Annotated in this window: 55 protein-coding genes and 4 pseudogenes; 21 read left to right on the top strand and 38 right to left on the bottom strand. The window is 65.4% G+C overall.

The window, feature by feature from the left end:
- The 3 genes and pseudogenes from BLS42_RS04475 to BLS42_RS04485 form a co-directional block, all read left to right on the top strand.
- Positions 1-290 (top strand): annotated as a pseudogene (locus BLS42_RS04475) (NDP-hexose 4-ketoreductase); the annotation flags it as partial.
- Positions 291-316: 26 nt separating this feature from the next.
- Positions 317-514: pseudogene (locus BLS42_RS20485) on the top strand (hypothetical protein); the annotation flags it as partial.
- A 212-nt stretch (positions 515-726) separates the two neighbouring features.
- Complete coding sequence (locus BLS42_RS04485) at positions 727-1,080, top strand: hypothetical protein (protein ID WP_090577150.1); 354 nt, start codon at positions 727-729, stop codon at positions 1,078-1,080.
- A gap of 228 nt (positions 1,081-1,308) precedes the next feature.
- Here BLS42_RS04485 and BLS42_RS04490 read toward each other — a convergent pair whose 3' ends face one another.
- Positions 1,309-1,698 carry a MerR family transcriptional regulator gene (locus BLS42_RS04490; protein WP_090577153.1) on the bottom strand — a complete coding sequence of 130 codons (390 nt, stop codon included), beginning with the start codon at positions 1,696-1,698 and terminating at the stop codon, positions 1,309-1,311.
- A 24-nt stretch (positions 1,699-1,722) separates the two neighbouring features.
- Between BLS42_RS04490 and BLS42_RS04495 the strand changes: the two genes are divergently transcribed.
- A complete protein-coding gene (locus BLS42_RS04495; RefSeq protein ID WP_090577156.1) occupies positions 1,723-2,532 on the top strand; it encodes an NADPH-dependent F420 reductase in 810 nt (269 codons plus the stop codon).
- A gap of 109 nt (positions 2,533-2,641) precedes the next feature.
- Here BLS42_RS04495 and BLS42_RS04500 read toward each other — a convergent pair whose 3' ends face one another.
- Entirely contained in the window at positions 2,642-3,703 is a 1,062-nt protein-coding gene (locus BLS42_RS04500; protein WP_090577915.1) for an SLAC1 family transporter, read from the bottom strand.
- A 168-nt stretch (positions 3,704-3,871) separates the two neighbouring features.
- On the opposite strand from BLS42_RS04500, the gene BLS42_RS04505 reads away from it, so the two are divergent.
- Positions 3,872-4,378, top strand: coding sequence for a winged helix-turn-helix transcriptional regulator (locus BLS42_RS04505; RefSeq protein WP_090577918.1), 507 nt, complete (start codon positions 3,872-3,874; stop codon positions 4,376-4,378).
- Between the two features lie 641 nt (positions 4,379-5,019).
- Here the strand turns inward: BLS42_RS04505 and BLS42_RS04515 are convergent.
- From BLS42_RS04515 to BLS42_RS04525, 3 genes are all read right to left on the bottom strand, one after another.
- The gene (locus BLS42_RS04515; protein ID WP_090577159.1) at positions 5,020-5,352 is read right to left on the bottom strand and encodes a carboxymuconolactone decarboxylase family protein; all 333 of its coding nucleotides are present in this window, start codon (positions 5,350-5,352) and stop codon (positions 5,020-5,022) included.
- 58 nt (positions 5,353-5,410) lie between these two features.
- Positions 5,411-6,610, bottom strand: a complete 1,200-nt coding sequence (locus BLS42_RS04520) for an MFS transporter (protein ID WP_090577162.1) — start codon at positions 6,608-6,610, stop codon at positions 5,411-5,413.
- Positions 6,611-6,787: 177 nt separating this feature from the next.
- Entirely contained in the window at positions 6,788-7,804 is a 1,017-nt protein-coding gene (locus tag BLS42_RS04525) for a zinc-dependent alcohol dehydrogenase family protein (RefSeq protein WP_090577165.1), read from the bottom strand.
- A 124-nt stretch (positions 7,805-7,928) separates the two neighbouring features.
- Here BLS42_RS04525 and BLS42_RS04530 point away from each other — a divergent pair, with 124 nt between their 5' ends.
- Positions 7,929-8,816, top strand: a complete 888-nt coding sequence (locus BLS42_RS04530) for a helix-turn-helix transcriptional regulator (RefSeq protein ID WP_090577169.1) — start codon at positions 7,929-7,931, stop codon at positions 8,814-8,816.
- Between the two features lie 308 nt (positions 8,817-9,124).
- On the opposite strand, the gene BLS42_RS04535 is transcribed toward BLS42_RS04530, so the two are convergent.
- Complete coding sequence (locus tag BLS42_RS04535; protein ID WP_090577921.1) at positions 9,125-9,502, bottom strand: hypothetical protein; 378 nt, start codon at positions 9,500-9,502, stop codon at positions 9,125-9,127.
- Positions 9,503-9,574: 72 nt separating this feature from the next.
- Positions 9,575-10,000 carry an Hsp20/alpha crystallin family protein gene (locus BLS42_RS04540; RefSeq protein ID WP_090577172.1) on the bottom strand — a complete coding sequence of 142 codons (426 nt, stop codon included), beginning with the start codon at positions 9,998-10,000 and terminating at the stop codon, positions 9,575-9,577.
- Between the two features lie 134 nt (positions 10,001-10,134).
- Between BLS42_RS04540 and BLS42_RS04545 the strand changes: the two genes are divergently transcribed.
- Positions 10,135-10,428 (top strand): MerR family transcriptional regulator, encoded by a 294-nt coding sequence (locus BLS42_RS04545; protein WP_090577175.1) that lies wholly within the window; start codon positions 10,135-10,137, stop codon positions 10,426-10,428.
- A 151-nt stretch (positions 10,429-10,579) separates the two neighbouring features.
- Here BLS42_RS04545 and BLS42_RS04550 read toward each other — a convergent pair whose 3' ends face one another.
- Positions 10,580-10,954 carry a hypothetical protein gene (locus BLS42_RS04550; RefSeq protein ID WP_143019138.1) on the bottom strand — a complete coding sequence of 125 codons (375 nt, stop codon included), beginning with the start codon at positions 10,952-10,954 and terminating at the stop codon, positions 10,580-10,582.
- 225 nt (positions 10,955-11,179) lie between these two features.
- Positions 11,180-11,782 carry a TetR/AcrR family transcriptional regulator gene (locus BLS42_RS04555; protein WP_090577181.1) on the bottom strand — a complete coding sequence of 201 codons (603 nt, stop codon included), beginning with the start codon at positions 11,780-11,782 and terminating at the stop codon, positions 11,180-11,182.
- A gap of 165 nt (positions 11,783-11,947) precedes the next feature.
- Here BLS42_RS04555 and BLS42_RS04560 point away from each other — a divergent pair, with 165 nt between their 5' ends.
- Together BLS42_RS04560 and BLS42_RS04565 are read left to right on the top strand one after the other, a co-directional pair.
- On the top strand, positions 11,948-13,021 hold the full coding sequence (locus tag BLS42_RS04560) for an alkene reductase (protein WP_090577184.1): 1,074 nt from the start codon (positions 11,948-11,950) through the stop codon (positions 13,019-13,021).
- A 76-nt stretch (positions 13,022-13,097) separates the two neighbouring features.
- Positions 13,098-13,811, top strand: a complete 714-nt coding sequence (locus BLS42_RS04565) for an SDR family oxidoreductase (RefSeq protein ID WP_090577187.1) — start codon at positions 13,098-13,100, stop codon at positions 13,809-13,811.
- 205 nt (positions 13,812-14,016) lie between these two features.
- Here BLS42_RS04565 and BLS42_RS04570 read toward each other — a convergent pair whose 3' ends face one another.
- The 4 genes from BLS42_RS04570 to BLS42_RS04585 all read right to left on the bottom strand — a co-directional run bounded on the left by BLS42_RS04570 (position 14,017) and on the right by BLS42_RS04585 (position 19,234).
- Entirely contained in the window at positions 14,017-14,883 is an 867-nt protein-coding gene (locus BLS42_RS04570; protein ID WP_090577190.1) for an alpha/beta fold hydrolase, read from the bottom strand.
- 48 nt (positions 14,884-14,931) lie between these two features.
- Positions 14,932-15,930 (bottom strand): NADP-dependent oxidoreductase, encoded by a 999-nt coding sequence (locus BLS42_RS04575; RefSeq protein ID WP_090577193.1) that lies wholly within the window; start codon positions 15,928-15,930, stop codon positions 14,932-14,934.
- A gap of 389 nt (positions 15,931-16,319) precedes the next feature.
- Positions 16,320-17,339 (bottom strand): CHAD domain-containing protein, encoded by a 1,020-nt coding sequence (locus BLS42_RS04580; protein WP_090577196.1) that lies wholly within the window; start codon positions 17,337-17,339, stop codon positions 16,320-16,322.
- Positions 17,339-19,234 carry an ABC transporter ATP-binding protein gene (locus BLS42_RS04585; protein ID WP_090577199.1) on the bottom strand — a complete coding sequence of 632 codons (1,896 nt, stop codon included), beginning with the start codon at positions 19,232-19,234 and terminating at the stop codon, positions 17,339-17,341. Before BLS42_RS04585 ends, BLS42_RS04580 begins: the two co-directional genes overlap by 1 nt.
- A gap of 205 nt (positions 19,235-19,439) precedes the next feature.
- On the opposite strand from BLS42_RS04585, the gene BLS42_RS04590 reads away from it, so the two are divergent.
- Positions 19,440-19,751, top strand: a complete 312-nt coding sequence (locus tag BLS42_RS04590) for an MmcQ/YjbR family DNA-binding protein (RefSeq protein ID WP_090577202.1) — start codon at positions 19,440-19,442, stop codon at positions 19,749-19,751.
- 134 nt (positions 19,752-19,885) lie between these two features.
- Here the strand turns inward: BLS42_RS04590 and BLS42_RS04595 are convergent, their stop codons facing one another.
- From BLS42_RS04595 to BLS42_RS04615, 5 genes are read right to left on the bottom strand one after another with little or no spacing between them, the layout of a single operon-like run.
- Positions 19,886-20,512, bottom strand: a complete 627-nt coding sequence (locus BLS42_RS04595; RefSeq protein WP_090577205.1) for a malonic semialdehyde reductase — start codon at positions 20,510-20,512, stop codon at positions 19,886-19,888.
- A 9-nt stretch (positions 20,513-20,521) separates the two neighbouring features.
- Positions 20,522-22,054 (bottom strand): bifunctional 3-(3-hydroxy-phenyl)propionate/3-hydroxycinnamic acid hydroxylase MhpA, encoded by a 1,533-nt coding sequence (locus tag BLS42_RS04600; protein WP_090577925.1) that lies wholly within the window; start codon positions 22,052-22,054, stop codon positions 20,522-20,524.
- A 49-nt stretch (positions 22,055-22,103) separates the two neighbouring features.
- A complete protein-coding gene (locus BLS42_RS04605) occupies positions 22,104-23,993 on the bottom strand; it encodes an acyl-CoA synthetase (RefSeq protein WP_090577928.1) in 1,890 nt (629 codons plus the stop codon).
- A gap of 5 nt (positions 23,994-23,998) precedes the next feature.
- Positions 23,999-24,937: a fumarylacetoacetate hydrolase family protein gene (locus BLS42_RS04610; protein ID WP_090577208.1), complete on the bottom strand. Its 939-nt coding sequence runs from the start codon at positions 24,935-24,937 to the stop codon at positions 23,999-24,001.
- Entirely contained in the window at positions 24,934-26,100 is a 1,167-nt protein-coding gene (locus tag BLS42_RS04615) for a VOC family protein (RefSeq protein WP_256336245.1), read from the bottom strand. The genes BLS42_RS04610 and BLS42_RS04615 overlap by 4 nt, the downstream gene beginning before the upstream one ends.
- 118 nt (positions 26,101-26,218) lie before the next feature.
- On the opposite strand from BLS42_RS04615, the gene BLS42_RS04620 reads away from it, so the two are divergent.
- Positions 26,219-26,917 (top strand): TetR/AcrR family transcriptional regulator, encoded by a 699-nt coding sequence (locus BLS42_RS04620; RefSeq protein WP_090577214.1) that lies wholly within the window; start codon positions 26,219-26,221, stop codon positions 26,915-26,917.
- Positions 26,918-26,961: 44 nt separating this feature from the next.
- Here BLS42_RS04620 and BLS42_RS04625 read toward each other — a convergent pair whose 3' ends face one another.
- The 4 genes from BLS42_RS04625 to BLS42_RS04635 all read right to left on the bottom strand — a co-directional run bounded on the left by BLS42_RS04625 (position 26,962) and on the right by BLS42_RS04635 (position 32,937).
- Positions 26,962-28,152, bottom strand: coding sequence for a right-handed parallel beta-helix repeat-containing protein (locus tag BLS42_RS04625; protein WP_143019139.1), 1,191 nt, complete (start codon positions 28,150-28,152; stop codon positions 26,962-26,964).
- 60 nt (positions 28,153-28,212) lie between these two features.
- Positions 28,213-29,259, bottom strand: coding sequence for a zinc-binding dehydrogenase (locus BLS42_RS04630; protein WP_090577220.1), 1,047 nt, complete (start codon positions 29,257-29,259; stop codon positions 28,213-28,215).
- 169 nt (positions 29,260-29,428) lie between these two features.
- The gene (locus tag BLS42_RS19895; RefSeq protein ID WP_143019140.1) at positions 29,429-29,611 is read right to left on the bottom strand and encodes a hypothetical protein; all 183 of its coding nucleotides are present in this window, start codon (positions 29,609-29,611) and stop codon (positions 29,429-29,431) included.
- Positions 29,612-29,715: 104 nt separating this feature from the next.
- Positions 29,716-32,937 carry a bifunctional cytochrome P450/NADPH--P450 reductase gene (locus BLS42_RS04635; protein ID WP_090577223.1) on the bottom strand — a complete coding sequence of 1,074 codons (3,222 nt, stop codon included), beginning with the start codon at positions 32,935-32,937 and terminating at the stop codon, positions 29,716-29,718.
- Between the two features lie 198 nt (positions 32,938-33,135).
- On the opposite strand from BLS42_RS04635, the gene BLS42_RS04640 reads away from it, so the two are divergent.
- Positions 33,136-33,798 carry a TetR/AcrR family transcriptional regulator gene (locus BLS42_RS04640; protein WP_176803182.1) on the top strand — a complete coding sequence of 221 codons (663 nt, stop codon included), beginning with the start codon at positions 33,136-33,138 and terminating at the stop codon, positions 33,796-33,798.
- A 38-nt stretch (positions 33,799-33,836) separates the two neighbouring features.
- Here the strand turns inward: BLS42_RS04640 and BLS42_RS19900 are convergent, their stop codons facing one another.
- Positions 33,837-34,127 carry a hypothetical protein gene (locus tag BLS42_RS19900; RefSeq protein ID WP_143019141.1) on the bottom strand — a complete coding sequence of 97 codons (291 nt, stop codon included), beginning with the start codon at positions 34,125-34,127 and terminating at the stop codon, positions 33,837-33,839.
- 53 nt (positions 34,128-34,180) lie between these two features.
- A complete protein-coding gene (locus BLS42_RS04645; RefSeq protein WP_090577931.1) occupies positions 34,181-34,936 on the bottom strand; it encodes a putative antibiotic biosynthesis monooxygenase in 756 nt (251 codons plus the stop codon).
- Between the two features lie 366 nt (positions 34,937-35,302).
- Between BLS42_RS04645 and BLS42_RS04650 the strand changes: the two genes are divergently transcribed.
- Positions 35,303-35,953: a TetR/AcrR family transcriptional regulator gene (locus BLS42_RS04650; protein ID WP_090577229.1), complete on the top strand. Its 651-nt coding sequence runs from the start codon at positions 35,303-35,305 to the stop codon at positions 35,951-35,953.
- Positions 35,954-36,113: 160 nt separating this feature from the next.
- Here BLS42_RS04650 and BLS42_RS04655 read toward each other — a convergent pair whose 3' ends face one another.
- From BLS42_RS04655 to BLS42_RS04670, 4 genes are all read right to left on the bottom strand, one after another.
- On the bottom strand, positions 36,114-36,671 hold the full coding sequence (locus BLS42_RS04655; RefSeq protein WP_090577232.1) for a putative immunity protein: 558 nt from the start codon (positions 36,669-36,671) through the stop codon (positions 36,114-36,116).
- Positions 36,672-36,797: 126 nt separating this feature from the next.
- Positions 36,798-37,235 carry a VOC family protein gene (locus BLS42_RS04660; RefSeq protein WP_090577235.1) on the bottom strand — a complete coding sequence of 146 codons (438 nt, stop codon included), beginning with the start codon at positions 37,233-37,235 and terminating at the stop codon, positions 36,798-36,800.
- A gap of 194 nt (positions 37,236-37,429) precedes the next feature.
- On the bottom strand, positions 37,430-37,840 hold the full coding sequence (gene arr, locus BLS42_RS04665) for an NAD(+)--rifampin ADP-ribosyltransferase (protein ID WP_090577238.1): 411 nt from the start codon (positions 37,838-37,840) through the stop codon (positions 37,430-37,432).
- A 154-nt stretch (positions 37,841-37,994) separates the two neighbouring features.
- Positions 37,995-38,381: a VOC family protein gene (locus BLS42_RS04670; RefSeq protein WP_090577242.1), complete on the bottom strand. Its 387-nt coding sequence runs from the start codon at positions 38,379-38,381 to the stop codon at positions 37,995-37,997.
- Between the two features lie 239 nt (positions 38,382-38,620).
- Between BLS42_RS04670 and BLS42_RS20125 the strand changes: the two genes are divergently transcribed.
- Both BLS42_RS20125 and BLS42_RS04675 read left to right on the top strand, forming a co-directional pair.
- Positions 38,621-38,767 (top strand): hypothetical protein, encoded by a 147-nt coding sequence (locus tag BLS42_RS20125; protein ID WP_176803184.1) that lies wholly within the window; start codon positions 38,621-38,623, stop codon positions 38,765-38,767.
- A gap of 117 nt (positions 38,768-38,884) precedes the next feature.
- The gene (locus BLS42_RS04675) at positions 38,885-40,813 is read left to right on the top strand and encodes a glycoside hydrolase family 15 protein (protein WP_256336246.1); all 1,929 of its coding nucleotides are present in this window, start codon (positions 38,885-38,887) and stop codon (positions 40,811-40,813) included.
- Between the two features lie 242 nt (positions 40,814-41,055).
- On the opposite strand, the pseudogene BLS42_RS20380 reads toward BLS42_RS04675, so the two are convergent.
- The 3 genes and pseudogenes from BLS42_RS20380 to BLS42_RS04685 form a co-directional block, all read right to left on the bottom strand.
- Positions 41,056-41,133: pseudogene (locus BLS42_RS20380) on the bottom strand (recombinase family protein); the annotation flags it as partial.
- A gap of 110 nt (positions 41,134-41,243) precedes the next feature.
- On the bottom strand, positions 41,244-41,894 hold the full coding sequence (locus tag BLS42_RS04680) for a hypothetical protein (RefSeq protein ID WP_090577249.1): 651 nt from the start codon (positions 41,892-41,894) through the stop codon (positions 41,244-41,246).
- 271 nt (positions 41,895-42,165) lie between these two features.
- A complete protein-coding gene (locus tag BLS42_RS04685) occupies positions 42,166-42,549 on the bottom strand; it encodes a hypothetical protein (protein WP_143019142.1) in 384 nt (127 codons plus the stop codon).
- A 740-nt stretch (positions 42,550-43,289) separates the two neighbouring features.
- On the opposite strand from BLS42_RS04685, the gene BLS42_RS04695 reads away from it, so the two are divergent.
- Both BLS42_RS04695 and BLS42_RS04700 read left to right on the top strand, forming a co-directional pair.
- Positions 43,290-44,321 carry an NADPH:quinone reductase gene (locus BLS42_RS04695; RefSeq protein WP_090577258.1) on the top strand — a complete coding sequence of 344 codons (1,032 nt, stop codon included), beginning with the start codon at positions 43,290-43,292 and terminating at the stop codon, positions 44,319-44,321.
- Positions 44,322-44,389: 68 nt separating this feature from the next.
- The gene (locus BLS42_RS04700) at positions 44,390-45,166 is read left to right on the top strand and encodes a type 1 glutamine amidotransferase domain-containing protein (RefSeq protein ID WP_090577262.1); all 777 of its coding nucleotides are present in this window, start codon (positions 44,390-44,392) and stop codon (positions 45,164-45,166) included.
- A gap of 76 nt (positions 45,167-45,242) precedes the next feature.
- Here BLS42_RS04700 and BLS42_RS04705 read toward each other — a convergent pair whose 3' ends face one another.
- From BLS42_RS04705 to BLS42_RS04720, 4 genes are all read right to left on the bottom strand, one after another.
- Positions 45,243-45,791 (bottom strand): TOPRIM nucleotidyl transferase/hydrolase domain-containing protein, encoded by a 549-nt coding sequence (locus tag BLS42_RS04705; RefSeq protein WP_090577265.1) that lies wholly within the window; start codon positions 45,789-45,791, stop codon positions 45,243-45,245.
- Positions 45,792-45,908: 117 nt separating this feature from the next.
- The gene (locus BLS42_RS04710) at positions 45,909-46,592 is read right to left on the bottom strand and encodes a DedA family protein (protein ID WP_090577268.1); all 684 of its coding nucleotides are present in this window, start codon (positions 46,590-46,592) and stop codon (positions 45,909-45,911) included.
- A 198-nt stretch (positions 46,593-46,790) separates the two neighbouring features.
- Positions 46,791-47,603 (bottom strand): MBL fold metallo-hydrolase, encoded by an 813-nt coding sequence (locus tag BLS42_RS04715; RefSeq protein ID WP_090577272.1) that lies wholly within the window; start codon positions 47,601-47,603, stop codon positions 46,791-46,793.
- 16 nt (positions 47,604-47,619) lie between these two features.
- Complete coding sequence (locus tag BLS42_RS04720; protein WP_090577275.1) at positions 47,620-48,204, bottom strand: HhH-GPD-type base excision DNA repair protein; 585 nt, start codon at positions 48,202-48,204, stop codon at positions 47,620-47,622.
- Positions 48,205-48,521: 317 nt separating this feature from the next.
- On the opposite strand from BLS42_RS04720, the pseudogene BLS42_RS20495 reads away from it, so the two are divergent.
- Positions 48,522-48,794, top strand: a pseudogene (locus BLS42_RS20495) (low temperature requirement protein A); the annotation flags it as partial.
- A 29-nt stretch (positions 48,795-48,823) separates the two neighbouring features.
- On the top strand, positions 48,824-49,006 hold the full coding sequence (locus tag BLS42_RS20500; RefSeq protein ID WP_256336283.1) for a hypothetical protein: 183 nt from the start codon (positions 48,824-48,826) through the stop codon (positions 49,004-49,006).
- Positions 49,007-49,107: 101 nt separating this feature from the next.
- Here the strand turns inward: BLS42_RS20500 and BLS42_RS04730 are convergent, their stop codons facing one another.
- On the bottom strand, positions 49,108-49,611 hold the full coding sequence (locus BLS42_RS04730; protein ID WP_090577934.1) for a MarR family winged helix-turn-helix transcriptional regulator: 504 nt from the start codon (positions 49,609-49,611) through the stop codon (positions 49,108-49,110).
- A 67-nt stretch (positions 49,612-49,678) separates the two neighbouring features.
- On the opposite strand from BLS42_RS04730, the gene BLS42_RS04735 reads away from it, so the two are divergent.
- The gene (locus BLS42_RS04735) at positions 49,679-50,320 is read left to right on the top strand and encodes a lactate utilization protein (RefSeq protein ID WP_090577281.1); all 642 of its coding nucleotides are present in this window, start codon (positions 49,679-49,681) and stop codon (positions 50,318-50,320) included.
- Between the two features lie 75 nt (positions 50,321-50,395).
- Here BLS42_RS04735 and BLS42_RS04740 read toward each other — a convergent pair whose 3' ends face one another.
- Entirely contained in the window at positions 50,396-51,097 is a 702-nt protein-coding gene (locus BLS42_RS04740) for an alpha/beta fold hydrolase (RefSeq protein ID WP_143019143.1), read from the bottom strand.
- A 285-nt stretch (positions 51,098-51,382) separates the two neighbouring features.
- Here BLS42_RS04740 and BLS42_RS04745 point away from each other — a divergent pair, with 285 nt between their 5' ends.
- Positions 51,383-52,006 (top strand): dihydrofolate reductase family protein, encoded by a 624-nt coding sequence (locus BLS42_RS04745; protein WP_090577287.1) that lies wholly within the window; start codon positions 51,383-51,385, stop codon positions 52,004-52,006.
- Between the two features lie 121 nt (positions 52,007-52,127).
- On the opposite strand, the gene BLS42_RS04750 is transcribed toward BLS42_RS04745, so the two are convergent.
- Positions 52,128-53,825 (bottom strand): phospholipase C, encoded by a 1,698-nt coding sequence (locus BLS42_RS04750; protein ID WP_090577290.1) that lies wholly within the window; start codon positions 53,823-53,825, stop codon positions 52,128-52,130.
- Between the last annotated feature and the right edge of the window lie 64 nt (positions 53,826-53,889).

Genomic DNA, 53,889 nt, shown 5'->3' on the forward strand with positions numbered 1-53,889 from the left:
GCCGCCTCGAGAAGCGCCTCAAGGACAAGGACATGGGCATCGAGCTCACGTCCGCGGCCAAGGTGCTCCTGGCGACCCGCGGCTACGACCCCGCCATGGGTGCCCGGCCGCTGCGCCGCACCATCCAGCGCGAGATCGAGGACCAGCTCTCCGAGAAGATCCTCTTCGGCGAACTGCACGCCGGCGACATCGTGGTGGTGGATGTGGAAGGCGAAGGCGACGACGCGAAGTTCACCTTCGCCGGCAACGCCAAGCCGCGCATCCCGGACGCACTGCCCGCCGCAGGCTGACCGGATACCGCCGCTGGCCACCGCCGGGCCGCAAGGACCATTTCATCCGGATCGTTCCTACGTCCATCAGCCGCCGCCGCTTCACCGTCACACCACCGCCAACCTGGTGGAGCTCCCTGGATGACGCCACCCGCCGGGTTGGAATGACATCCCGGTCACCTTCACAAGGGCTGAAGCCCGGGGGTCGTCGGTCCTCAGTCGGACTTTCCACGATCGGCTGCTGAGGTAACTGCGCCGGAGAGCGAGGCATCTTCCGGATTCACTGAGGTAGTAGGGGAAATGAATCAACTAGGTCAGAGACAGCGGCAACTCTCGAGAATCCCGGCCGGGAACAGGCCGACGAATTGAAGCAGCGCGATCGGCCGGCTGCTGCGGCGTAGTCGCTTAGGTCAAATGGGAGTAGATTTGCAGATGCCCACAGAACAAGGGAGTTTCCATGGGTGACGTGTGGATTCGTACCGCCGACCAGGGCCTGATTCGGGCCGCCAAAGTCACTGAAATTAGAACTTCTCGTGGATCGGTCCACGAGGAGACGGGATATGCGGTAACGGTGGTCGCGGGAGGTAAGGCTTTCCATGTTATCGACAACAGCGAGCTCGTCGGAGCGCAGGCTGAAAGGCTTGACTATGCACGGCGGCTGCAGGATGCGTTGTTGCTGGCGATGGATACGGCCCAAGGCGCCGAGGCGCCGATGGTGATTAGCTACGAGAAGGACAGGGAAGGCTGGATGCTTACACCGGCGTCTGATTTGGCCCGCGATTTCCCGCCCCTGAGTTACGCGAAGGACTAGCCATCCGAGGGCCAGTGCGAATTCTCCGGCCGCCGGCTGTGATCCCGACTAGAGAGGAAGCGCCAGTCCAACCGTGGTCGCAACGCCGCAACGCCGCAACGCCGCAACGGCGAGCCTGGCCACTGTGGCCACGGCCCGAGCCGTCGCCGCCGGGCAGCTCCGCTTGAGCCTGTTGACGGGCGGAAACTTGAAGCGAAGGTCAAGTCCAGCCGCGTAGGTGCGGCGAGGTTAACTTGCGGTCTTCTCCGCGACAACACCCAAGGCTGAGTCCGTGGCCTTGATGTACCGGGTGATGGAGTCACGGTTGTGGACGAGTATGTCGATCTTCTGGGTCATCCGGTCACGCTCCTGGAGAAGTATCCCCCGCAGTTCTGGGTGCGGGTCGGTGACCACGATAGTCTGCCGTCGATCCAGGCAGGGCAGGATGTCCCCTATGATCCGGGTCGGTATGCCTGCGTCGATCAGGCCACGGATCTTGCCGACGCGGTCAACGAGATGTTCGTCATATGACCGGTAGCCGTTATCGAGGCGGCGAGGGGTCACCAGGCCCTGTTCCTCGTAATACCGCAGCATCCGGGCCGGAACACCTGACCGTTTGGATAGCTCACCAATGCGCATAGGGGCCCTCCTTCGTGAACGCGAATTGACCTTCACACTAATGGAAGGGTTCAGAATGGAGCTAATTACAAGCTCAATGAAGGGATTCACATGAAGATCGGCATCCTCGGAGCAGGATCCATTGGCGCGACACTGGCCCGCAAGCTTAGTGGAGCCGGACACGAGGTCAAGGTCGCCAACTCCCGTGGTCCGGAGACCATCAACCCCGAGATCGTGGCAGCAGGAGCCCGGGCAGTAGAGGCCACCGATGTTGTCACCGACGTCGACGCCCTCATTATCTCCATACCACTGAGTCGTATCCCCGCGATCAAACCCCTTATCGCCAACCTTCCAGCCGATGCAGTCATCGTCGATACCTCGAACTACTACCCCACGCGTGATGGACAGGTGCAGGCACTCGATGACGGGCAAGTCGAGAGCGTATGGATCACCGAGCAGCTCGGACGTCCCGTGGCCAAGGCCTGGAACGCCATCGTGGCTGGGTCGTTCGAAGCCAAGGGCAAAGCAGCAGGCGACCCCGATCGCATCGCAATCCCCATTGCCGCGGACCGCGAGGCGGACAAGGCAGTAGCAGTGAGCCTGGTGGAGGACACCGGGTTCGACGCTTTCGACGCGGGGTCCCTTGCCGATTCCTGGCGCCAGCAGCCGGGAGCTCCCGCTTACTGCACCGATCTCACGCGCCAGGAAATCCCTGAAGCTCTTGCAGCCGCCAAGAAGGATCGGATCTCGCAGCGGAGGGACCTGGCGATGGCCGCAATCTCGGAAAAGCTCGAGACCGGTGCGACCCTCACCTCCGACGACGTCGTCGAAGTCAACCGAGCCATCTACATCTAACCACTGGTTCGGGCCACCGACCAAGGAACCGAGACCGGCGGTCCGATGGCGGACCCTGCGCGGAGCCAAGCGCTTCCGAAGCCCGTGCCGCTGGCGGTGGCTCGTCGGTCTAGACGAGGCCTGGTGTGTTGTTCCGGCGTTTTTCGGCGATACCGGCAATGGCCGCCACCCCGCTGCGGAGGGCGATGGCCATGATGAATGCCGTTGCCAGGGCGAGGGCGATCCAGGCATAGGTTTCGCGGCCCGGGAGGTTCGCTGCGGCGAACCAGCGGACGGCGTAGTTTGCGGTGGTGGCGACGGGGAAGGTGAAGACCCAGAAGAGGGGGCTAAAGGGGAGCTTGCGGTACTCGCCGATAAGGAACAGTTGCATGAGCAGCATGATGATCAGCACTCCGGTGAGGCCGAGCTGCAGCGCTCCCATGGGTCCCGGGTGTGAAACCATCCAGGCGACGCTTGCGGTTGCTGGCGCGGCCAGGTAGGCCGACAGGCCGGTCTTGGCCGCCGGGGGGAGAGCGCCTGCGGTCATCAGCCGGACTGTGACGACGGTTCCGACGACGAGCCAGAAGAAGGCGCCGATGCCGAAGGCGGCCAGCGCCGCGTCGTGGGCGTGGATGCTGGAGAATCCGATGCTGGCGACGAAGGATCCGGCCACGACGGGCAGGAAGTAGCCGGGGTGAATGGCTTGCATTGAAACTCCGCCGGTAATCCAGTGGGCGAAGAGCTGGGTGGCCACGACAGTAAGGGCGGCGATGAACGCAACGCACACCCACATGCCTAATGCGGGAAGGTATTCGCTGTAGTGGGCTGAGAGCAGGATCCCCACCAGAGGGATGAAGGATGCAAACGGGCCGGCTATCTGGTGCCGGCGATCGGCGCGGAAGGCTCCTTTGCGGCGCAGGCCGCGCAGCAGATAGATCGTGGTCAGGATGAGCCAGGTGGCACTGGCGGCTCCGTAGAGGACTTCCTCCGGCCAGGCCGGCGCCCCGAGGGTGGCCCGGGCCGCGGACCATCCGGCGCCCAATCCGGCGAGGCCCAGCGGAACACCGAAGAGGCTCAACGGCAGCATGCCCGACGGGGCGGCGGGCGAAGGGTCGGCGGGTGATGGTGGGCCCGGTGAGGGGGCGCCCGGGCCGGCCGTTGCCGGCCCGGTCCTGATTTCGGTAACAGTCATTCCGTACTCCTCGGAGCTGGGGTCGTCAGTGGGGCGTGAGATCGTGGTGCGGTGATCGGCAAGGATTGCTTCATCCTGTTGGTGGCGTAGAGTCACGGTACAAGCTTTCTTTAAGAAAGTAAATAAACTTGCTTCAAGAAAGTAAGCACCTCTTTGGAAGGGATCCTGATGCCGCTTCGCACTAGCTGGTCGGAAGACAAGTGCCCCATCGCCCGGGCCGCCGACGTCCTGGGGGATCCGTGGTCCCTGCTGGTGCTGCGGGAGGTGTTCCTGGGCAACAACCGGTTCGACGGTATGAAGAAGGAACTGCGGGTCGCCGACAATGTCCTCAGTGAACGCCTCCGGCGCCTGGTCGGGGCGGGTGTTCTGACCGCCGAGCCTTACAGCGCGGGAACCCGCCCCCGGAATGAGTACCGCCTCACGGCAGCCGGGACCGACGCGCTGCCCGTCCTGCATGCGCTCACAGTGTGGGCGCAGAGGCACACGCAGTCGCCGGGCGGAAAATCAATGCGCATTATTTGCACGACCTGTGGAACCGAGTCCGCCTCCGGTGCCTGGTGCCAAACATGTGGGGCGGAACTCACGGTCGCAACCACCGCCTGGGCTCATCCGAAGTCCAGTGAAAACCTCATCGAGTTGGCCCGTGCAGGCACACCACAAAAGACCAGCGACTAAAGTCGGGGCGGCCCGGCCAGTGGGCCGCTCGGTTAATGCGCCTCAGGCACATCACCCCGTCGATGTAGATTTTCCCGACACTAATGTCGACAGAGCCGTCCGGGCAGCGGTGGATAATCCGTCGCTGTGTGCCACTAAGGAGCGGATGTCGGTCGAGGCCGGGACTCCGCAAGTATGTCCAATGCGGCGCGGCCGCTGTGACAAATGGTGCTGCGAAGATCCGGCCGGTCATGTGCGTCTGCACACCCGGGGTTGAGTGCCCAGGTGTCGCCTTCAAGGCGATAAATGCTCGTTACCCGCAGATCAAATGGCGATATTTTGTCGCCTCCTCCGACCTTGGCCTGCCAGTGTTCTATGTCCAGGAAGCAGGCGAGATGGGTAGTGACGTGCTTGGTGAGGGCATCAAAAGCCGTGACGCGTCCATCTTTGAACCGTGCCGCCGCTGAATCGAGGGCCTCTGATACTCGAAGGGAGGGGGGAGGAGGCGGTGCGGGCGCCGGGAGAGAACCGGACGGTAGCGACGACCATGGTCTGGGTGGACTCGTGGGGCAGTGCGATCGGGTCGAGCCACACGTCGCCGGCGAACTGGGCCGCCGGGTTTTTCGAGGTGGGCGCGGAGGGTTCGATGTTGATGATGTTCCTTACTTCTTGTCTGTGAAGAGCTGTTTGGCTACGCCCATCGCAGCCATGCCGTTGGGCCAGCCGGAGTAGAGCGTGACGTGGGTGATGGCTTCGATGAGCTCTTCCTGCGTCACGCCGTTCTCCAGGGCGCGGCCGAGGTGGAAGCCCAACTGGTCGGTGTTCCCGCCGGCGGTGAGTACGGCCACGGTGATGAGGCTGCGGTCCCGTGCCGAGAGTTCGGGACGGTTCCAGACGTCCTCGAAGAGCACGTCGTCGGTGAGCTCGGCAAGCTTCGGGGCAAAGTCGCCGAACATCTTGCGGCCGCCTCCGAGCTGCTTGGGCTGGTCAGTCATGATGATCCTTCTTTCGATGTGTGCAGCGCGGCAGCTGCAGGCTGTTACCTGGATTTGCTCAGAGGCGGCGTGGGAACGCCGACCGTCGGCCATACAGGGTGAGCAGGAGAGCCGCGATGCCGAGGGCGATCATGACGACCGGTAGCGCCAGTCCGTCGAATGGCGTCAGGAGGAGTGCGCCGAGGATGCCGGCGCCGAAGATTGCCAGGTTGAAGGCGACCGGGAGGAACGCGTTGGCGACGTCGGCGTTTTCGCCTCCTGCGGTGGTCAGCGGGCCCTGCAGCTGGGCTGACGCGCCGCCGAAGGCGACGCCCCAGAGGGTGGCCGCGATCACGATGGCCGGGGAAGATGTGTGTCCGATGAGCAGGATGACTCCGGATGCGACGAACGCGGTGACGCTCAGGTGCAGGAGGGGCCGGGGGTGGCGGTCCAGCAGCGCTCCGGTGATGGCCACACCGATGACCGATGCGATGCCGTAGATCAGCAGGATGAAGTCGGTGGAGAGGTCGGTTTCTGTGGCGCGGAGATAGGGGGCAATGTAGGTGTAGATGGTGCTGTGTGCGAGCATCCAGGCGACGATGACGGCGAGGATGAGGGCGACTCCGGGGATCCGGAACACGCGCCCCAAAGGAAGCCGCGACGTGGCCGGCTGCCCGGGGGCATCAGGGACGAACGCGATGATCAGTGCAACGACGACGAGTGCGAGGACGGAGAGCGCGCCGAAGGACCATCGCCAGTCGAAGGTCGTTCCGATCCAGGAGCCGAGGGGGGTGCCGAAAGCGAAGCCGAGCGGCGCGCCCGTGGAAACGATGGCCAGGGACAGCCCGGCGTTCTGGGGCGGGCTGATGCGGCGGCCGTAGGCAGCGAGCATCCCCCAGATGATTCCCGAGAACGCGCCGGCGAAGAATCGTGAGACGAGAGACAGTGCAACCTCAGGGGAGAACGTGGTGAGTGTGTTTGCGAGCACGAGTCCGGTGATACTCGCGAGCAGCAGCGGCTTTCGTCGCATACCGCGGGTGAAGGTGATCGCGGGAATGGTGGCGAGGACCGTGCCGAGGGCGTAGGCGCTGACGAGCAGACCGACAGTTCCTTCGCTGGTGTGGAGGCCTGCCGCGATGACGGGTAGCAGGCCGGCCGGCATAGTTTCGGTCGCGACGAGGATGAATCCCATTGCGGCCAGGACGACAAGCGCGACCAAAGGCAGTCTTTGCTGTGCCCTGGCTTCCGGTGCTGGTGTTCGTGTGGGGGCGGTTGTCATGTGGCTCCTTTCGTGCGGGTCGGAGACGCCGGGATCGGGCTTGGAGATCGGACGCGGCGGGAGGTCTATCCCACGGGCCGTGGGGTAGACCTCCCGGGTTTTGGCCTTTGCCGTGTTACCCGTTATCGGGCGGCAGCCTCTGCGGCGTGCCTGGACGGTTCGGCGAGGTGAATTGGATCAGATTGTGAGCAGCACCTTGGTGGCTCTGCGCTCGTCCATGGCTTTGTAGCCTTCGGCGGCCTGTTCCAGGGGCAGGGTGAGGTCGAACACCTTGCCGGGGTTGATCTTGCGGTCCCAGATCAGCCGGATCAGCTCGGGCAGGAAGCGGCGCACGGGGGCGGGGCCGCCCTCGAGCTGCACGCCGGTGAAGAACAGGTCCAGGCCGTTGAGCTCGACGTCGTGGCCGACTCCGACGTAGCCGATGCGGCCGCCACCGCGGGCGGCGTGGATGGCCTGCCACATGGATTCCTGGGTTCCCACGGCCTCGACGACGCCGTGGGCGCCGTATCCGCCGGTCATCTCCTTGATCTTCGCGGCTCCCTCGTCGCCGCGTTCTTCGACGATGTCGGTGGCGCCGAACTCACGGGCCAGCGCCTGCCGCTCCGGGTGCCGGCTGAAGGCGATGATGCGCTCGGCGCCGAGCTGCTTGGCGGCGAGGACTGCCGAGAGTCCGACGGCACCGTCTCCGACCACGGCGATCGTCTTGCCAGGCCCTGCCTCGGCAGCGACTGCGGCATACCAGCCGGTGCCGAGCACGTCAGACGCTGCCAGCAGGGACGGCAGCAGATCTGCCTCAGGTACTCCGGGAGTGGGGACCAGCGTGCCGTCCGCGTGGGGGATGCGGGCGAGTTCGGACTGGGTGCCCGTCATGAACACCCGGTGGATGCAGCCGGACTGGTAGCCGGCCTGGCAGACCTCACACGTGTTATCTGAGGCGACGAAGGAGCCGACAACGAAGTCGCCGACCTTGACGTTCTTCACGTCGTGACCGATCTGCTCGACCACGCCCGCATACTCGTGGCCCATATGGACCGGTCCATTCAGCTTCTCGATTCCGCGATACGGCCAAAGGTCAGAACCACAGATACACGTTGCAGCGAGCCGGATCACCGCATCGGTGGGCTCGGCGATCTTCGCATCCTCAAGTTCTTCGACGCGCACGTCACCGGGGGCGTACATGACAACACCACGCATAATTTGCTCTCCTGTTGGTTGGGTACAACCAGTCAAGCTCTACTTCCGTGCGCGGGGGAGTCTCTGTTGAGGGGTGTACCGAGAGGGAACCCCTCGTTCCTGCGCGCCGATTTACCCTTGAAGCATGGATAACCGGACTGAAGTGCGTGAGTTCCTGATGTCGCGGCGCGCACGACTCACACCAGAAGACGCCGGCATTGCCGCAGGGTCGAATCGTCGAGTGGCCGGGCTGCGGCGCAGCGAGGTGGCGCTACTTGCCGACGTCAGCGTGGAGTACTATGCCAAGCTCGAGCGCGGTTCCATCGCGGGCGCGTCCTCGTCCGTGCTCGAATCCGTCGCCCGCGCCCTCCGGCTCGATGACACCGAGCGCGCGCACTTGTTCGACCTGGCCCGGGCGGCAGATGGCATCCCCACCTCCGGCAGGCCCCGCAAACGCGCCACCACCCAAGCCGGGGCCCGCTTGAGCCTGCAGTGGGCGCTCGAAGCGATTACCGAGGGCGTCGCATTCGTCCGGGACCCTTACCAGAACCTGCTCGCGACCAACGCCTTGGGGCGCGCCTTCTACTCGCCGGTGATCGGAGACGGCGGCCGCACCCCGAACCTCGCGCGGTTCCAATTTCTCGACCCGGCCTCGCGGGACTTCTACCCCGACTGGGAGCTGTTCAGCGAGATGTGCGTCGGCATCATGCGTGCCGAAGCAGGCCGGGACCCCCACGACCGCACAATGCAGGACCTCGTCGGAGAGCTCTCGACGCGAAGCGAGACCTTCCGCGCACTATGGGGCGCGCACAACGTACGCACCCATGGCTCCGGAACAAAACGCTTCCATCATCCCGTGGCCGGGGAACTTACCCTGGCGTACGAAGAACTCGCGATCACCGCAGAGCCAGGTCTCGTGCTTATGGTCTACACCGCAGAGCCAGGTTCCCCCTCAGCGGAACGGCTCCGCCTCCTCGCAAGCTGGGGAGCGAGCGAGCACACGCCCACCGAAAAGCACCGAACCACGAGCTGACAAAAGTTTCACTCGCTCTGGCCCCTGAAAGCATGGGGATTTTCTCTTCTCGAGCTATTTATGAGCAATACCCCTGGGGCAGACGTATGCCCGGCCGGCGCCGTTTAGCATTGCGAAGATACCGCCTTGGTCCGCGGGTGTAGCGGCGCTCACGTCACCTGCCGTTCCGGAGCCCAAGGACACCACGCAGTTCCTTTCATACCTTTGTTCTCGGCTGGCACGTCTGCTTCGGCCGCCGTTGATATCGCGTTCCCTGCCGCGTCCGGACGTGGTGTGCAGGGGTCGTTCTGCCCGATGCACAACGCGGCCTAGGGCTGGGTGCCGTAGATGAATTCCTTCGCGTGACTGACGGCTTTTCTGAAGGCGTCGTTCCGGAGGGAGAGCTGTTCCTGGGTACTTTCCTTGCCACCCTCTGTGTAGGCGGTGATTCCGGGCCGCAGCACCCAGATGTCGCCGGCCGGAGGGAGATAAAAAACTCCGAAGGAGCGGTGCCGCGGGTCTTCGGTCCAGATGGGTACCACCGCGAGGGCAGCACCGGTGTCCGGGTTGATCCACTGGGCCCGCGGCAGGGGGTGCTCATGCACCTCGGGATCCAGAAACGGTGCCGTTCCCTTTCCCCAGCGTTGTTCGAACCGCTCGTAGAATGCCGGCAACAGCTGGCTGTCGTACGGGCGCCAAGCGCTCACATCGGACTCCTTCCCGGGCTGAGTGGCGGGATGGTCCCCGGTCCACGAGGAGCCGGGGACCATCAGTGGGGGTTAGGCGTTGATTTCCTGGCGCTGGTTTCTGTCGGTCTCGATCTCGATGCGCCGTGGCTTTGCCCTTTCGGCCATCGGGATCCGCAGCGTCAGTACCCCGGCGTCGTAGCTGGCCTTCACGGCCTCGGTATCGAGCGCGTCGCCGAGGATGAGCTGGCGGCTGAAGACACCCCGGGGACGCTCGGCGGCGATCAGCTCCGTATTTTCACCCGTCGGGTCCTTGCGCTCTGCCCTGACCGTGAGGACGTTGCGTTCGACGTCGATGTCCACCGAATCCACGGAGATTCCGGGCAGGTCTAACGCGACGACGAATTCTTCCCCCTCTTGCCACGCATCCATGGGCATGGCCGCGGGGCGGGCCGTGGTGCCAAGGACCTGCTGGGCGAGCCGGTCGAGCTCGCGGAACGGGTCGGTACGCATCAGCATGGTCTATTCACTCCTTGCAGTCGATCCTGTCATTCCATCCCAACCGATTATCTATGGTGGCTGGCATAGATTTTTTATAACACTGGTGTGAAACTGGAGCAAGGGGTTTTTGGGGAATTTTTGAGGAGGACCTGATGGAGCGGAAAATCGGAAGAAACGTGGCGGTGTATGCCATTTCCGTGGCAGCGGAGCTTGTGGGGACCGGGCAGCAGAACCTCCGGCTATACGAGCGAAAGGGCCTGCTGGAACCGGGCCGGACGGTCGGCGGAACACGCCGGTACAGCGAACAGGATCTGGAGACCCTGCGCAGGATCAGCGCCCTACTCGAGGACGGACTGAATCTGGCCGGCATCCGCCTCGTCCTTGAACTAGAAGCGACCATCAGGCGCCTCGAACGGGAACTGGCGGCGGCCCGGACCAGGCCCTGAGTGGGCTTCGTCCCGGGTCACCCCAAGCGGGTGCTGAGGTAAGGCGCGGCGCTTGAGGCCGTCACGGACGGTGCGGGCTCCGGGGGCTAGGTTCGGACCGTGGGGGCCTGCCCGTGCCCCCGGTGATCCCCGGTCGGGTACCGGACGGGCCCTAGGCGGCCGGGGCTGACGCCGGGCCGTTTCCTTCCGTGGGCTCCTGGCCGATCGGGGCGGATCGGATGTCGTCGGCGGCATTCCTTTGAATCTCCTGGGGGAGCGATGCGAGCGGGAGTTCCCGGTGGAGGATGTAATCGCAGGCAGCGGGGCCGGTCATCGCCAGCCCTGTGCACAGGCCGCCGCGCTGGTTGGGCCGGATGTTCACCGCGCGCAGCCCCGCTCTGAAAGTTCTGGCTGGGGCGGGCGCGAATCCCCGGAGGGAGCACCAGCTGAGGTATAGACCGTACAGCTCTTCCTGGGTGAGCCCGTCAGCGTCCTGATTCCGGGCGATGCAGTCATTGACGAATTCGTGTAGCGGTGACTTCAACATCTTGGCCTCCTGCGTCCGGCGGCGTAGCCGCTCAACTGGCACAGCTATCAAGGGGTGAAGCAAAACCATCCCGGGCTTCGCCGGGCACATAGAAAACTTAAAATGTCGGGCCGTGCTTGTCAACGGGGACATGCGCAGGCTCGGAAACATGGACGGCAAACGTCGGGACGCCGCTCCGCCGAGGGTACGCGTAAGCCAGCAAGCGCCCGGTTCTTGCCGATTGCGTCAGCGAGAGAGCAGTACGCCGACCTGGGTCCGGATGTCCCGAACAATCTCGTCGATGCTCAATGCGGCGTTCACGGTCGCCGCCATGCTGAGGAACATGATGGCGGTGACGATGCGGGCCGTCGTTGCGGCATCACCTGCACCGGCCAGCTCGTGCCTGCCCAGGACGGCAGCGATGGCCTCCTCGGTCTGCGCGACGATGGACAGAGCTTCGCTGTGTCGTGGCTCCTCGGGATCACCGAAGACCATTTCCCGCAGGTAGGTGCGCCCGTTGTCGACCTGGACGCGGTTGCATTCCACAATCGGCCGCACGATTGCCAGCACCGCATCGAGGACTCCAGGAATCGTTGCAGCATCAGCCCGACCTTGCTGAAGTGCTTCGGCGTAGTGGGCGTTCTGCACGAGCAGGAGCAGCTCGCCTTTGGTCTTGGCGTAAAGGAACAGGGTCCCGGTGCCGATGTCCGCCTTGTCTGCGATCTGCTGGGTCGTGACGTCCTCGATGCCGTGTTCGGCCAACAGCTCGCTGGCCGCTGCCACGATGCGGTCCAGCTTCTGCTGCTTGTTCCGCTCGCGCCGTCCGACCGGCTGGGAGGCGAGAGACATGGTGATGGATCCTCCGGAATAGATTCTGACTGCACTCAGTTATGAGTGTAGTCACTACTGTGTGGGTTCGAATGTTCCTTCGTTCATTCTCCCACGCAAGGGTCGAACCCAGTGTTCCGCCCGGCACAGTGGCGCCGAAACCCAACGACGCAAAGGATCGCACGCATGACTTCCTCCCTCTGGCAACCATTCACTCTCGGCAGTGTGGAGCTGCCGCACCGGCTCGCGCTGGCCCCGCTGACCCGGAGCCGCGCGAACCCTGACGGCACCCCTGGCGAGCTGGCCGCGGAGTACTACGGCCAGCGCGCCTCACTCGGGCTGATCATCACCGAGGGCACACAGCCGTCCGAGGACGGCCAGGGCTATCTGAACACTCCCGGCATCCATACTCCCGAACACATCGAGGGATGGCGAAAGATCGCCGACACGGTGCACGCAGGCGGCGGAGCACTGTTCATCCAACTGATGCACGTCGGCCGGATGGCGCACCCGGATAACACCCCGCACCACCGTCAGCCCGTGGGCCCGTCGGCGATCTCGGCCGAGCAGGACATGTTCACTCCAACCGGCCCGCACAAGACCCCGGTGCCGCGTGAGCTGAGCGCCCACGACATCCAGGCAACCATCGCCGGGTTCCGCCACGCCGCAGCCTCCGCTATCGCAGCGGGAGCGGACGGCGTGGAGATCCACAGCGCGAACGGGTACCTGCTCCACCAGTTCCTCTCGCCGAACTCGAACCACCGCACGGACGAATACGGCGGATCCGTGGAGAACCGGTCCCGGTTCGTCGTCGCGGTCGCCCGCGCGGTAGCAGACGAGATCGGAGCAGACCGGACCGGCATCCGCATCTCACCGGCGTTCCCGCTGGGCGGAATCAACGAAGGGGACCCCGCCGACGTCCGGACACAATATCGCCACCTGGTCGGCGAACTCGCCACCCTGAAACTTGCGTACCTGCACGTACACCACCTCGGTGACGACGAACTGCTGCGGTCCTTCCGCGACACGTGGCCTGCTGCCATCCTCGTCGTCCGGTACGGGCGCGACCGCGAGCAGATCGCCGACGACATCGACGCCGGGCTCGCGGACATCGCGCCGCTGGGCCGATTCGCCCTGGCGAACCCCGACATTGTCGAGCGCCTGCGCACCGGCGCGCCGCTAAACGAGCTGGACCCGGCAACCCTGTACGGCGGCGGCGCGGCCGGGTACACCGACTACCCCACTCTGGCACACGCCTAGTCGTCGGTCGCGGGCCGCACGCCACCGACATCACACACCCCCTAGCCATCAGAACCATCAGAAAGAAGAAACACGCATGCCCTCACTCAACGGAGCTGTCGTCCTCATCACCGGAGCCAACGGCGGAATCGGCACGCAGTTCGTGCACGAAGCCCTCGCCAGGGGAGCTGCAAAGGTTTATGCCTCCGCCCGCACACCCCGCATTTGGAACGACGAACGCATCGTTCCGCTCGCCTTGGACATCACCGACTCGGCCTCCATCCAGGCAGCGGTCGAGGCGGCACCGGATGTGACCGTACTGATCAACAACGCCGGCGCGTCGGTCTCCAGCCCCGGGATCCTCACCCACACGGACGAGGAAATCCGCAGCAACGTCGAGACGAACTTCCTCGGTCCGCTCTTCGTAGCCCGCGCATTCGCCCCGGTCCTGTCAGCAAAGGACGAAGCGACGCTCATCGACATCCACTCGGCCCTGAGCTGGTACGCCGTCGCCGGCATCTACAGCGCCACCAAAGCCGCCCTCTGGTCCGCGACTAACTCCCTCCGCCTCGAACTCGCTCCCGCCGGCGTGCATGTCGTCGGCGTCCACGTCGCATACGTCGACACCGCGATGGCCGCGCACGCGACCGACCCGAAGCTCGACCCGGCCGTGCTCGTGCGCACCGTATTCGAGGCCATGGAGGCGGGGGAGTACGAGGTCCTCGCCGACGACACGTCTGTCCAGCTCAAGGCCGGACTCAGCGCACCCCTCGAAGCGGTCTACCCGCAGCTGGTGGACACGAACGCATAAGCGAACAACGGGCGCCACCGCGTTCACCAAAAGTGAGCGCGGTGGCGCCGCCCATCTCACCCGAATCGATCGCCTGGTGCCTTGGCCTTCACGCCACATGCCGGGATAGTCACGCCAATGGCTCTGCCCGCCCGTATTCACGGGCGGGCAGAGCCACAACGCCTTTCTGCTCTGTTGGGGCCGAGTTGTATCGCGCACGTCCTGGTCAGTGGGCGAGGAATTCGACGGCGACGGGGGAGAACCTGTCGTGGAACTGGAAGATGCCGCCGTGGCCCGAGTCGGGGTAGATGATCAGCTCGGATCCCTTGATGCGCCGGTGCAGATCCCCGGAGAGGATCGAAGGCACCATGCGGTCGTTGTCGCCGTTGGCGATGAGGGTGGGGTGGGTGAGCTGCGACAGGTCCGACGGCGCAGAGCGGCCGAATCTCCGGATTGCCTTCAGCTGCGTCTGGAATGCCCTAACGCTGATCGGCATGTCGCGGTCGACCGTGCGCTCCTGCAGGCGCTTGATGAACGCTTTCGCGGCGGGCTTGCCGGTGGCGTTGCGGTTGAAGAACAGGAACTCCTTCGGGTCCGCGCGCGTCAGGGTCGCGCGGAGGATGTCCCAGTAGGTCGTGCTGACGACCTTGTCGATGTCCTTGCCGCCGCGCGGCCCGGTGCCGGCCAGCACGACCTTGCGGACGAGGTCGGGATGTTTGAGGAGCAGGTCCTGGGCGATCATGCCGCCCATTGAGAAGGAGAAAATGTCGACCTGGTCGAACCCGAGGACCTTGATGAACGTGTAGGCGTCGTCGGCCATCGCCTCGATGCTGCCGGGAACCTGCCCGGTGGATGCGCCGACACCGCGCTGGTCGAAGGTGATGACGTGGCGGTTCTTCGCGATGGGCTCGATGATGCGGGGGTCCCAGTTGTCCAGGGTCGCGGCGAGGTGCACGAAGAATACGACGGGGATTCCGGCCTTGGGCCCCAGCTCGCGGTAAGCGTAGGTGACGCCACCTGAAGTGATGGAGCGTGTGACCGCCTTCGCGTACGAGGTGACGACAGAGCCGTTCGGGGTGTCAAAGCTGCTCATGCTGGTAGTCCTCCTGAGTGGTCTGTGAGGTGAATGGCTGCCGGCGGCTCAGGAGGGAAGGGTGACGACGGCTTTGCCGCGGAGGCCGCCCTTGGCCAGCGACTCGAGCGCCTGTGGGGTCTGGGCGAAGTCGAAGACCTGCCCCACGACCGGGCGCAGCACGCCGTCGTCAACCAGGGCGGTGATCTGGCGCAACTGGTCGCCGCTGGCACGCATGAAGAGGAACTCGTAGCTGACGCCGAGCTTCTTCGCCTGCCGCCTGATCCTGCTGCTGAGCCCCGCGATGGCCAGGCGCAGCACAGGGTTAAGACCGGCTTTGCGCGCGAACGCCGGGTCCGGCGGACCGGCGATTCCGATCGCCTTCCCGCCGGGCTTCAGGATCCGCAGTGACTTCACGAGGTTCTCCCCGCCGAGGCTGTCGAGCACCAGATCGTACCCGGTGATGAACTGCTCGAAGTCCTGCGTGCGATAGTCGATCACCGTGTCCGCGCCGAGGTCGCGCACAAAGTCGGCATTGGAGGCACTTGCGGTGGTGGCGACGGTGGCGCCGAGGTGCTTGGCGAGTTGGATCGCGATCGACCCGACCCCGCCGGCCCCGGCGTGAATCAGAACTTTCTGCCCCGGTCGCACGTTGCCTTGCTCAACGAGGGCCTGCCACGCCGTAAGTGCAACCAGCGGTAGCGAGCCGGCCTCCTCCATGCTGATCGATGCGGGTTTCAGTGCCAGATCAGCCTCGGTGATGGCGATGCGCTCGGCGAACGTTCCGATGCGGTCTTTGTCGGGGCGGGCGTAGACCTCGTCACCGGGCTTGAATCCGCGCACCTTCGCCCCGACACGGATGACTGTGCCGGCGACGTCGTTGCCGAGGATCAGCTGAAGCTTGTACGGGAGGATCTGTTTGAACTCACCCAGGCGGATCTTTTCGTCCAATTGGTTGAGCCCAGCTGCCTGGACCTGGACCAGCACATCGCGGTCGCCGACGGTCGGCTCAGGGACGTCTGCTGCCCGTAGCGGCTCCTTGTACTTGGTGACGACGAATGCCCTCATGGCGTGCTGCTCCTCTATGGCGTGCGGTAGGCTAAAAATGAGTTTACTCAATTTTGAGCGTACTCAGAAACATTGTCAAGGAGGACCGTTAGATGCGCGCGTTCATTTGAATGTTCCCGGAGACGTGAGATAGGGAGTTTCGGGCGTCCATCGCCGGGGCCACGTTCCCGCGATGGATCTTGAGGACATTCCATCAGCGGCACCGTCTCGTTCGACGACGACTTCTGAGCCACGGGGAGTGCGCCTCGGTTCCGGCCGCGTCGCGGGGTCAGGCCCGCGACGCGGCCGGAGCTGTCTGGCCTTGGTGGTCGGTTGAAACCGAGCCGACGCTCGGCTGCGGCGGTCCCCTCGACCGCCGGTAACGCTCGAGTTGGCGGCTCTGGTGCGTTTCAGTTCCCGCTCTCGGTCCGCGCGACTGACCTCCCCGGGTCGTACTGGAGGGAGGCGGCGTTGGGCAGCCAGGCGGCCTCGTCGTAGAGGCTGCTTAGCCGGCGCGGAAGCTTCTCCAGAACACGGTCGGTGCGGACCTGCTCCAGGGCGTCCACCAGGTAGTACGTGCTGGTCGGATGACCTTTGGCGGACGCGGCGGAACCGAGCCCTTGCACCACTGGGCGGGTCACGGCCGCGTCCTGGTATTCGCCGAGCAGGTCCTGGAGCTTCTTGGCCTGCTGGCCCAGCCGCCGGGCGGGTTTGCCGACGACGGGGGTGGCGACGTCGATCACGTAGCGGAGTTGCTTGTCGGCCTTGCGGGCGTCGTGCAACGCCTCATCCCGCTCCGTCCCCGCCGGCAGCGCCTGGGCGGCCAGGAGGTGACGGTCGAGCGTGCACAGCGCCTTGGCGATGCTCTTTGGCAGTTCCTCCGCCGCGGGCCGCGCCGCGCGCTCGGTGAAGGGCGGGTCGGCTGGCGGCCAGTCCAGCACCTGACGGAGCGCGGCGTAGCGATCGCTGTCGAGCGTGGCGTGGGTGGTCTGGCTGCTACTGACGGCGAGCTGGTCCAGCTGGGTCCGGGCGTCGTCGAACACCGGGCCAACGATCAACTCCGACGGCAGTGCGTCGTGCTGTCGTTTCAGCTCGATGAGTGTCCTCTGGGTGTCGTTCTCCTCGCCGAGCTGGCGGCCCAGCCACGCCAGCTCGGTGCACACCGGTCGAGTGACCTGCCGATCGAGGATGCGGGAGAAGCCGCGAAGGATGGAACGTAGCTGGCGGATGGCGACCCTCATCTTGGTGATCCCCTTCGGGTCGCCGTCGCGCACCTTGCACTCGGCCTCCCGAAGCGCTCTGGTCTGGGCGAGGAGGGCCTGCAGCACCACCTCGCCGGCCGTGGGCGGGGACGCGGTCGCCGTCTGGTTCTTCGACGACTTGGTGCGGCGGGTGGACGGCTCTCGGGTGTTCGTCGCGGTGGTGGTCATTAGAAGGCTCCGATGGTGGTGAGGCGGGTGCGGTCGGCGGAAGAGTCTGCCGGAACGATCTCGGGCAGCTCGGTGTCCAGGACGCCGCCCCGGCGCAGGTAGACGGTGCGGGTGGCCAGCGCAGTGACCGCGGGCCGATGCGTCGTCGCGATGATCGTGCGGCCTTCGACTAGCCGGCCCAGCGCCTGGACAACGAGTTCCTCGGCGTGAACGTCCAGGCCGGCGGTGGGTTCGTCGAGGAGCACAACGGGGGCGTCGACGAGCAGTGCGCGGGCGATGCCGACGCGCTGGCGCTGCCCGCCGGAAAGCCCGGTCCCGCCGGTGCCGACGGTGGTGTCGAGCCCGTCGGGGAGGTCATCGGCGAACTCGCTGACCAGGGCCGCCGCGGCGGCGGCAGCCACCTCGGCGTCCGTGGCGTCGGGGCGGCCGTAACGGATGTTGTCGACCAGTGTGCCGGAGAACAGGAAGGTGTCCTGCAGGACCATGGCCACCTGCTGGTGCAGCCAGTGCTCCGGGACGTCGGGGACCGAGTGTCCGTCGAGCAGGACCTGGCCGGTGGTGGGACGGTAGAGGCCGCCGATCACGGACAGGAGGGTCGACTTGCCGGCGCCGTTGTCACCGACCAGGGCGATCCGCTCGCCAGGGGTGACGGTCAGGTCGACGTCGGTGAAGACCGGGCCGCGGCCGGTGCCGTAGTCCAGCGTGACCTTGCGCAGCTCGATGCGGCCGTCGACGCGGGCCGGCAGCGGCTCCTCGGCGCCCTGGTGGTCGGTGGGCTGGTCGAGGATGTCGGCGATCCGTTGGGCGGAGGCGGCGCCCTGGGTGAAGCTAGGTGCTAGCTTGGCCAGGGACTTCATCGGCGAGAGCATGGTCTTGAGGTAGCTGGTGATAACCACCAGCACCCCGACCTGCCACCAGCCGTTCAGCGCTCCGTAACCGCCGACGAACAACACCAGCGCGGTGCCCACGGCGGCGACCAACTGCAGGGTGGGGGAGAACTTGGCGCTGACCTTGACCGCGTGCAGCGACAGGCCGAGCACGTTGTCGTTCTGCGTGGCGAACCGCTGGTCCTGCACCCGCTGGCTGCCGAACGCGTGCACGGTGCGGATGCCCATCAGGGACTCGGTGACGAGCCCGGTCAGGTGGCCGGTCGCGGCGCGTTTGCGACGGGCGTACTGCCGGGTCAGGCCGGCGAAGTGGTTGGCCGTCAGGAATACCAGCGGGGCGACCACGAGCCCGATCAGCCCGAGGCGCCAGTCCACCGCGACCATCACGGCGGCGGTGCCGGCCAGGGTGAGCACGGACGGGACGAGGTCGGTGCCCACATCCCGCAGGGTCGATTCCACCGTGGACGTGTCGGAGACGACCCGGCTGGTCAGCTCGCCGACGTTCTGCCGGTCGTGGAAGGCCATCGGCAGCCGCTGGGTGTAGGCGAACACATCCGCGCGGATGCGCGAGGTGATCCGCTGGCCGGACCCGTTCATGTACATGTCGCCCAGGTAGGAGAACATCCCCGCGGCAGCGGTGATCACCACCACGGCGCTCGCCGCGACCAGCAGCATCGCCATCGACGAACCGCCGAACCACCCGGCGACGGCGTGCAGGATCCCGCTCTTGCCCTGTCCGTTGCCTTGGCCCTTGTCCTGGAGCAGGTCGTTGATGACCAGCGCAAGCGGCCAGGGAGCGGCAAGATTGGCGACCATTTGCCCGCCGTTCATCAGCACGCCCAGGACCAGCGACTTTCGCTCGGGCCGGCCGTAGTCCTTGAACCGCCACAGCTCGCGCAGAGTGCTGAGATCCCAGCGCGAACGCCCATCGGCGCCGTGTCTTTGGGGTTTGACTGCGTCGATGTCTTCCGGGCTGGATGGCCGGTCGTCCGTGAAGTGGACGGTCATGGGTTGCTCCTCTGTACAGGGCGGTATGGGCAACGGCGCCGACGATGCGGGATGCACCGCAGAAACATACGTTGTATGGAAGTTCAACCATACAATGTATGGAAGCTAGGCCGCAAGACCGACCGCCTGTGGTCGAAGCAATTTCTGGAAGTCTCTCGGGGGGACAGGCGTTGCCTGGTCAGGGACACCGGTGCCACAGTGAACCATGGCCACAGAGGAAGATGTCCGGCAGATCTGCCGTGGACTGCCGGGGGTTAGCGAGCGGCCCAGTTGGGGCCAGCCGGCATGGTTCGGAAAAACCCTGATGGCACGGATCTGGGAAGACGGCGTCCTCACCGTGAAAACCGAGGAACGGGAAGCACTCGCAGGGACCGGCCCCGACACATACTTCTGGACGCCCCACCACGAACGGTCCCCGAAACTGGTGCTGGTCCGCTTGGAAAGGATCGACGTCGGGGAACTAGACGAGCTGCTGCAGGAGTCGTATCGCTTGGCTGGCGGGGGAGCGGGCAGGTAAGCGCCGGGCCCTCGGTGGAACACGTCCTGCGGCAAAGCACGGGCTCCCCGAGGGGGTCCATGCACCACAAAAGGCAGGGTCTTCTTCATCGCTGCTTCGAAGGAAGAACCCTGCCTGCCGTGGAATGTGGTCAGTTAGATGGTTCGTACGGCGATGTCGGCTGAGAGGCGGGGCAGGCGTGGGAACCAGGCGTTCTCGCCCGGTTCCCCGACGTTGACCAACATGAACGCCCGGTGAGTGGTGCCGGCGTTGAAGTCAGCGTCGACGCCGGCGGCGTCGAATCCACCCATGGGGCCTGCATGGAGTCCGACTGCGCGGACCGCCATGATGAAAATCCCGGATTGGAGCCAGGCGTTGTTCTTGCCGATTTCGGCGCGTGTGATTCTGTCGCCGTCGAACATTGCTTTGCGTTCGGGTGCGGGCGGGAAAAACGTCGGGAAATGTTCGTGCCAGTCGCTGTCATAGGACAGCACCGCGACTGCCGGAGCGGTGCGGGTCTTCTCCTGGTTGCCTTCGGCCAGGTGCGAGGCAAGGCGTTCGCGGGCTTCGGGTGACTGGACCCAGGTGATGCGCAGCGGCTGGTTGTTCATCATCGTGGGGCTCATCTTCGTCAACTCGTAGATCGCGGCCAACGTGTCGGCTGAGACTGGTTTGGAGGAGAAGCTATTGGCGGTCCGCGCTTCGAGGAAGAGCCGTTGGGTGCTGTCGGAATCGATGGCGAGAGTGTCGTCGATCGTGGCTTGGGTTGTCGTCGGGTTCATGGTGTTCCTTTAGTTTTCGGGTAGGGGAGCGGTTGACGTGAACGACGGCAGGCGGGTGAGGCTTCCAGCGACGGAGTCGGAGGTGAACATCACGGCGCGATCCGGGCGGATAACCGCAGCAGCGATCTGGTGTCGGACGAGCCACTGGTGGAGCTCAGATCCGGGGTCGGGGACGACGGGCGCCGCGCCCTTGTGCAGGATCTGTTCGTGCTCCTCGGGAGTGATCGCGAGGGCCAGCAGCGCGAATCCGTCTCCGGCGACGTCATCGAATCGCCTGGCGTCCGGGGTGACCGAGGTGCGGGAGTTGGGGAAGAGACGTCCGACGGCGGAGGTGCGGGCGAGTGCCGAGAGCCGAGAGCCCAGGGGGATAGCTGTCCATGACTGTGCCGGAAGGCCTGCCACGAGGTGCAGGCCCGGTGCGAAAAACCTCCGCAGGGCCGTACCGACGCGACCACCCGCGGTCATGGTGAGACCGAACAGCTTTGCGACGGTGATGGTTCTTCTCGCGTGCCGCTTGCGCTCGGTCTGGTAGCTGGCCAGCGTGGTTGCGGGGAGGTCGCCGGCAAGCACACCGGCGAGCTTCCAGGCCAGGTTCATCGCGTCTCGGAGTCCCGCCCCCATGCCCTGACCTATAAAGGGAGGACTCAGGTGAGCGGCGTCGCCGAGGAGGAAGACCCGGCGGTCGCGCCACTTGCTGGCGACCTGGGCGCGGAAGGTGTAGTCGGCGACCCGGATCACGCGCAGATCGTCCAACGGGACGTCGCCGGTCCAGGGCCGGATCAGCGGATGGAGCGCATCTATCGTCGCAAAGTCGGCGGCAGTCTCGTCAGGCAGCAGCCGGAACTCCCAGCGGTAGCGGACCTCTCCGACGCGCATGTAGGTACCGGCGCGGTGGGAGTCGCACAGCTGGTGGATGCCTTCCCACTGGTTCAGTTGCGCCGAAGTGTCGATGTCGACAACCAGCCAGCGCTGTTCGAAGCCCAGGTCCTCCATCTCCGCGCCGATGGTCCCCCTCACCATGCTGCTGGCGCCGTCGCAGCCGAGGACGTGGCTGGCACGGACCGACTCGCGTGCCCCTGTGGCACGATCCGTGAAGTCCACCTGGACTTCCGCGTTGCCTTGGGTCACACGGAGAACCTCGACATTTCCGCGCAGCGTCACCGTAGGCATGATCCGGAGATTGTTGCGCATGAGCTGCTCGAGGTCCGGTTGATCAAACATGTTCGCTTGGGGATAACCGTGGGCGCCGCCATCGGCCGGTCGGCGGAACTCCGCGAGCACTCGGTGGTCGGGTGCGAGCAAACGTAGCCCGTGTGCAGGGCGGCTGAGCCCAGCGAATTGCGTCCCCACGCCTAGACGGTTGAGGATGCGATAGACCTCGTCGTCGAGATGCACCGCCCGTGGTAGCGGGTAGACGCCCTCCCGGCGTTCCAGGACGAGGCACTCGATGCCGTACTGGCCGAGTAGGGTGGCGACAGCCAGCCCGGAAGGGCCAGCGCCGACCACGACCACCGGCGGCGCGCCGTCGTTGTGGGCGCTCATACTCTTGCCGCCGTAAAACATCCAGCCAGCGCTATCGTGGGGACGGTGATCATCGTTCCGCCTTTCGGGTGGGCCGGTGCGTGATCCGCCATCGGACGCCGTACTCGTCGAGGGCGCACTTGACGGCCGCATGCGATGCCTCGTCAGCACCCACGGTGACGACAATCGTGCCGTCCTCGATCTCGGTCTCCACGGCGTGAACGGCGGCGATCTCCTGCAATGTCTCGCTCAGCGCTACCCTGGTGGCGTCCGCCCGGAGCGCGAGCTTGTAAAGTTTGCCGACGGCAGTGACCGGAAGCTGGTCGACGATTGTGACCGACTTCGGCGAGGACGCTCGTTCCCCGACCCGGTCGTCCGCCCATCGGATCAGGTCCTCGGTCCTGGTGGTCGCACCCGCAGCCAACGTTACGTAGGCGACAGGTACCTCTCCCGCATGCCGGTCTGGTCTGCCGACCGCCGCTGCTCCCGTCACGTCCGGGTGGGTGAGGAGGGCGTCCTCGACGATTGCCGGGTCGATGTTGTGGCCGCCTCGGATGATCAGATCCTTGGCCCGACCGGTGAGCTGGACAAATCCGTCCTCATCGACCTGTCCGAGGTCGCCGGTGTCAAGCCAGCCGTCCCGCAGTTTGCCTAGGCCGTCGAGCAGGATGCCGTCGGGGCCGTTGCCGATGACGTAGCCGGGAAAGACCGTCGGGCCCTTGATCACCAGCTGGCCTCTTACGCCTGGTCCGACATCATGCCAGTGTCCGGCGTCGTCGACGTGCACCGACTTGATCTCTTGGTAGGGCAGCCGGCAGCCGAGCGAACTCGTGGTGGCGCCTGGGAAGCTTCGGACGCTGACGCACGTCGCTTCCGTCAGGCCGTAACCTTCGATGAGGGCGACGCCGGTGGCTGTCTCGAAGCCGGAACGCACGGCCGGGGGCAAGGGGCTGGCTCCGACCATGGCGTGGCGCAGGCTGCTGATGTCGGCGTTCACGGGGGACGCGGCGAGCGTGGCGTACACGGTTGGGACGGCGCTCATGGCCGTAAGCCGGTGGTGCTCGACCAGCTTCCAAAAGACGCCGTAGAGGGCAGGATCGCGGTAGCCCAGCGGTCCGGACCATACGACGGACTGGCCCTTGAAAAGGGGAGCGAGGACGGTCACCACGAGAGCATTGACGTGGAACAACGGCAGGGCGGCGAAGTACACGGCGTCCTCGTCGGGGAAGTCGTTGGCTGCGAGCATCCAAGCGTCGGCGACCTCGTTGGCTTGGGTGTGTGCCGCCAGTTTCGGGGTGCCGGTCGTGCCGCCAGTGTGGAAGAGCGCCGCCAGATCGCCTGGTCCGGGCTGATCGCCGTGGAACTGCTCGGACGACGCGTTTGCTGCCCGGCGTGTCAGGTAGTCAACGCTTGCGGATCCGACGGTCGAGGCCGGTCCGGCGGGTGACTGCCCGGTCGGTGACATGAGGAGCACATAGTCCACCAGGCCCTTCCTCGCGAGGCTGAAAGCGGCCTCGGTGACGACGGGATCGAGATCGGGTCCGGCCGCCACCAGCACACGCGCGCCCGAGCGCTGGAGCAGCTCGGCGATGTGGTCCCCGGACAAGCCGGGGTTGATCGGGACGGCGATTCCGGCAGTCTGGGCGGCCAGAGTCGCGGAGATGAGTTCCTGGCAGTTGGGCGAGAGCAAGGCCACCGTGTCCTGGCGGCCGACCCCGATTTCTGTCAGCAGGTTCGCTGTCCGGTTCACATTGGCGAGAAGCTCAGCGAACGTCAGCTTGACGGGTTCCTGCCAGCGCTCGGTGTTCCGAAGTACTGCCGCTGCCGTCCGGTCCGGCCAGAGCCGGGCGGCTCGGCATAGCAGCTCGTACGTCGATGCCGGAAGTCCGCGTTCGGAGAGGGGGGTCCTCTCGATCTCGACGACGTCGCCGGGGCACGAGTACCGCGGCCAGAGAGGCATGCCGTTCACCGGGCGTCCCTCACCGTCGTGCGCTGGCGCCCCAGATCGATCTTCCCGTCGTCGGTGCTGATGGCGATCTCGATGACGTCACCGCTCTTGAGGTATTTCGGATTGCGGCCCTGGGCCTTGAAGAACAGGCGCCACTTGGTGGCCCGGGGGAGCAGATTGCTGATGATCTCGACTGGCTTCGGTGGTGCGCTCAGTGCGGTGCCGACAGGGGTGCCTGTCAGGACCAGGTCGCCCGGGGAGAGGTGCTGGAAGCGGGTGAGCGCCCGCAGCGCCTCGACGGGGAGGTAGATCATGTCGGCCACCGTCATGTCCTGACGGACCTCGCCGTTTACCCACAGCCGCAACCGCAGCTCACCAAAGCGGCTCCAGTCCTCGGCGTCGAAGAGCACAAGCGTCGGTCCGGTGGGCGTAAAGCTCGGGTAGGACTTGGACTCGTAGAACTGGGTCTTCGGGAGTTGCAGGTCGCGGGCCGAGATGTCGTTGGTGATCACGAGCCCAGCGACGTAATCGGCGATCGTGTCATCGGTGATGTCAGAGCCGACCGGGGTCTCCTGGCCCATCACGAGGCCGATCTCAGCCTCGTAGTCGAGGAACCGCACGTGCGCGGGCCGGACGACGTCGTCATGGGGCCCGCTGATCGAGCCCGAGGACTTGCGGAAGAAGGTCAGCGGGATCTTCTTAGGATCCATGCCGGCGTCCCTCACGTGCGAGGCGAAGTTCGTCATCTGGGCCACCACGCGGCACGGCACTGTGATCGGCGAGATCAGGTCCAGGTTTTCCACCGGCACAGTTTCGCCGCCGCCGATCGCGGCTTGGATGGCCGCCCGATCGGCGATCAGCTCGCCCGTGGTGGTCGCAGGAGTGGCGATACGGGCGGCACCGGTGGGCGTGTGGACCCACCAATCGTCGGCGGTACGCAGGATGGAGACGGTCATGAGGTGGCTACTTTCATCAGGCCGCGCAGGCGCGCGAAATCGAACTCGTTGTCGTCGCGGAGCGCGGCGACCATCGAGGCCAGTTCACGCAGCGACTCTCGCCCAGGGGCCATACCGAGGAAATCCTTGCTGGCCGGAGGGCCCCACTGGGCGAGATTGGACGCGGACATTTGTGCCCACCCGGGCTCGAGGGTGCAGTCGAACATGTCCCCATCGGTGAAGTGCTCGACCAGGAAGCCGTTGGGATCGCGCCAGTAGTCGAAGATTTGGCTGCCCTGGATGTGGCGGCCGATCCCCCACGAACGGTGGTAGCCGAGGTCGTGCAGAAGCTCACCGCCGGCGGCCAGGGCGTCGATGTCAGCCACCTGGTATGCCGAGTGCACGTAGCGATTCGTCGGTCCCAGCGTCATCGCGATGGTGTGATGATCGGTTGGTGTCGAACCCCGGTCGCAGCGGATGAAGCTCATTGTCGGACCGCGCTCACGCTGGCCAGGGTAATAGAGGAAGTCACTGACGATCAGGCCGAGGTGCTCCAGGTACCAGTCGAGCGTTTCACGGTACTTTGTGCTCTGCAGCACGACGTGACCGAGGCGCTGAACCGTCGCTGGTTGACGCAGTGGCCGCTGGGTCTGGTTGACCCGAGCCAGCTCGTGGCCGACGTTGAACGTCAGGGGCGTCTGGGCCGGCAGCGACGGGAGTTTGTGCGTGTCTGCGACGACGCGAATCGCGGCGCCGCTCGGATCCACGAGGTCGACCCCTATGCCACCGATCGTCTCCGGTAGTTTTTTCGGGGTCGTGCCGGTCGCGTTAGCCAGGCGAAGGACGTCCGAGGCCTCGGCCGCAGTGAACGCGGCGCCCAGGTATTTTGATCTCGGTCCGCGCCGTACGATCACGCACGGAGCTCCGGTGTCGGTGCCCCGGAGGTGCAGCTCGTCAGCGGTGCGCAGGCTCGTGGCGAACCCGAAGGCGTGCGCGAAGGTCTCAGCAGCGAGCAGGTCTGGCTTCTGGAACTCGAGCCAGGCGATGTCATGCACCTTGATGATCGGGTTCGCCGCCCGTCCGCGGTGCTCGCCTCGCAGCGCCCCTTGCTCGCTGTGCAGGTCAGTGTGCAAGTCACTGTGGGTCCCAGGGTGGTCATGGTGGTCGTTCATGAATGGCCTCACTTTCTGAATATATATTCGGTTATGAAGATATCGTCAGTCAAGAGTAGTTGAAGATTTCTTCACTATTGATGGCGCGCTGGTAGGATTCCTATGACCGGATGACCTCAAGGAGCCAGCGATGACCCAAGCCCTAGCCTCGTCCCCGGAACCAACCCGGTCCCATCGACGGAAGGCGCGGACTCGCGCCGCGTTGGTCCGCGCGGCACAGTCCTTCCTGGCTCAAGGACAGACCAACACGCCGGTGACGGAGATCACTCAGGCCGCCGACGTTGGGATCGGCTCCTTCTACAACCACTTTGAGTCGAAAGAGCAGCTGTTCGAGGCAGCGGTCGAGCACGTCATGGACCTCCTAGGCGCGGTCCTCGACGAGCTCACCACCAACGTCGACGACCCCGCCGTCGCGTTTGCGACCAGCTTCCGGTTGACCGGTCGCTTCCACCGCCGGGAACCTCAGCTCAGCAAGGTGATCCTGCACAACGCCCTCGACCTCCTGGGCGCGCAGAAAGGGCTGACGCCGCGTGTCCGGCGTGACATCGAGGCCGGCGTCGCATCCGGTCGGTTCACAATGACAGACGTCGACGTCGCGGTGGTGTGCGCCGTCGGCGCGGCAACCTTTCTCGGACAGCTCATCCATGCCGAACCGGACCGCGACGACGCCGAGACGACGGATCGGGCGGCCGAGGCGCTCCTGCGAATGCTGGGTGTGTCTGCCAACGAAGCGCGTGCAATATGTCGCAGTCCACTTCCTGAACTCCATACTGCCGGACTGCGCGGTGCCGACGACGAGGCGACAGCGAACGGGGACGCTGCCCGCTGAATTGCCCGACCTCGGGATGCGGACGGACAACGACCGTCGCCATATTAATCGCGCTCTGGAGATTCTGGCGCTTTCCGAGTTTCGAGCTTTTGGAGGCCGCCCGCAAATTGGCAGTTGTGAATTAAGAGTTCGGTGAAGTCAAACCCGCTCATTTCTTCACTGCCTGCAAATATGTTCTTGTCGAAGGTGCAGTTGATGAATGACAAGGATTTGGGCCGCTGATACGTGGCGAAGCTAAAGCTGCCGTCTTCAAATCGGCAGTCTTTGAAGGTTAGGGACAGGGCATCGCGGCTTTGTTCGACATTTTCAAATTTTGTTCCGCTGAAAGTGCAGCGGTTGAAGTCGATTCGACCGCGACCACTGCCGTTTTCGTCGATGCTGTATCTGATGCTGCCGCCATGAAACACGGAGTCCTGGAAGAGAAGATTGCCCAGGTCCAACTGAAGATCGGTCAGGTCGACGCTGCCGGCTGCCATGTACCACCTGATCATGAAGCCGATGTCATAGTCTCCACGCTCCTCGGCACGAACGCCTCGAAGGTCCAACTGTGCGCCATTGACGTATAGGTCGGAAATGTTGGACGGAGCGTGATATGCCATGTTGATGCGCAGCCCCCAGTACCGTCCCTCCGCGAGCCCTGCCTTTAAGCGGCCGAGGATCGTCGCGCTAATGAGCGAGCCTACATTCGAAAGATTATCTTTGTCCTTCTTCGCCAGTCTTAGAAATTCAGTCAAAAGACTGACACAGTTTTGCCGCTCAACTTCGTTACGCTGCTCAAACCATTCATCGGTCAGGGACTCGATTGAATGGACGCCAGCAATGGCAAGGGGGAGTTTCTTGCTCCCCAGCTGTTCTGCTGCAAGTGAGTAACGGTCCCTGAGGGCGGAGACCACCTCGGTATCATGCTGCCGTTGCTGTAGTTCCAAAAGGCTGTTGGTGATCGAGAGATTTTCCTCTGTCGCCCTTTGACGCCGGTAGGTGAGGAGAAGCGTCACACCAACACCGAGCGCAGCCGCTGCTGTCACGGCGTTACGAAGAACGCCGGACTGTTGATCAGTCGTCAGCGTCTGCTGATTTCCCAAGGGTGTCAGACTCTGCGTGGTGTAGGCGGCAAAGACGTACGATAGCGCCGCGACCAAGGCTAGAGAGGCGAGAAACCCGAGTAGAACCAGCCCCCACAGGCTGACCTTTTCCTTCGAAGCAGCCACCGGGGACTCGTGACGTTTCCTAGACATGGCATCCTCGATTGTCTCGAATGTTGAGGGAAGTGGTCTTGATGAACATCTGTTCAGGTGTCAGGGCACCAGGATGAAGCGGATCGGGTCGCCGATCTTGTTCGCCAACCGGTTGACCGCGTCGGCGGCCTCGGCGAGCGGGAAGTGGTCGGTGATCGAGGGCGCGAGGTCTAGACGGCCGACCTCGGCCAGCCGGACCAGTTCGCTGACGGACTCGGGGGTGCCGCCGTAGTGGCCGCGTACCTGCTTGCCGAGGTAGTTGAAGGTCAGGCCCTCGGTGATGGTGAGGGGCCTGGGGCTGATGCCGACCAGGATGAGGGCGCCGTTGAGGCCGAGTACGGAGGCGGCCTGCTCTCGGACGGCGGGCACGCCGGCGCAGTCGAAGGCGAAGTCCAGGCCTCGTCCGCCCGTAGCCGTGCGGATGTGGTCGGCGAAGTCGTCGGCTGCGGGGTCCAGGGCAAAGTCCGCACCGAAGGCCAGGGCACGCTCGCGGGCGCTGGGCAGCGGGTCGACGGCGATGACCGGCGCGGCGCCGGCCATGCGGGCGACGCGGACGTTGTGGGCGCCGACTCCGCCGACGCCCCAGATGCCGACGGACTGAGCGGGGCGCACCCCGGCGGTGGCAACGACGGCGGCGTAGGGGGTGGAAACCGCGTCGGGAATGATCGCAGCCTGATCGAAGGGGAGGTTGTCGGGGATGGGGATGAGCGTGTCCTCGCGGGCGAGGGTGTACTGGGCCCAGCCGCCGTCGTAGTCAATGCCGGCGGTGAGCATCTGGGTACAGGGGCGGCGGCGCACGCAGCCGGCGCACTGGCCGCAGGTCTTGCCGGCCTCAAGGGTAACGCGGGTGCCGACGGCCAGGCCGCGCTTGAGGTCAGGACCGAGGGTGTGGATCACCCCGGCGACCTCGTGGCCGACGGTGACCGCGTCGGAGGTGGCGAACAGCGGGACGAGGGAACCGTCGAGCAGGTGGACGTCCGACAGGCAGACACCTGCGGCCTTCACCTCGATCAGGATTTCACCCGGCCCCGGAACGGGGATGGGGACCTCCTCCACGGCGAACTTCTTGCTGTCCAGGTGGAAGCGTGCGGCGAGCATGGTATGCATGGTGATCTGCTTTCTCTGAGCGGCATTTCCTGGCGGTTCGGGCCGATGGCTGCCGTGTGGTTGGGGTGTTTCGCAATCGGGTGGTGGCCGGGAAGGTGCGGTGTCGGGTCCGCCGCACCCGCCCGGCGTCTGGGGGGATCAGGCGAGTGTTTGGGCCCCGCCGCGGTTTTCAGTCAGCTGCGGTCTCGCAGTACCAGCCCGCCCATGGCGTATGGGTCAGCTCGCAAGCCTGCCGGTGCTGAAGGTGAGCAGGTGCAAGTTGCGGTGGCGGTAATGTCGTTGCATCGGTTTTGCCGATGGCTGTCAGGATGCCTTCTTGAGGGGCGGCCGTGGCCTGGGTTTCCGTCGCCATGGTGACTCCTTTGTTGATTTGCTGAGTGGTGTGTTTGGCCGGTGAGTGGTGGCCGGGAGGGTGCGGGATTTCGGGACCACCGCAACCTCCCGGCGTCTGGGGTATTAGGCGAAGACGTCCTGTTGGTAGCGCGCATCGGCCTCGAGCTGGGCGAGCCACTGCTGGGCGGCCTCGTCGTCGCTGCCGGTCCGCTCGCGGTAGATCGCCGCGAGGGCCTCGCGCACGGCGGGCGCCATGCGGCGGCCGTCACCGCAGACGTAGATGTACGCGCCGTCTTCGATGGCCTGCCACAGCGTGTCGGCGGCGTTGGTGATGGCGTTCTGGACGAACCGGGCCGGGTGGCCGGTCACCGCGGAGTAGGCGGTGTGTACTTGGGCGATCCCGGCCTGCTCCCAGTCCTGCATCTCCTGCCGGTAGAAGTAGTCGTGCTCCGGGTGACGGCAGCCGACGAAGACCTGCGACAGTCCCACCTCAGTGCCGTTCTCGTGCTGCGACTCGCGTTCCTCCAGGAAGCCGCGCAGTGGCGCGATGCCGGTGCCGGGGCCGATGAGGATCAGCGGCGTGGCGGGGTCGGCCGGCGGGGCGAAGGTCGGGGAGGGCACGCGCACGTAGCCGTAGAAGACGTCCCCGGGCTCAAGGCCACCGATGTACGACGAGCAAGTGCCCCGGTACTGGCCGTCACCGGACCGGGCCGGGCCTTCCAGCAGGCCAACGGTCAGGCGCACGTGGCCGGGGTTGGCCAGCGGGGCGGAGGAAATGGAGTAGAACCGCGGGCGGATCGGGCCCATCATGTCCAGGAAGACCGCCAGCGGCAGCTCTACCGCCCGGAAGCGCTCCAGCAGGCCCAGCACGGAGACCCGCTTGCCCAGGATCTCAGTCTGATAGCGCTCCTCGGATTCGGCGGTGTCGGCCGTGTAGGCCTGCAGCTGCGGTCGGGTCCACGGGCACTCAGTGTGCTCAGCCAGCGTCCGCATCTGAGAGCGGGTGGCCACGTCCTGCAGCTCGAGGAAATCGGTGAGCAGTAGTCCTGCCGTCACAGGGGTGCCCACAGGGAGGTGGGTGCGGCCGCCGGCGGGCAGCTCCAGGCGCAGGACCTGATCGCGGTCGACGCCGAGCCCCGCGAGGGCGCGGTTCACCAGGGCCGGTTCGTTCTTGGCGAAGACGGCCAGATGGTTGCCCGTCTCGTAGGTGACACCCTCCGGCAGCCCGATGGTGATGGACTTCGCCGATGGGCGCGGCGGCTCGAGGCTGAAGTCCCACAGGCCGGTCGCGTCGGCCACGAGTTCCTCGTTGGCCACCACCGTGAGGGGGTAGGCCTGCTCGGAGACGATCGCGGGGCGCACGTCCGCCTCGGTGAGCAACTGCACCTGGAAGCGCGGACTGCTCGCCTCGGAGGTGTCGGCGGCGTACTCCTCGGCCAGGGTGGCCCACAGGGTTTCCATCCAGCGGGTGGCCATGCCGTCGAAGTCACCGGCGGCATCCGCGGCGCCGCGCTCGATGACGGGGGTGGCGCCGGCTGCCAGCAGGCCTCCTTCGATCCGCTTGGGGAAGCCCTGGTAAGTGGCCACCCACTGGGTGTTGCCGGCCCCCAGCAGTGCGAACCGCACGTCCGACAGCGAACCCTCCGGGAGTCCGGCGGCGAGCAGGTCGTCGAAACGCTGCGCGTTGTCCGGGGCCTTGCCGTTGTAGCTGGAGGCCACCACGACAAGCAGGCCCTCGGTGGGCAGGTTGTCGCCCAGCTCGTCCAGACCGATCAGCGTGGTGCCAAAGCCGGAGCGCTCACTGCGGTCGGCGATAGTGCGCGCCAGGTCCTCGCACGAGCCGAGGCTGGAGCCGTAGGCGACGGTCAGGTTCACCCCGACACCGCTGACCGCGGCCTGCGCCCGCGTGTCACCGGTCTGCACGTCCACTGCGCCGAACGCGGTCCGCTCGTGCTCCTGACGGGACCGCACTTCCAGTTCGAAGCCGCCGGGCTTGCGCGTCAGCGCCTCCTGGACATCCATCTTGTAGTCGTTGGTGTCGGCGAACTTGAACTTCTGCAGCACCAGTGCGAGGGCCAAACGGGCCTCGGTGAGCGCAAACTGCCGGCCGATACAAGCACGCACGCCGTTGCCGAACGGCTTGTAGGCGTGCGGGTGGTGGTTGACCCGGTTCTCCGGCAGCCACCGGTTGATGTCGAACTCCTCCGGCCGGTCCCACGCCTTGGGGTGGGTGTGCAGCGGGCCCTCGAGGATGTTGACCCGCGCTCCCTTCTTCAGCTCGTAGCAGCCGCCGATGACGGTGTCCTCCAGAGGGGACTTGCCGATCATCGGGATGGGAGCCCACAGGCGCAGGGTCTCCTCGAGGATGCGCGGGATCACGTCCATCTGCATGATCGTGTCGTAGTCCGGGACCGTGTCGCCCGGCAGCAGTCGGTCCACCTCGGCGTAGGCCTGGGCCAGCACGTGCGGGTTACGCATCAGCGAGTACGTGGCGAACGACAGTAGACCACTGGTGGTCTCGTGACCGGCGATCAGGAATGTCACCACCTGGTCACGGACGTTGTCGTCGTCCAGCCCCTTGCCGGTCTCCGGGTCGGTGGCCTCCAGCATCAGACCCAGCAGGTCATCCTCAGCAGTGCTCTTTCCCTCACGGCGCTCCTTGATCACACTCTCGACCAGGTCTCGCATCAGCTGGATGTTCGCGCGGTAATTCTTGTCATCGGCCTTGCGCAATTTGGTCATCATCGGCAGCTCCTGCGTGCGCCGCAGCGACTCAACCAGCGCCTCCAGCAGCGCGTTGAGGAAGGGGTGCAGATCCTCCTTGGCGAAAGAGTCGAACCGGTAACCGAATCCCGAAAGGGCGATGGTGTCCAGGGTCAGCCGGGTGTAGTCGTCGGTGATGTTGACCGACTGGCCCTCCCTGCGGTCCCACTTGCCCACCAGGTTCTGGGCTATCTCCAGCATCTGCCCGTAGTAGCCCTTCATCGCCCGCTGGCTGAAGGCCGGAAGAAGGACTCGGTGTGCTGCGCCCCATTCCTCCTCGTGCTGGTGGGCCGTGAACAGGCCGGCGCCCGTGAAGTCGCGGACATGGGCCAGCGGCGTCTTGTCGATCTGCTTGAAGAACCGGGTCTCGTCGCAAACCTCTGCCACCAGGTCCGGGTCCCAGACGAAGACCTGCTCGATGCCGGCGATCTCCATGCTGTAGAGCCCCTCGGGGAACTGCTTGGACAGTTCGCCGAAGTACTCCACCGGGTTGGTGCTGGGGATCTGCGGTGTGTGGCCGAAGAGCGGGACCCCGCGCGGAGACCGGATGGGTCGCGGGTCGTTCTTGGACTGTGTGGTCATGGGTTGCTCCTTGTGCAGGGCGGGGATGGGCTATTGCGCCGGTGATGCGGAGATGCATCTCCGAAACATACAATGTATGGAAGATCAACCATACAACGTATGAAAGATCGACCGCAACCCTGAATGTCGGGCGACCGCCATCCCGCCGCGAGGCCGAGGTTATTTCCATACGCTGTACGTATTTGATAGTGTCCGAGTATGGAAAAAACGAAGAGCTCTCCGCGCGGGACCAGGAAGAGGGAGGTGCCGCTGACCGAGGCCGGCATCTACGCCGCCGCCCTGCGGCTCATCGACGCGGACGGGGTCGACGCGCTCACCATGCGTAAACTTGCCACCGCGCTCGATGCGAACCCGATGTCGCTCTACTACCACGTGCCGAATAAGGACGCCGTGCTGCGCGGCGTGGCGAGAATGGTCGGCGCCCAGTTCCGCACCGTGAAGCTGGAGGACGCTCCCTGGCAGGAGCGCATCCGTCTGCTCGCCACGGATTTCCGGACGCTGGCGCACAGCCACCCCAAGCTCATGGGCTACTCGTTCAGCCTCCAGTCGGACTTCATCCAGCCTGACGACCCGTTCTGGATTGAGCTCACTGCGATCCTGGACGCCGCAGGGATGCCGCACTCGGAGCTCTCTCATTTCACCGCTCTCGTGGGCTTCGCCATCAACGGTGTCCTCACCGCCGAACTCACCGGCGCGCTCCACCGGTGGTCGAGCCTCAAACCCCCCAGTGTCGGCGAAGACGGGCTCACCCCTCCAGGCCGTGACGAGAACCGCGTCTTCCGCCTGGCGCTGGACACGATCATCATGGGCCTGGAGGGCCAACTCGCCGCCTATGGTGACTTCCAGGGCGCCGACCATTGATTGCAGTCCTGTAGCATTCCGGCCCAAAAAGCGCCCGGCTAGGCGGCTTTGGTGAGGGGGAGTTCGTCCCAGTAGATTTCATCAACTGGATGACGACGGCGGTGCCGCAAATCTCTCGTCTCGGGGTGCTGCTGGAATCCGGAGAATGGCGGCGGCCTGCATGTCCACGAGCTTGCGTGTTCCGGTCCTTGAGCAAATGATCCAGAGGACGGCAGGGTCTGGTTCACCGTTCCTCGGTGCAGGACCTTGCCGAAGCGCCTGGCTTCGATCTCGTCACCGTAGGAAAGTTCCGAGCATGAGCGGATAGGTGAGGGCTGGGCTGCCGCCATGGTTGTCTCCTTTCGGTGCGGTTCCCGCTACGGGGACCGCACCTCCCGGCCTTCTATTGCCGGGGCCTTACCAGGTGTTTTCGTGTCAAGTCAGTGAGCTCGGCGAGCTCGGCTAGCCGGTGCGCCCGGGCGGATTCGGCCGGGGTGAAGGGCGCCCGGGGGCGGGAGAAGCCGAGGGGTCCGTGCCGGGGGGATGGTATTTTCAGGACGGTCCCATCACATGCCGGTTTGCTGGCCGCGGGTGAGGTGCTGTCGCCGGTGGGAGCCGCGACGGGTTCGGCGTCGAGCAGTTCGGCAACCGCGAGTTGGAGTTCGCCCGGGTCCTCCACGACCCGCAGGGCCAGGGCGAGGGCCTTGGTCTGGCCGTCCGCCACGGTCTGGGCTGTCGCCGGCCACGCTCGGACATCCCGTCCTCCGCCGCCCGCGGCCGCAGCGAGCAGTTCCGCGTGGGTGACATGATCGGGCGCGGAGACGACCAGCTCGTCCAGCATCCCGCCGGCAACGGTGTGATTCCGGCACACGAGGATCTCGGCGTCGACGCGGGAGATGGCCTCTACCAGTTTCTCCTGGGCTTCGTTGCTGTAATCGATCAGCGTGCGGACCCGCCACAGGGCCGCAGAGTTGTGCAGCCGGCCCCGCTGGCGCAGGGCCGGTGCGTGCAGCCAGCCCCGCAGCGCGCGCCGGACGGAGGGCTCGGCGACCCAGATCACCAGTACGGTGGCCGTCAAAGTCAGGACCAGTACCTTTAGAACATAAGGCAGCGCCGCGTTCACTACGGCGGCGTGAACCAACAGCTCAATCGGCAGCATGGCTGTGACGTTGGCCAAGGTAAGGCGGGCTTTTGAGGGATGGGGCAGTTGGCCGCAGGCGTCACACAGAAGCGCTTTGATGGGGTTCTTTCGAGGCGTTGAGGTGGCTATGCTGTGGACGCGCGGGGACCGGCTGGATGCCAGGTCGTTGGTGGAGTGTACGGTCATGGGTTGCTCCTTTGTACAGGGCGGTATGGGCAACGGCGCCGACGATGCGGCGTGCACCGCAAAACATACGCTGTATGGAAGTTCAACCGTACAGCGTATGGAAGGTTGACCGCAATCCGGAGCCGCACGGGCGATTGCCATTTCGCCGCGCGGCCGAGGCCAGTTTCATACACTGTATGTATCTGATACCGTCCCTGTATGGACAAAGTGAAGAATCGCGCGCGGGGAACCAGGAAGAGAGAGGTCCCTCTGACCGAGGCCGGGATCTATGCCGCCGCCCTGCGGCTCATCGACGCGGACGGGGTCGAAGCGCTCACCATGCGCAAACTCGCGTCCGTGCTCGATGCGAACCCGATGTCGCTGTATCACCACGTGCCGAACAAGGACGCCGTGCTGCGCGGCGTGACCAGAATGGTGGGCACACAGTTCCGCACCGTGACGCTGGAGGACGCTCCTTGGCAGGAGCGCATCCGCCTGCTCGCCACGGATTTCCGGACGCTGGCGCACAGCCACCCCAGGCTCATGGGCTACTCGTCCTGTCACAAGGCGGACTTCATCCAGCCCGACGACCCGTTCTGGATTGAACTCACCGCGATCCTGGACGTCGCAGGGGTGCCGCGCTCCGAGCTCCCGCATTGCACCGCCCTCTTGGGCGCCGTCATCACCGACGTCCTCACCGCCGAACTAAACGGGGCGTCAAGCCTCAATCCCCCCAATGTTGGTGAAGGCGGGCTCACCCCTCCAGACAGTTACGAGAACCGCGTCTTCCGCCTGGCGCTGGACGCGATCATCATGGGCTTGGAGAGCCCACTCGCCGCCGATGGTCACTTCCAGGGCTCCGACCATTGATTGTGCAGCCCTGTAGCGTTGCCGCCTGAGAGCGCCCTGGCGGGCTCAGGCCGCAACGCATTAGGGGGCATCCTTGCTTCCAGTATCTGTATGGGATTTCTCGCAGCTCCGGTGCGGGCGGATGGTGTCGCGGTGGGGGAGCGGTTTGCGGGTGGCAGATTCAGCTGGAGGAGGCAGGCTGGTCGGGGCGAGCCAAGTCGGTCTGGATCGCGCGGATGATCGAGGCGAGGATTCCGGAGGTGAGAAGTCCTGGCCCCAGCGGGCCGGCGGAATTTCCCCCCAGCGGTGGCAAGCGCCGGAGCGCGGACCGGGCTTCGGCGCTCATGTGCTCTAGTTGCCAGTGGACCTCGTCGTCGACCGTCTGGGGCCGATCGGGCGCCGCCAGTCCGGCCGCTTTCGCGGCATACGCGGCTGCCCCCAAGGCGTGCGCACCCATGTGGGCGACGGCTGCGGCTTGCGTGGCGGACCGGGCGGCAGCCATCGCGGCAGGGCTATTCACCTCGCCTGCGGCACGGCCAGCCACAAACCGCCGGCGGATCTCTTCGGCGGCACTGAGCTCACCGTGAGCGAAGGCACGGGCTCGGGCGATGGCGTCGCGGGGGCGATCATCTGCCGGCGCCTCTGCCTCAAATAAGGCCACGACCCGCTCAGCGCAGTCTGCGGCCCAAGTCGCGACGACACGGCGCTCGGCCTCGCTTAGCGTCTGCGGAGATGCCATATCAGTACCATACTCACGGCCTGCGGGCCGATCCCCCTTACCCGACGTCAAGCGTGACACCCAGCCCCGAGAAACCCCGCTACGGAGCGCTGGGCCCGCCCTCGCCTGCAAGAATGGGCCCCCGGGTCAGTCGTTCTTCAGTTTCTCGGCGAGCATCACGAGGATTCCGCTGGGACCGCGGAGGTACGTGAGTTTGTAGACGTCCTGGTAGGTCGCCACGCCGCGTAGCGGCCTGCATCCGTGCCTCGCGGCGATCTCAAGGGCCTTGTCGATGTCGTCGACCGAGAAGGCGACGCGGTGCATGCCGATCTCGTTGGGACGAGTGGGGCTTGACTCGATCGCTTCAGGGTGGATGTACTCGAAGAGTTCAAGGCGACCGTGACCGTCGGGGGTCTGGAGCATCGCAATTTTGGCGTGGTTGCCATCAAGGCCCACGGCAGTATCGGTCCACTCACCACTGACGGTGTCACGGCCGACGACCGTGAGACCGAGGTCGGTGAAAAAGGCGATGGTTGCTTCGAGGTCGCGGACGGCGATGCCGACGTTCTCAAGTTTAATGGCCATGCATTGCACGCTACCGAGTCGGGCCGAATAGCTCCAGTGGAGCGGAGAGACTCAACCCATCACGCCCGTGGGCAATCAGGGCAACGGTAGTTCTGTCATGGGCCAAATCCGAGGTGACGGCGGCGAACCCTGATGCGGTCGCCCTCTTAGGGGTCCGCTTACGTTCTATGCACTTGAAGGAGCGTTGATCCTCGTCAGTTGATGATTTCGCCTCGCTCGTCCGCACGGAGTTCTGCCAGGCGTTCTTTCCACGTCTGTAGCGCCTCGGGCGCCTGTCGTGCCCAATCGGTGACTTCGCCGACGACCCTGAGCGGGGCACTGCTGCGATATGAGCGGGTGGGGTTGCCGGGGAATTTCTTGTCGGTCACGTTTGGGTCGTCCTCGAATGCCCCGGTTGGCTCGACGGCGTAGACGCGCGGGGCGCCGTCGCCCGCGGCGAGTTCCGCAGCGAGTCCCGCACCGTTCGGAAGAGCGGTGAAATAGATGTGATTCATCACGACTTCGGGACGGTAGTTCGACCTGAAGCCCGCCCTAAGGAGATCACCGTCCCGGAGGTTGGCTTTCGTGCCGTGAAAGAACGGACCCTCGTCCAGCGGTTGGCTCACAGCTACAGCCTAATCCCACGACATCGCCGAACAGGGCTCCGGCCCGGCGGACGCTCGATTTACGGGCGATGGGGAGGCCAATTTCCCCGGTCTTTGTCCCGCTCATCCAGGATCCTGGCCTCGCGCCAAACACATCAAACCCGGCAACTGGGAGTCATGCAGCGCCCGATCCATACGGACGCGTGATCGCCTCGAGGAAATGTCCGTCAGGATCCGCGAAGTAGACGCCGCGTCCGCCGTCGTTGTGGTTGATCTGCTGTGGGCGGGACCGTCCCGGGTCTGCCCAGTAGGGGATGCCCTCGTCCTGGATTCTTGCGAAGATTCCGTCGAAGTCCTCCTCGCTGACCAGGAAGGCGTAGTGCTGCGGGGAGATGGGCCGGTCCGCCGTGGCGAAATCGAGGGCTACTCCATGGTCAAGCGGTACGGTCATGAAAGACCACATAGGCTGCGGTTCCGGCAGCCCGAGTACGTTGGCCAGGAACTTCGCCGAACGGCGCTTGTCTGTTGCATAGACGATGGTGTGGTTGAAAGCGATCGTCATGGTGGCCTCCTTGGGTGTGGTTGTCTGACACCATCTGACGTCCAGCCCCCTTCAGATTTCAAGAGCGCGCGCTACATCCGTACACCCTTCATTGGGCCAGCCTCAGCACCGGGGAACGGCAGGCGATACCGACTGGATCGCCGCCCTCGAGAAGTCCGTCCTGCACGCTGCCATCCATCGGCTCAGGAGGCTGTCTGAATTTCGGTGCTTCTGAGATGGCCTGACTGAAGGAACGGGTTTTGGCCATTGTCCCTGTCGGCTATGGAAGGGCCGCTTCCGGCCGCGCCGGAAGTTCGGGGGTGGAAGAGCTGATCGGGGCGCTGGCTGACCTGGCTGCGAGCCTGGAGGCCGCGACCAGCGATCTGGACGCCCCCAGTCCTGCCTGACACGGCGGTGACCGTGGGGTGCGGTCCTCCACCGGCGGGCTCGCTTGGCTGGACGGGGCGGCAGTAGGCAGCCGTCCGAGGAATGTCATCTGCTGTGTCGTGGAGCATACTGGGGTTGTGAGGATCGACGCCGGATCAGGGCCCGACGGGCGGCGCACCGGGGCTAGGACGAGTCAGTTCCCGCCGATCGCCGACTATGGGTTCTTGTCTGACTGTGAGGCCAACTGCTTGATCGCATCGAGCGGGCAGGTGGAGTGGATGTGCGTGCCGCGTCACGACTCACCGAGCGTGTTCTCCACTATGCTCGACCGCGCGGCGGGTGGCTTCAAGGTGGCGCCGTACGGCGTGCGGGAGCCCACTGCGCGCCGCTATCTCCCCGGCAGCTTGATCCTGGAGACCACCTGGCAGACCAGGACGGGCTGGCTGATCGTGAGAGATGCTCTGGTGATGGGTCCGTGGCACCACACCGAAAAGAGGGCCAGCCGTTACCGCCGCCCGCCGATGAACTACGAGGCTGAGCATTGCCTGCTGCGCACCGTCCGGTGCGTCAACGGTGCAGTGGAGCTGTCCGTGCTGTGCGAGCCGGTCTTCGGCTACGGCAGGCGCCGTGCACGGTGGGAATTTTCCAGTCCGGGATACGGGGAGGTCGTGACCGTCAGCGGCGATGAGGGCGATCCGGTGCTGCGTCTGACCACCGACCGCCGGCTGGGCATCGAGGACTCCTCCGTGGTCCTCCGCACCCGGATGACCGAGGGCGAGCAGGCTTTTATCGCGCTCTCCTGGGGGTCGCTGCCCCCGCCGCGGACATGGGAGGAAGCCACGCGCAAGCAGTGGGAGACCACTGAGTTCTGGAGGCAATGGATCACCGGGGGCGAGTTCCCCGACCACCCGTGGCGGGAGCAGCTGCAGCGCAGCGCGCTGACGTTGAAGGGCCTCACCTATTCGCCGACTGGGGCTCTGGTCGCGGCGCCCACCACGTCGCTGCCCGAGACGCCCGGGGGAGAGCGGAACTGGGACTACCGGTATACGTGGGTGCGCGATTCCACGTTCGCGCTGTGGGCCCTCTACACCCTCGGCCTGGACCGGGAAGCCGACGACTTCTTCGCTTTCATCCGCGATGTGGCTGCCGAGGACGATCTGCAGATCATGTACGGCATCGACGGCGAAAGGGACCTTCCCGAGGTCACTGTCGAGGGGCTCGGCGGTTACGACGGCGCCCGCCCCGTCCGGATCGGGAACGCTGCCGCCCACCAGCGGCAGCTCGATGTCTGGGGCACGATGCTGGACTCCGTCTATCTCCACGCCAAATCCCGTGACCAGCTTCCCGAACCGCTGGGGCCCGTCCTCCTCCGTCTGGTTGAGCAGGCCACTGCCCACTGGCGGGATCCCGACCACGGCATCTGGGAGGTCCGTGGCGAACCGAAGCACTTCACCTCCTCAAAGCTCATGTGCTGGGTCGCCCTGGATCGTGGTGCCCGGCTGGGGCGCCTGCACGGTGACGCCGATGACGCCCGGAAGTGGGAGACCATCGCCGAGGAGATCCATGAGGACATCTGCCGCAATGGTGTCGATGACCGCGGGGTGTTCGTCCAGTCCTACGGTGCGACGAACCTCGATGCCTCGTTGCTCCTTGTCCCCCTCGTCCGGTTCCTGCCCGCCAACGATCCTCGCGTGCGCGCCACCGTCCTGGCCATCGCCGATGAACTCACCCGGGACGGGCTCGTCCTGCGCTACCGCCCCGAGCAGACCGACGACGGATTCACCGGCGACGAGGGGACCTTCACGACCTGCTCGTTCTGGCTCGTCTCAGCTCTCGTCGAGATCGGAGAGGTGGCACGCGCCAAGGCGCTGTGCGAACGTCTGCTGTCCCTCGCCAGTCCCTTGGGCCTCTACGCCGAGGAACTGGACCCGGTGAGCGGCCGCCACCTCGGCAATTTCCCCCAGGCGTTCACCCACCTGGCCCACATCAACGCGCTCGTGCACCTCATCCGCGCCGAAGAGGCCGACCGCGCGGCGCAGTTCACCCCGGCACACCGCAACACCTGACAGCAGAAGCTACCGACCGGGGGAGCTGTGAAGCGGCTCGGCCTACTGCTTCAGCCCTACGCTGCCCTCCTGCTGTCGGCGGCGCCCGCCGGGGGTGCGAGCAACAGGCCGCTGCCGCCTATTGATCGCTATGGGTTCGCCAGCTGCAGTGGGTTGTTCTCATTAATGATCGACTAGTGAGACAGGCCGGCGTCGCCCTGGGCGTACCTGTCAGCCGGGAACGGCGGTTAAATTGCAGCCTCAGCCAGGAGTGCGTCGCGCTGCAGGTCTGTGGTCTGAGACCCGTCGGCCTTCGAGACACGCATGTATCCGACAAGCACGGCCGCTCCCCTCTGTCATTTATGCGTTTGTTTTCGCTTGTAAGCGCCACGATTCAGATGTGGTCTGATGCAGGCATGACAAAGCCCGTGCCCGGCGACTCCACCCGGGCTCAGCCGCGCGGCGCCGGCAAATCGAGGTTCCAGTGGCGCGAGACCATCAGTAGCCACCTGGTGTCGTCCTCGTCGTGGCCAAGACCTGCGGGTCCTGGTGTGATGTAGAACCGCGAGACGACGCGCTGCGAGCCTTCGGCGTCTCCATAAAGCACGTCGACGGCGAAGCCGTCGTCGCCGGCGGCTCCCTCCGTGGCGTTACGGTAGTCGGCCGACTCCGGGTCCCGGATGGCGACCTGGCAGAAACCGGCGTCGTTGGACGGCACGTAGATGTCGCGTGTCAGCCGGTGGAACTCCTCGACTGGTGCCAGCGGAGCCCTGGCGTCCGGTGGCAGATGCCAGCCGTGCAGGATCGCCACCCCTGTGCCGGCGTTGCGCACAGACATCACCAGGTACACGGTGTTGTCGGCGATCTCGAGGGCGGCGTGGCCACCCTGCACGACCATCCATTTGCCTTCCATAAACCGCACCTTCTGCGGGGCATCCGACCAATTGGAAGGCAGCAGGATGGGGCGCAACCCGTTCAGCAGTGCGCGCTCGGCCAGCCGCGCCGACCGGTTGGCTGACCTAGTGGAGATGAATGTCGCGATGGCGAGCACCGTCGTACCGAGAGCGGTGCCGAGGTTGGAGAGGAGAAGCCAGTCGATCATAGGCAACATTCAACGCCATCCCCAGCCTCGCCAGCAATCGACGCCGGACGTCTGCAGAGTCAAAGCAGGCGCGGCGGGCAACAGTGCTGCGCGTCGGGGCAGGCAATCCCTCCTCCGTGCACGCGCGGACGATGTCGCGGTGAACCACCGGTTTACGGGCACTCCTACGAACCGCGAAACGGCGCAACGCTCGAACTCGATGCTAGTCTCCGGACACCTTGCCGACTCCTTTATTGATTGGGAGGGGCCGGGCCGCGCTCTTGCCAGGCCCCTAAGCCCGTGCCCTGGCAACCAGGTCTCCTGCAGAGCCGAGGATAAAGTCCACATTGAGGGATGAGCTGGGCCCCTCACCCATAGATATCTTCTCGTCGAAAGACCCAAAGGTGGCCGGCAAGAAGTACCCCACGTTGTCCCAGTAATACTGGAAGACATACAGGACGGGATCTTCGATCGTATCCAGGTCCTCCCCAAGGCGGTACACAACAATGGCCTTCTGGCGGACTTCTTGCGAATTCGAGCACCAGGGCAGAATCAGCCCTCCCGCATTAGCCATATTTCTAGCCGGAACCTGATCCGTGTCCCTCGGAATGATCCCCGAAGGATCGCCCGGGCCAAAGAGGGGATTCCACTCAAGGTCCTCGTAGAACAGGTTCATGCCCACATCGGCTGGCTGTCCCGGCAGACGGGTTCGGTTGGTGAGCCTTTCCAGGCCTGAATTCCACAGTAGGGGTCCTCTGCGGTCCTGGGCACCGTACGAAACTTTCTTCCGCGACGCGGAAATGGACGCCCGCGCCGCGTCTTTGGCGGCCCTAGCCGAAGTTACCGTCTTTGGGCCTGGGGGCGGTTGCTCGAGATCCATCCTTAATTCTCCTGTCCAAGAGGTGACCGGAGCGCTCCCGTGGTTGACCGCAGGCGGCTCCGCCCGGGAGGGCTCAAGGGATGCAATATGCTCCGCCGTGCAGCGGTTGTTGCGGCATGAGGGCCGGGCCCGGACGGTTATCGGCTATCGGAGGCATGGCTCTCGTGTGAACTTTGCGTCCGGTGCTTGCAATGCGTCAAGGGACTATGGGCACTGACAGTCCGGATAGTTCCGCGTCCCCGGGCAGAGGCAAGGGCCGCTGAGCACACATACCCATGACCACCACAGGAATCACCGTCAACTGACGGCCGAGCTCACCGGCCTCGAGAGCGTCAAGCTCGGAGTCCTGGCCGGCACTTCGTGCCGCACCGCACTCCGGGACAGCCGCTGGCCGTACGAGGTGCCCCTGCAGGGTCTCGGTATCGGCCAGCAGTTCGGATGGCTGACCGCTGAGCTCACCGGCCACCACCGGGGAGCCCGCATCTGGTGCAGCACCCGGCGGGAATTTTCGGTCGGGGCCGGCGTTAGGTCTGAGTATGAAAGCAATCGTGTACCGTGCCACCGGCGATCCGTCTGTTCTCGAGCTCGTCGACCGCGAGATCCGCGACCCGGGGCGCGGGGAGGTGCGCGTGCGGATCATGGTTTCCGCGGTGAACCCCACCGACTGGAAGTCGCGCCGCGGCGCCAAACCGGGCGAGCCCTTGCCCTTCGCGGAGGTCGTGCCGAACCAAGACGGCGCCGGAGTGGTGGACGCCGTCGGACCCGGCGTCGAACACCTCCACGTCGGTGACAGGGTCTGGCTGGCCTTGGCCGCCTACCAGCGCGCCGACGGCGGGACAGCCCAGGAGTTCGCCGTCCTTCCGGTCGAGCGGGTCTTTCCGCTGCCGGAGAACGCCGGGTTCGACCTCGGCGCAAGCCTGGGCGTTCCCGCGATCACCGCCCACCGGGCCCTGACCATCGCCGAGGACGGCCCGCGGCGGCTGCACCCGGGAACCTTGGACGGCAAAGTAGTTCTCGTCGCTGGAGGGGCCGGCGCCGTGGGCCATGCGGCGATCCAGCTCGCCAAGTGGGCCGGCGCCGTCGTGATCACGACCGTGAGCGGACCGGCGAAGGCTGCGCTGGTCACGGCCGCCGGCGCCGATCACGTCATCAATTACCGGGAAACCCACGCGGCCGCGGAGATCCGCCGGATCGCTCCCAACGGCGTCGACCAGATCGTGGAGGTGGCACCCGCGCAGAACGCGGAACTCGACCTGGCAGTGATCCGCAACCGCGGCTCCGTCGCCGTCTACGCCAACAACGGCGGCGATCAGATGAGCCTGGACGTGCGCAGGCATTTCAGCCTCAACGTCCGCTACCAGTTCGTGCTGCTCTACACCGTTGGCATGGCGGCGGTGCAAGCCGCCGCGGAGGACATCAATGCGGCCATCGCCGACGGCGCGCTTCCGGTGGGAGAGGCCGCAGGCCTGCCGCTGCATCGCTTTGACCTGGCTGACACCGCTGCGGCCCACGCGGCGGTGGAAGAGAACATCGTCGGCAAGGTGCTGATCGATGTGTCGGCGGGCTAGAAAGCAGTAACGAGGGAGGGCCCGAATTGGGCTGGGCGTAGGGTGGAAGTTAGACGAAAGGACACCTCATGAAGAAAATCCTCATGGTACTGACCAGCGTTTCCGAGATCGGCGATACCGGAGAGAAGACCGGCTACAACGTGGCCGAAGCTGCACATCCCTGGAAGGTCTTCAAGGATTCCGGGCATTTCGTCGACTTCGCGTCCATCCAGGGCGGCCAGCCCCCGCGCGACGAGGTGGACGCAGGAGATCCCATCCAGGTCGCCTTGACGGAGGACGAGACCACGCGTGCCGGTCTCTATAACACTGCCCGTGTCGACGTCGTTGATCCCGACCAGTACGACGCCGTCTTCCTCGTGGGCGGCCACGGCACCATGTGGGACTTCCCGGACAGCGAAGGCTTGCAGAACCTGGTGGCCAGCATCTACAACGCCGGCGGCGTGGTGGGCGCTGTCTGTCACGGGCCGGCCGGACTTGTGAACGTGGAACTGGCCAACGGCTTTCGGCTGGTCGAGGGCCGGAAGGTCGCCGCCTTCACCAACGACGAGGAAGTTGCCGCAGGGAAGGACAAGGTCATCCCATTCTTCTTGGCAGACCGGCTTGAGGAACAGGGTGCCACCCACGTCTCCGCTGGTGTCTTTGAGGAGAAGGTTGTCGTCGACGACCGGCTGGTGACCGGCCAGAACCCGGCATCAGCCGCCGGCGTGGCCAAGGAGATGGAGAAGCTCCTGGCAGAGGTCATCCACCAGGAAAAAGCCGAGGAACAGCACGAGACGGAGGCTCTGCGCGCCGCGAAGGACGCCGAGAAGAACGCAAAGAAGGCTGCCGCAGAAGCGGAGCACTAACACAGTCCTCACTCAATGCTCGTCATGACGTGGTTGAACGCGATGAAGGCATTCGAGCATTATTTGGACAGCAGGATCAGCGTGAGAATGATGCAACGAGGCGAGCGAGCGGCGGAGGCGCATGTCCGGCCGGCAATGCGTCGACTAGCAGTGGCGCGTATCGGACCTTGTTACCGCTGCGTCCTCCGAAGAACCGGCGCAACTGGGCTGCTATTGGCCGCTCTCGCAGTGACGGCTGGCGCTGGAGGAGCCGGAACGACGCGAGCTCGCCTTGGGCTGCGATGACTTTGAGCACGGCATCGATCCCAAGGCAGCGGATGAGTTCGTCCTCTAGATCGGCCTGACAGACGTGGAACCCAAGCTCGGCCAGCGAACCGGACCCGATACCTGCCCGGCCGAGCGCGCGGGCGATGCCACGAGATTCTCCTTCATCACACAGGCCGAGCAACCGGTGGCCCGCGCCATTCGGGCCGTAGCGGTCGAGGAAGTGGACGATGCTGGTCGCGCCTCCCATCGGTACGACCGACACCCGCATAGCTGTCAGGTCATGGCCAAGGCGAAGGGCCAGCGTCTCGACCGCCAGCCGGTCACTCTCGCCCTCGACCAACACCGTCGTCGCCTGCATAAAACTAGTATGTCGGACGCCCAGCCGCGGCGGCTCTCGTTTCGTCGAGCGGTGCGGGGCCGGAGGTTCAAGTGTCGGGGCCGAGGTTGCTCCCGGGCGGGACACTTAGGCCCGGCTTCATTCGGCGTCGGGCACGCCGTCCCCTGACGCTTCCGCTGACTTGAGCTTCCGGCGTCTGCGCCGGCGCCAGACGATCACCAGGCCAAGTACGACGACGGGGACCAGCACCCAGCCGCCGATGTCGAGAGCGTCACCGATGGCTTGGGCGATGGCCCCGGCCAGATAGGCGAGAATGCTGAGGCTCGCGACCCAGGCAATGGACCCTGTGATGGTCCACAGCAGGAACATGGGCCACGGCATCTTGGCAGCCCCCGCGGCAATGGCGCCCCAGAGCCGGACGACAATGACCCAGCGGCCGAAGAACAAGGCTTTGCCGCCGTGTCGCTCGAAGAACGACTCCAGTTGGACGATGCGATTCTGGTCGGCGTGGAAGCGCTGTGCAAGTCGCAGCATCAACGGACGGCCTCCCATCCGCCCAAGTACGTAGCCAATAGTGCTCCCGAGCATGGCCCCCAGGCTGCCGACCGCGATAACGGCGGCAAGGTTCAGATCTCCGTGGCGCGCCGAGGCGTAGGCGCCAAGCAGTACGGCCACGGCGGGAAGCGGTACACCGGCGCACTGGGCCAGCACAATCACGAAGACGCCGAAGTAGTACCCCCAGTCGTCGGCAATCCCTGCTTCCGCGGCGATGAAGCCTGCCCAGCCGAGCGCCACGAAGCGGAGGGCAGCTAATCCGGTCATCGTTCACACCTCACTCCGCTGCTCCGCCGTGGTTCATAATGACGGCCCCCCCGCTTCCCGCGTTTGTCCTGCGGTGGTGACCCCCGCGACGACACCGGGATGGCCCTTGTATACCCTTGTGGCCCGAGCTGCGTCAAGGGCACGCTGCGGTCACAGCCCGGCCCGGTGGCGGCACCGCGTTAAGGGGGAAATGGGATTTCAGGTCAAATGGTCGAAGTCTCCTCGGGCCCAGGCAGCGTGCCGTTGGGCGGAATCGTGCAGAATGGCCTTGGCTCCGGACGCGATTACATTGTTGAAGTTGCCGTAGATCCGGTCGAACTTGAGCTCTCCCAGCTGCGCGGCGATTCGCAACGCCACCGCGCCGGACAGCGGCAAACGATTCGGGTAGCTGCGCATGAAGGCGATGGAACGACGGTCTGGATTCGGAAACACGCTGTCACCGGTCAGCAGAACTCCTCTGCCGGCCGCTCCTGCAGCCCAGTGCACCACCGCGCTGCCCGGGAAATGCCCCCCGGTCTGGTGCAGTGTCAACCCTTCGGCGATAGTTTGACTGCCGGACCAGAATTCGATGGTCGGATCATGGCGCCCCAGCCATCGCCGGTCTGCGTCCGCCACAAGTACAGGGACGCCACCGAGCCGATGCGACCATTCGACCTGCACACCAAACATGTGTGGATGGCTAGCGGCGATAGCCAGGACCGGGCCCCGCTCGAGCGCCGCCGTCACAGCGTTGTCATCGACATATCCGGCCGGATCCCACAGCAGCGAACCCTCGGTTGTCACCACAAGCTGAGCGGTCTGGCCGATCCCGACTTTTGGCTCCGTCGTGATACCGATCAGTCCCGGCTCGTTCTCCTTCAACACTGTCTGCTGGCCCTGCTGCGCCAGCCCGTCCAGTGTGAGCCACTTTTGTCCGTCCTCGGGCACATACTGCCGCTCATCGGCGCACATCGGGCAGACCGCCGGGGCGGGTTCGTCGCGTTCGACGGCGCAAGCTGCGCAGATCAGCATGGTCGGTCCCTTCTTGTCAGCGCTCAGATGCTTTCGCGGCTTTGACGGCGGCCTTGGCAGCCTGCTTGCTGGCGCGCACTTTTTTCAGCGACTCGGGGTCCACAATGTCGGCGACAGAAAGAAATGCGCTCTCCTGGCCATAGGGCTCAGCAGCCTCACGCCAGCCTCGTGCCTGGAGTCCGCACTGCTTGCCGAGTAATGCGAGGAAGATCTTTGCCTTTTGCTCTCCGAAGCCGGGCAATCCCTTCAACCTCCGCAGCACTTCCTGTCCGTCAGGGTCGTCCTGGTTCCAGATGGCAGTTGCGTCCCCATTCCAATCGCGCTGTACGGTCGCGGCGAGGTCTTGGACGCGGCTGGCCATAGAGCTAGGAAAGCGGTGGACGGACGGACGCTCCTTGAAGATCTCAACGAAGCCTGCCGGGTCATATTCGGCGATTGCGGCAGGGGCCATGGACCCGATGCGAGTCCGGATCTTTTCGGGTCCGGCAAACGCAGACTCCATGGTCACCTGCTGGTCAAGCAGCATGCCGGTTAGGAGTGCGAACGCGTCATTGCTGAGCAGTTGGTCGGCGGCGGGGTCGCCAGTGATGTGCAGTTCCATGCGCCCATCCTCCCATCTGCTCCGAGCCGCGTCATGGCACCTGCGACGGCAGGGCATTCCGACGGCATCCGCGGGGAAGCGAATGGGCCAAAGTCTGTCCCTGTCCCGTTCGGGGGTTGTTGCGTCTGGTCCATGGCGGGGCGGTGGCGTAGTCGGCGAGCATCTTGATGGCGAACTCGAAGTCTCGTGAGTCAATCAGTTGTGTCATCTAGTGGCGGCGAGAACCATGACACAGGGACGGATCTACCTGCTAGCCCGCTGCGCGGCATGATCCTGAGCATCGACGGGCCTGCCTGGCCTACGCGGCCTTTGTCTCGGTGGCGCAGGTCGGATGGGTAGCACTCATCTTCGCCTCGCTCCCGATCGGGACGACGTCGTGGATCATCGTGGCTCTCACCGGGGTCGAGCTGGCGGGCCCGCTCCTCGCCGAGCGCAAGGACGGCGGCACCCCGTGGCATCCCCACCACATCGCCGAACGGTACTCGCTGCTCGTGATCATCACACTCGGCGAGGTGATCCTCGGCACGGTCCTGGCGATCTCGGCTGTCGTCGACCGATCGGGTTGGTCGGTCGAGGCCGTGCTCGTCGCCTTCGGCGGCACTGCACTCGCCTTCGCGATGTGGTGGCTGTACTTCGCGCGGCCGCGATCGTCCTTGCATCCGCCGTGGTCGCGGTGGGCCTGGGTGCGAGCGTGGGCGCCACACCCCTCCTCGTCGCCGTCTCGCCAGCCCTCATCGACGTCGCATACGAGACAGTCGGCTACCGACACGAGGAGCAGGCTCTGAAGCAGGCTGGGGTCTGACGCCGCACCATCCCTGTCCGTGAGGTGGTGAGAATGACCAGTCCATCGTCGTCATCGACTGGCAGGGAGGCAGCTGAGCAAGGCTCACCCGGGCCGTATTCTCAGCCGAACGTGCAGTCGACGATGACTTTTCCAAGGGCGGTCTCGAGAACGGCGAGTTCCTGATCGTCGAGCCGCTCGACGAACAGTTTGGACACACCGCGAAGATGCACAGGCACCGTTTCCGCCAGACGGGCGACGCCGGCGTCGGTCAACGCGACAACCACGCCGCGCCCGTCCCCGGCGACGTTCGCCCGGCGCACCAGGCCATCATCAACCAACCTCGCGACGCGGCGCGTCAATCCCGAGCGCGAGATGAGCGTGCGGACTGCGAGGTCAGTCATCCGTAGCTCGCCGCCCGCCGCGGCCAGCTGAGCCAGGACGTCGAAATCGGCGAGGCGCAGGCCGGTGTCCTCCCTGAGATCGGTGTCGAGCTGGCGCATGAGTGTGGCGTGGGCGTGCAACAACGCGCGCCATGCCTTCTCTCCGCGCTGCCCGGGAAGCGACTCGTCGACAAGCCGGTCGAAGAGGGCAGCCACGGCGGTTGGTGGGGAATTTTCGTCCATGTTCACCAGTTAACTCCTTAGGTATTTGCAATCGCAAGTACAACAGAGCGGTGAGGAGGACCGTCTCATGAGTGAAGTACAGCCCAGCAGGACACTGAGTCGCGAATTCTCGGCCCAGGCCGAGGAGGACCGCGTGGCGCGGACCGCGGTCGGGCTGGAAGCGAACGGGATCACCGTCCTTCGCGCCCGGACCAGCGCAGAAGCCAAACGCATGGTCCTGGATCTCATCCCCGCGGGGTCGCAAGTGCATCAAGGCGCATCGGCCTCGCTCGAGGCTGCGGGCATCACCGAGGAGATAGAGAAGTCCGGCCGGTACAAGCCGCTCCGACCACGGCTCCACGCCATGGACCGCGCGACGCAGGCCGGCGAGATCCGCCGCCTCAGCGCGTCGCCCGACGTCATGCTCGGTAGTGTCCACGCCATCACCGAGACCGGGTCGCTGGTTGTCGCCTCCGCAAGCGGCAGCCAAATCGGCCCGTACGCATCCGGCGCCGGCAAGGTCATTCTCCTGGTTGGGACGCAGAAAATCGTTCCGGGCCTTGAGGACGCACTGCGCCGCGTCCATGAATACGCCTTCCCGCTGGAGGACGCGCGGGCCCAGGCAACCTACGGTGTGCACAGCGGCGTGAACAAAGTTCTCATGATCAATCGCGAGTGGGTCCCTGGCCGCATCACGGTCGTCCTCTGCGATGAGGCGCTGGGGTTCTAGTCGTGCCAGAACGGACGCTCGGTGTCGGGAATGTCGGTAACCGTCAGGGTGAGGAATTGCGGCTTGATGGGCCGCCTAGTCCGCGACGCGTCGATACCCGCCGCTGACCCAGTCGGCGACCAGTCGGCCGTAGTCCTCCGGTGCTTCTTCCCACGCGAAGTGGCCGGCGTCGAGAGGATGCATCTCGCTGTGGGGGAGGAGGTCGTCCAGGTATTCGCTGTTCGACCACGGCACGAGGTCATCGTGGCGGCCCGCGACAATTTGGGTCGGCGTGGTGATGGACGGCAGCAGATCGTGCAGCACCGGGTTCTGCTCGGGGTAGGTCCGCACAAACCGCGCCGACTCTGCGAAGCGCCCGAGGTCGTAAGCGCTGACGTAGTCCTCGTGGACCTCCGGCTCGCTGATGCTCGGGGCGGCCGGCTCGACCGCGTATCCGATATTCGTTCTGGCGTCGAGGGCGCGCACGTCATCCAGAGTCGGCGCTTCGATGATCTCCTTGAGCGCCCCGCCCGCGTCGATCGGAAAGCGGACCGCGCCGCCGCCGATGGTCAGGCTCGTGACCCGATCTGGGGCCTTCGCAGCAAGGAAAAGCGCCGCGGCCGTGCCAACGTCCGGGCCGATGACGTGCGGAACTCCCAGGCCCCATTCATCGATCAGGCGGGCCAGGAAGGCTCCGGAGCCGTCCGGGGCGATCAACTCCGGGCGACCGGCCGACCGGCCGTCCGCCGGCGGCTCTGCCTCGGCGGTCCGGTTCGAGGCGCGACAGTGCCCGAGCAAGCTGGGGGAGTAGGGGGCTGGGAATAGGGCGTGGCCGACGGCTTCGGGACGGGCTCGTCCTGCGCTACCGCACCGAGGAGACCGACGACGGACTCACCGGCGTCGAGGGGACCTTCACGACCTGCTTCGTCGGGCTCGTCTCAGCCCTCGTCGAGATCGGAGAGGTGGTACGCGCCAAGGCACTGTGCGAACGTTGAAAACCGTTGCTTCGCAGAGGGATCATGTGACAGCTTCGAAGTGATCCCGTCGCCGGGGCGGCGACGGGCGACAGAGAAGGAGCACGGCATGGGACTCATCCATATCGACCTGTTCACCACGCTCGACGGCGTCGCGCAGGCGCCCGGCGGGCCGGACGAGGACACTGACGACGGTTTCGCATTTGGCGGCTGGCAGGCGCCTCTCATAGACGAGGTAGTCGGCGAGCAGATCAACTCTGGGATGGCGGGGATGGACGCGCTGCTGCTTGGGCGCCGGACCTACGACATCTTCGCCGCGTACTGGCCGCACGCCGACGGGGAAATCGCGCGGCTGTTCAACCGCCTCCCGAAATACGTGGCCTCGCGCCAGACGCCCACCCTCGAGTGGGCCGACTCCACACTGCTCGGCCCTGACGTCGTCGCCGCCGTGCGCGAACTGCGCGACCGGCACGCGAACATCCACGTCATCGGGAGTCTCGAGTTCGTGCAGACCCTGTTCGCCGAGCAGCTCTTCGATCGGCTCACGCTCTGGGTGTATCCGATCCTCCTCGGCGGTGGAAAGAAGGTCTTCGCCGGCGGGGTGGTTCCGACGAACCTCAGACTCATCGAGCCGGTCGTCGTCTCACCGAAGGGTGCGGTGCTGCAGCGCTACGCGCTCGCCGAGGGCACGCCTGGCGTAGGCGATATGTCGGCCGTTGACCAGGGGGGCTAGGCGTGTTTCCAATACCAGTGCTGCGCTGCCGATGACATGAAACGCCACCCGGCAGCTGGCCGGGTGGCGTTTCCATGGGGGCTGTTTGGCCGGCGGTCACCGACCGGACTGCTGCAGGTGTTTACTTTCCCGAGTTGTTGTTGCCGTGCTCGGTGGAGGCGACGGCGCCGGTCTGTTCGTTGAGCAGGACCTTGTCGTTGCGCTGTTTGTCGAAGTTGAACATGGCGTTCACCGAGCCGGCGGTGGCGTCGGCAGAGGCGTCGCCGATCTGGCCCGTGCGCCAGTTGTCCTCGATGAAGCGCAGGATCGAGGCCTGGTCGGTCTGGGTGTGGTCCACGTAATTCTTCTTCGCGTAAGGGGAGATGACCACTAGCGGCTGGCGGGGGCCGGGGCCGCAGCGGTCAGCGTAGCCGCCGGCCATCGGGACTCCGCTGGCTGCGGCGTTCCGGCACCAGGCGTCGTCGTCGGCGGTGTTGGAGGAGTTCTTTGCTTTGGCGGCGACGTGGTCGTACCAGCCGTCCGAGTCGTCGTAGGCGAGCACCACGGCCGTGTTCTCCCAGTTCTGGGATTTCTGGATCTGGTTCACGGTGTTGGTGATGAAGTTCTGCTCGTCGACCGGGTCAGAGTAGGCGGCGTGGCCGTCCTGGAACATTCCCGCTTTCAGGAAGGACACGGCGGGCATGTTGTCGGTGTTGACCACCTTGTTGAACGCGGTGAGGTCGTACTGGTGGTTCGCCTGGCCGTTGTGGCCGATTTCCGCGTCGGACGCCGGTGCCAGGTGGTGCGGGTTGGCGGTGGAGGCGTAGTACTGGAACGGCTGGTGGTGCGGGGAATAGTCAACGACGCTGGCGCCGGCGGCGTTCGTGTGGCTGGACAGGCACGACCCCGGGGCGGTCGCTGTCGCGGCGGTGGTCGGTGTGAAGCCGCCCTGGAACCAGCCCCAGGACGTGCCCTTGGCGTTGAGCAGGTCGCCGATGTTCCGGCCGCTCATGCCGGCAAGGTTGCCGGCCTTGGCGTGGCTGTTGTTCGAGCAGTCGTCGTGGACCGGGTCCGGGTCGTTGATGACGGTGCCGACGCCGTTCGCATCCGGCTGGCGGACGGCGCTGCTGCCGCCTGCCGGCGTGGCCACGGGTTGTCCGGTGGGGGTGTATTCGGTGGCCCCATGTGTCTGGCCGGAGACCAGATTCAGCGCCCCCGGTGTGGAGGGGCCGAAGACGGTGCTGAAGTGATTGTCGCTCATTGAGTAGTTCTGGGCGTAGTTCCAGATACCGGTGACGGTGTTGCCGTCGTAGTAGTCCATGGTCAGGCCGGGACGTCCGTACTGATTCGTGCCGCAGGCGTCGCGGCTGGTGAACTGGACGAACTTGTCCATCGCCCCGCCGTTGTAGGCCTTCTGCTCCGCGCCGTAGTTGTGGTCCTGGTCGCAGGTGACGGCCTGTGCCGGCGAGAGTCGGGCAGGCTGCGCCGAGTTGGGGTTGTTCGGTGCCAGCAGTCCGGTGGTGGCCAGAGTGTTGATGTCCTTGGGGGTGTTTTTCGCGGCGGTGAAGGAGGCCGCCGCGGTGCCGGTGCCCTGCTGGGTTTCACCCGGGGCGTTGGCAGCGTGGGGGTAGGTGGCGAAGTAGTGGTCGAAGGAGACGTTCTCCTGGAAGATCACCACCACGTGCTTGATCGGCGTCGCGGTACCGTTGTGGTTTCCGCCTGCGGAGGCCGGACCTGCGCCGATACCGATCAGGCCGGCTGTCAGTGCCGAGGCCGCCAGGGCTGTGGCGCCCGTGGCGGCGGCGATGCGCTTTCGGGTGAATCGTTGTGGACGAGGCATGGGGGTATCCAATCGTTCCTGTTCAGGGACGCCGGTGGCTGATGGCCGGCATTCGTATGCTGCT

Source organism: Arthrobacter sp. ov407 (assembly GCF_900102895.1).
Lineage (GTDB): Bacteria > Actinomycetota > Actinomycetes > Actinomycetales > Micrococcaceae > Arthrobacter.

Bases quoted from the DNA above. Each gene is read 5' to 3' on its own strand.
- BLS42_RS04485 (WP_090577150.1), top strand. From the start codon at position 727: ATGGGTGACGTGTGGATTCGTACCGCCGACCAGGGCCTGATTCGGGCC.
- BLS42_RS04490 (WP_090577153.1), bottom strand. From the start codon at position 1,698: ATGCGCATTGGTGAGCTATCCAAACGGTCAGGTGTTCCGGCCCGGATG.
- BLS42_RS04500 (WP_090577915.1), bottom strand. From the start codon at position 3,703: ATGACTGTTACCGAAATCAGGACCGGGCCGGCAACGGCCGGCCCGGGC.
- BLS42_RS04505 (WP_090577918.1), top strand. From the start codon at position 3,872: ATGCCGCTTCGCACTAGCTGGTCGGAAGACAAGTGCCCCATCGCCCGG.
- BLS42_RS04515 (WP_090577159.1), bottom strand. From the start codon at position 5,352: ATGACTGACCAGCCCAAGCAGCTCGGAGGCGGCCGCAAGATGTTCGGC.
- BLS42_RS04520 (WP_090577162.1), bottom strand. From the start codon at position 6,610: ATGACAACCGCCCCCACACGAACACCAGCACCGGAAGCCAGGGCACAG.
- BLS42_RS04525 (WP_090577165.1), bottom strand. From the start codon at position 7,804: ATGCGTGGTGTTGTCATGTACGCCCCCGGTGACGTGCGCGTCGAAGAA.
- BLS42_RS04530 (WP_090577169.1), top strand. From the start codon at position 7,929: ATGGATAACCGGACTGAAGTGCGTGAGTTCCTGATGTCGCGGCGCGCA.
- BLS42_RS04540 (WP_090577172.1), bottom strand. From the start codon at position 10,000: ATGCTGATGCGTACCGACCCGTTCCGCGAGCTCGACCGGCTCGCCCAG.
- BLS42_RS04545 (WP_090577175.1), top strand. From the start codon at position 10,135: ATGGAGCGGAAAATCGGAAGAAACGTGGCGGTGTATGCCATTTCCGTG.
- BLS42_RS04550 (WP_143019138.1), bottom strand. From the start codon at position 10,954: ATGTTGAAGTCACCGCTACACGAATTCGTCAATGACTGCATCGCCCGG.
- BLS42_RS04555 (WP_090577181.1), bottom strand. From the start codon at position 11,782: ATGTCTCTCGCCTCCCAGCCGGTCGGACGGCGCGAGCGGAACAAGCAG.
- BLS42_RS04560 (WP_090577184.1), top strand. From the start codon at position 11,948: ATGACTTCCTCCCTCTGGCAACCATTCACTCTCGGCAGTGTGGAGCTG.
- BLS42_RS04565 (WP_090577187.1), top strand. From the start codon at position 13,098: ATGCCCTCACTCAACGGAGCTGTCGTCCTCATCACCGGAGCCAACGGC.
- BLS42_RS04570 (WP_090577190.1), bottom strand. From the start codon at position 14,883: ATGAGCAGCTTTGACACCCCGAACGGCTCTGTCGTCACCTCGTACGCG.
- BLS42_RS04575 (WP_090577193.1), bottom strand. From the start codon at position 15,930: ATGAGGGCATTCGTCGTCACCAAGTACAAGGAGCCGCTACGGGCAGCA.
- BLS42_RS04580 (WP_090577196.1), bottom strand. From the start codon at position 17,339: ATGACCACCACCGCGACGAACACCCGAGAGCCGTCCACCCGCCGCACC.
- BLS42_RS04585 (WP_090577199.1), bottom strand. From the start codon at position 19,234: ATGACCGTCCACTTCACGGACGACCGGCCATCCAGCCCGGAAGACATC.
- BLS42_RS04590 (WP_090577202.1), top strand. From the start codon at position 19,440: ATGGCCACAGAGGAAGATGTCCGGCAGATCTGCCGTGGACTGCCGGGG.
- BLS42_RS04595 (WP_090577205.1), bottom strand. From the start codon at position 20,512: ATGAACCCGACGACAACCCAAGCCACGATCGACGACACTCTCGCCATC.
- BLS42_RS04600 (WP_090577925.1), bottom strand. From the start codon at position 22,054: ATGAGCGCCCACAACGACGGCGCGCCGCCGGTGGTCGTGGTCGGCGCT.
- BLS42_RS04605 (WP_090577928.1), bottom strand. From the start codon at position 23,993: ATGCCTCTCTGGCCGCGGTACTCGTGCCCCGGCGACGTCGTCGAGATC.
- BLS42_RS04610 (WP_090577208.1), bottom strand. From the start codon at position 24,937: ATGACCGTCTCCATCCTGCGTACCGCCGACGATTGGTGGGTCCACACG.
- BLS42_RS04620 (WP_090577214.1), top strand. From the start codon at position 26,219: ATGACCCAAGCCCTAGCCTCGTCCCCGGAACCAACCCGGTCCCATCGA.
- BLS42_RS04625 (WP_143019139.1), bottom strand. From the start codon at position 28,152: ATGTCTAGGAAACGTCACGAGTCCCCGGTGGCTGCTTCGAAGGAAAAG.
- BLS42_RS04630 (WP_090577220.1), bottom strand. From the start codon at position 29,259: ATGCATACCATGCTCGCCGCACGCTTCCACCTGGACAGCAAGAAGTTC.
- BLS42_RS19895 (WP_143019140.1), bottom strand. From the start codon at position 29,611: ATGGCGACGGAAACCCAGGCCACGGCCGCCCCTCAAGAAGGCATCCTG.
- BLS42_RS04635 (WP_090577223.1), bottom strand. From the start codon at position 32,937: ATGACCACACAGTCCAAGAACGACCCGCGACCCATCCGGTCTCCGCGC.
- BLS42_RS04640 (WP_176803182.1), top strand. From the start codon at position 33,136: ATGGAAAAAACGAAGAGCTCTCCGCGCGGGACCAGGAAGAGGGAGGTG.
- BLS42_RS19900 (WP_143019141.1), bottom strand. From the start codon at position 34,127: ATGGCGGCAGCCCAGCCCTCACCTATCCGCTCATGCTCGGAACTTTCC.
- BLS42_RS04645 (WP_090577931.1), bottom strand. From the start codon at position 34,936: ATGCTGCCGATTGAGCTGTTGGTTCACGCCGCCGTAGTGAACGCGGCG.
- BLS42_RS04650 (WP_090577229.1), top strand. From the start codon at position 35,303: ATGGACAAAGTGAAGAATCGCGCGCGGGGAACCAGGAAGAGAGAGGTC.
- BLS42_RS04655 (WP_090577232.1), bottom strand. From the start codon at position 36,671: ATGGCATCTCCGCAGACGCTAAGCGAGGCCGAGCGCCGTGTCGTCGCG.
- BLS42_RS04660 (WP_090577235.1), bottom strand. From the start codon at position 37,235: ATGGCCATTAAACTTGAGAACGTCGGCATCGCCGTCCGCGACCTCGAA.
- BLS42_RS04670 (WP_090577242.1), bottom strand. From the start codon at position 38,381: ATGACGATCGCTTTCAACCACACCATCGTCTATGCAACAGACAAGCGC.
- BLS42_RS04680 (WP_090577249.1), bottom strand. From the start codon at position 41,894: ATGATCGACTGGCTTCTCCTCTCCAACCTCGGCACCGCTCTCGGTACG.
- BLS42_RS04685 (WP_143019142.1), bottom strand. From the start codon at position 42,549: ATGAACCTGTTCTACGAGGACCTTGAGTGGAATCCCCTCTTTGGCCCG.
- BLS42_RS04695 (WP_090577258.1), top strand. From the start codon at position 43,290: ATGAAAGCAATCGTGTACCGTGCCACCGGCGATCCGTCTGTTCTCGAG.
- BLS42_RS04700 (WP_090577262.1), top strand. From the start codon at position 44,390: ATGAAGAAAATCCTCATGGTACTGACCAGCGTTTCCGAGATCGGCGAT.
- BLS42_RS04705 (WP_090577265.1), bottom strand. From the start codon at position 45,791: ATGCAGGCGACGACGGTGTTGGTCGAGGGCGAGAGTGACCGGCTGGCG.
- BLS42_RS04710 (WP_090577268.1), bottom strand. From the start codon at position 46,592: ATGACCGGATTAGCTGCCCTCCGCTTCGTGGCGCTCGGCTGGGCAGGC.
- BLS42_RS04715 (WP_090577272.1), bottom strand. From the start codon at position 47,603: ATGCTGATCTGCGCAGCTTGCGCCGTCGAACGCGACGAACCCGCCCCG.
- BLS42_RS04720 (WP_090577275.1), bottom strand. From the start codon at position 48,204: ATGGAACTGCACATCACTGGCGACCCCGCCGCCGACCAACTGCTCAGC.
- BLS42_RS04730 (WP_090577934.1), bottom strand. From the start codon at position 49,611: ATGGACGAAAATTCCCCACCAACCGCCGTGGCTGCCCTCTTCGACCGG.
- BLS42_RS04735 (WP_090577281.1), top strand. From the start codon at position 49,679: ATGAGTGAAGTACAGCCCAGCAGGACACTGAGTCGCGAATTCTCGGCC.
- BLS42_RS04745 (WP_090577287.1), top strand. From the start codon at position 51,383: ATGGGACTCATCCATATCGACCTGTTCACCACGCTCGACGGCGTCGCG.
- BLS42_RS04750 (WP_090577290.1), bottom strand. From the start codon at position 53,825: ATGCCTCGTCCACAACGATTCACCCGAAAGCGCATCGCCGCCGCCACG.